Source organism: Polaribacter sp. OB-PA-B3, from assembly GCF_054589375.1.
This window is the reverse complement of sequence record NZ_BAAIIX010000008.1, coordinates 57,672-115,342: the sequence shown is the minus strand read 5'-3', so window position 1 is coordinate 115,342 and position 57,671 is coordinate 57,672. Positions and strand designations below refer to the sequence as shown.

Here is a 57,671-nt window from a genome sequence, read left to right as displayed (position 1 = left end):
TGAAGGAAAAGCAGACGGAACAACAAATTACGATAATCAGGCAAATCAATTAATTGCAAAAGATTTAAAAGGTAAATTACTAATTACCCATGGTTCTATGGATAATAATGTACCGCCTTCTAACACAATGTTAGTTGTAGAAGCTTTGATAAATGCGAACAAAGATTTCGATATGATTTTGTACCCGAATAAAAGACATGGTTATGGCAACATGACAAACTACATGACTAGAAAACGTTGGGATTATTTTGTAACACATTTATTAGATGCCAAACCAGCAAAAGGTTTTAAAATTAAATAATTCATGAAAAAATTACTTTTAATTCTTTTTCTTTCTACAAGCTTTTTTTCTTGTAAAGCTCAAGGTTTATTGACCGAAAAAAACAACTTTACAAGACAAGATACTTTAAGAGGAAGTATTACACCAGAGAGAATTTGGTGGGATTTAACGTATTACCATTTAGATGTAAAAGTAAATCCAGACAAAAAATTTATTTCTGGTAAAAACACTATAAAATATAAAGTTTTAAGTGAGAATAATACAATGCAAATAGATTTGCAAGCTCCTTTAATAATTACAAAGGTTACGCAAGATGAAAAAGAATTAGAAGTTATTCATGATGGAAATGCCCACTTTGTAAAGCTTTTAAAAAAGCAAATAATAGGCAGTACAGATAGTATTATTGTACATTACAAAGGAAATCCAAAAGAGGCAATTAGAGCACCTTGGGATGGTGGTTTTTCATGGAGAAAAGATAAAAACGGTAATCATTTTGTAGCAACTTCTTGCCAAGGTTTAGGTGCTAGTGTTTGGTGGCCTTGTAAAGACCATATGTATGATGAAGTAGAAAATATGCGCATTAGCGTTACAGTTCCAAGTTATTTAATGGATGTTTCTAACGGAAGATTAGAAAGTGTAAAGAAACATGGAGATTACACTACCTACAATTGGTACATAGACAACCCTATAAATAATTATGGTGTAAATGTAAATATTGGAGATTACGCACATTTTTCTGAAGTGTATGATGGTGAGAAAGGAAATTTAGACATGGATTACTATGTTTTAAAATACAATTTAGATAAGGCCAAAAAACATTTTAAAGATGCTCCAAAAATGATGAAAGCATTTGAGCATTGGTTTGGCCCGTATCCTTTTTATGAAGATGGTTTTAAATTGGTAGAAGTGCCTTATTTGGGCATGGAACATCAAAGTTCTGTTACTTATGGCAATCAATACAAACAGGGTTATCTTGGTAGAGATTTATCTGGTACTGGTTGGGGTTTAAAATTTGATTTTATAATAATTCATGAAGCAGGCCACGAATGGTTTGCAAATAACATTACCAACAAAGACATTGCAGATATGTGGATTCATGAAAGTTTTACAAATTATTCTGAAAGCTTATTTATAGATTATTATTACGGTAAAAAAGCAGCATCAGAATATGTAATTGGTTTAAGAAATTCTATCAGTAATAAAGCACCAATAATTGGCAAATACAATGTTAACAAAGAAGGATCTGGAGATATGTACAATAAAGGTGGAAATATGTTACATACTTTAAGGCAATTGGTTAATAATGATGAAAAATGGCGCAGTATTTTACGAAAAATGAATAAAGTGTTTTATCATCAAACTGTAACTACAAAGCAGATTGAAAACTTTTTAAGTGAGGAAATAGGTATCAATTTAAAAACTTTTTTTGATCAATATTTAAGAAATAAAAAAATACCGACTTTTACTTATAAAATTAAAAATAACACCCTAACTTATAGCTGGATTAATGTTGTAGATAATTTTAATATGCCATTAAAAGTTTATTTAAATGATAAAGTAAAGTGGATTTATCCTTCTACAGAAAAACAAGAAATTATCTTAAAAGAAAAAGAAACTGATTTTAAAATTGATCCAAATTTTTATATTTCTGTTAAAAATTAAGAAAAAAAAAGCCGCAATATGCGGCTTTTTTTATTTAATAAAATAGGCTTTTAAAATATAATCTACCTTTGGGTATTTCTCCTTTAGAAAAGCATTACCAAGTTTGTTTATCTTACCTTGTTGTCTTCCTAATTTATCTCCGTAACCATCATAAAACTTTAAAATATTTTCTTTACCCGATGTTACTTTAGCAATTACCGGAAAACCTTTAACGCCAGAATATTCTATGGTATCTAATCTAGCATTATTCTTTAAATTAATAAAAATCTGATTCGTTCTTGTTTCAACTCCGCTTCTTGCAAAGGCAATTGTCATAGCTTCATTTTTCATAATCACAGGTTCATCAACAAAACCTTTATTAGACCAACTTTTATTAATTATAGAATCGTTATGAATACCAAACTGAGCAACAAAATTTGGTACAACTCTAAAAATAGCAACATCATTATAATATTCGTATTTAATTAATTGATATAACCTATCTACACCTGCCGGAGACCAAGCTCTTTTTGCTTCTATATCAAAATTACCTTGAGTTGTTTCAAACCTTGCTTTAAACATTTCTGGCGCTTCTTTTTTTAACCACCTTTCTTTAAATTTCTTAGTTGCACAAGATGTAAAAAGCACTAAACCAAGTAGTAATATAATTTTATTTTTCATTTTTTCTCTTTTATTATTCCTTAATAGATTCAACAAATATAGCAAAATCAACCAGTCTATTTTGACTCTACATTTGTAGAATTCAGTTTTTTGTTCTATGTTTGTAGAGTAAAATAATCAGATTATGCAGTTATCCAAAACCGAAGAACAATTAATGCAATATTTATGGAAACGTAAAAAAGCATTTTTAAAAGATTTATTAGAAGATTTTCCTGAGCCAAAACCGGCAACAACAACTGTTGCTACCTTATTAAAAAGGATTTCTGACAAAGGTTTTATAGACTATAAATTATTTGGTAAATCAAGAGAATATTATCCAATCATTAAAAAGACAGATTATTTTTCTAATCATGTAAACGGTTTGATAAAAAACTTTTTTAATGATTCTGCCAGTCAATTTGCTTCTTTTTTTACTAAAGAAACCAATTTATCTACAGAAGAATTAGAAGACCTAAAAAAAATTATTGACAGTCAAATTAAAAAGCAACAAAAATGATAAGCTACTTCATAAAATCTGCAAGTTGTTTAGCATTGCTGCTATTTTTCTATCACTTTATTTTAGAGAAAGAAAAAATGCACAGTTTTAATAGATTCTATTTATTAATTGGTGTTGTTATCTCATTATTAATACCTTTTGCAACTATAACAACTAACTCAATTCCAGAAACATTAACAGCAGTAACAACATTAACTGAGCCGAAATTTAGCCCTGAAAACATGGCAACTATAGAAGTTGAAGAAGTAATAGATTATACCAAATACTTTGCAGGCTTTTACTTATTGATATCATCGTTATTACTAATTCGTTTTGGAAGAAATTTATTTAAAATAATTCAGAAAATCAGATTGAATGAAAAGATAAATCATGCTAATGCAACCTTAGTTTTAGTAGATGATAAAATTTTACCACATACTTTTTGGAAAGCGATTTTCATTAATAAAAACGAATATGAAAATGGCAATATCGAAGAAGAACTTTTTACACACGAATTAACACACGTTACACAAAAACATACCATTGATGTACTTTTAATTGAGTTTTTACAAATTCTATTTTGGATAAATCCGCTATTTATATTTCTTAAAAAAGCGGTACAATTAAATCATGAATTTTTAGCTGACGAAAAAGTTATACATCACCATAAAAATACATTTCAATATCAGCATTTATTATTGAATAAAGCTGCTTGGAACAACGAATATTACTTGGCCAGTAATTTGAATTATTCACTTACTAAAAAAAGATTAAAAATGATGACAACACAAAGTTCACAATCTAAAATATGGATTAAAAAGCTGGCGGTAATTCCGCTATTAGCAGGTTTTGTTTTTCTGTTTGCAGAAAGAATTGAAGCGCAAGAAAAACAAGAAATTATTGAAGTAGTTGAAGAGCTACCTAGAAAAGGAATTATAACGGAAAATGAAGTTTATAAAAATTATATAAATAGAAACGCATACGTAACGTATAAAAATAAGGAGGGAAAAAAAGTTTCTAAGTTATATACTGAATTGACAAATGAAGAAAAGAAAAGGCTTGTACTTCCTCCGCCTCCAACATTAAAATTAAAAAAAGTTACACCTACTAAAGCACAATTTGAAGCTTTAAAAGATAATAGCAAATTTGCTGTTTGGCTAGATGGAAAAGTGGTTAAAAATGAAACACTTAATAATTATAAGCACACAGACTTTGCTAGATATTCAAACAGTTTTGTATATAAAAATGCACGTAGTAAACGTTTTCCTCAAGAAAATCAAGCGCATTTAGAAACTACAAAATATTATGAAGCTAATAATAAAAAAAGGGTAGCAGATTTTGAGAGCTTTAAAAAAAATTACAATAAAGAAATTACTGAAATAGTTGAACAAAAATCTTATAAAAATGATTACGAAATAAGAAAAATGATCGATGACGTTTCTGAATTTTATGATCTTGAAAATTATAATAAATTAAATAAATTATACGAGTCTAAAAGAACTGAAATACCTCATTATGTAAATAGTTCAAAAGAAAGACAAAATATACTTAATACAAATTTTTCTATATTGGGTACTGTATATTTTAACTTAACAAAAAGTGAGAAGAAAAAAACGAAAAGACCAATTCCTCCACATGACCCGTATTTAAAGTTGAAAAAAAACAATTTAGTTTTTTATAAATTAAGGAATGAGTTAACTGAAGAAGATAAATTATTAATTCCACCTCCTCCTCCAGTACCTAATGCTTCTAAAGAAGAAATTTTAAAAGCTAAGAAAGCATATCAAGATTGGAAAAAGAGAACAGGAAATGACATTCCGCCACCACCGCCACCAAGAAAAAAAAATAATTAATCAATAAAAAAACCGCATTTAAGATAACTTAGATGCGGTTTTTAAATTCAAAAATTAAAAATCAATTCTATTCAATTATAAGTTTCTTTGTCTTATAAGTTCTGTTGTTATTAGAAAGTTTTACAAAGTAAAAACCAGCACTTAATTTCTCTTTTTCTAATACGATTTTATTATTACCAAACTTTGTATCAAAATAGGTTCTTTTTAACAAAGCGCCTGTTATGTTATATACTTCTAGCTTAGATCTTGCTTCTACTTCAGAGTAAAAACTTAATTCTGTACTTAACTTCATAGGGTTTGGATATAATATTGTTTCTCCTTCTTCAACTACATTGTTATCTACACTTAATGTTTTCTGAGTAAAAACTAAATCTTTAATTGCCAATTCTTTTTCTACTGTTGTAACACCATCAGAAGACATTGTAAATACAATAGAAACAACATCAGACAAATCGAAATTATTCACTGTTAAAGACTTAAAATGATCTAAAGAAATTACGAAATCATTACTTTCCTCAGTTAATTTTACGGTTTTCTTAAACTGATTTTCCCATTGATCAATTCCTTCTTTTACAATTGTTATTTCTACATCGCTATTTCCTGTTGCCGAAAATTCTAATGCATTATATTCTGATAAATCTACTGTTTTAAATGTTGGCGTAAAACTTCTATATGCAGAAACATATGAATTTGTAGTCGCTTTTAAAGCAATATCTCTTTCTACTTTATAACCAGTGCCGGTATACAAACTCTCATTTTGAGTAATTTCAAAATTGGTTACTGTAGTTCCTTCAGGAGAATCATCTTTACCCCAAACACCATCAGACATAAATACATCATCTGGGGTTCTGTTTCCATCATTTTCGATTCTAAAACCTATATCAAAAATATTACCCGTTTCTATTTTAAGATTTGTAATATAACCAGGTTCTAAATCTATAGTTTCATTAAAATATTCTGTTTCAGAAGTTTCTGTTCTTTTAAAACCAGCATCTATCACAATCGTTTTACTTCTACTTACATTTACCAATTCTAATTCTAATGCACCATTTTTATAAATACCTTTTTTAACAAAAACTGGTGGTGGTGTAGAGTTGTTATAATCTGATATTGGCTTCTGAATGTCGAAAAGTTCTAAAGTTTCTTCACCTAAAGTAAATAAATCATCAATTGTATTCGTCCAAATTTGAAAGTTATAAAAAGTTGCTCCAGCTTCATATTTATCAATATTCCAATGACTTTCTATACCAAAATTAGCATCATTATTTTTCAATTTTCCAGAGAAACTTAAAACAAATTCTTTTGTTCCGTCTCTATTTTTAATAATCGACTTAATAAAAGGCTGCTCTTTAATTTCTATAGTAGATACAGATAAAATTTCTGCTCCTAATAATCTATCGCAAATAAACTTTGTATGCTCATAAACGCCATTTTCTGTTTTTGTTGCTAAAACTACAGCTACTGTTTCATTATTTTTAATATAATCTACAGAGATTAATTCTGTAGCATTTGTTATATCGATTAAATCTGAAGGTGAAGATTCTATTGCTTGTGCACCTTCTATAACATCCATTGGCACTAAATCTGACAATTGAAAAGATTCACTTTTTGAAGCTGTTTTTTTATAGTTTTTAGACTTTTGAATCTTTTTGGCTTTCAGTTTATCAAACTTATAATTGTTTTTACTTCTTAAGTAATTTCTTTGATTTACTTTTTGCGAAAGACGATCGTTGCTCTCTAAACCACCTTCATTACCACTTGATAATTTTGGCACTAATACAGGGCAAGCTGCAACACCAGAACATGCTGGGTCATCACAATCTACCAAACCATCGCCATCATCATCTAAACCATTAGAACAATCTTCTTGTGGTACTGGTGCTGTAGGACATCTTGCACCATCATTAGAACTACTAGAAGGTCCGTAGGCAAATAAATTAGAATCCAAAATACTTCCAATTTGTAAATCTTGTACATTTTTAATTACATAAACAGTACCTGTTTGATTAGCTGACACATAAAAACGACCAGACAAATCAAAATAAACTGCTCCGTAAGTATATGTTAAACCTGCAAGAATTGGCACCAAACCTAAATCTGTAACAACATTAGTTTCTGGGTTAATTCTATATAAATGATTCGTATTTTTTTCTACCGTGTATAATTGTCCGTCTACTGCATTAAAAGCCCAATCATGCACAGATATATTTTTACTAAGAGTTCCTTTGTTGATATATTTCGTATAATTTTCTGATTCTGGGTTTAAATCAATTGTATAATATTCTGTTCCGCCTCCTTTAAGATAATAAATACCAGAAGCACTAACATCTCCTATATACTTACCCGATGTTGTTAATTCATCGATAGTAAAAGTTTCTACGTTAAAGTTTTTACCAATTTTAACAATTGTTTTTGAAGGAGAGCTTAAATATCCCCAAATATATCCATCTGCAGGATTATAACCGACAGCGTTGATATTTCCTGGAGTAATATCTTCTTTTACAAGATAAGAGCTTCCAGAGGCTAAGTCTAAAGCATAAATATCATTTCTTTGGAATAAATAAGCATTGTAATCACAATTAAATGGTTCATTTTGTGCTATTACCTCTTTCGGAAAGATGTTTATTAATAATAGTATTAAAATCGCGTAAGTTGGGGGTAGTTTTCTAATCATTTTGCTAAATATTTTATACAAATATCAGATAATTAAGCACTTAAAACAAAATATAATAGATAAAATACAAAAAACTATAGACGAAATGTAAATCAAAAGTAGTTTAGATGTAAATTAAAAGCCACACTTTATGAAGTGTGGCTTTTGTTTTGAATAGAAAAAAATTATAATTTAATCTACATTATCATGTAAAAAAGAATTGTTTGATTTAAAATCTATATTATTTTCATCCTTCTTTATAGCCGTTTTAGATTGACTAATAGGTGAATTAACGTTTAAGTCTAAACCTTGTCTTTTATATGCTGGTTGACGTTCTATTTCATCTATATTTTTACTTAACTGATCGTTAAACTTATAGTTGAAACCTTTCATTTTTTGACGTCTTTCTTCTGCTCTTTTTTGTAACTCAGCAATCGTTAAATCTAAAGGTGTAACTTCTTCACTCGAAGTTTCTATTGCATTAACATCTGATTGAGGCGTTGCTGTTTTTAACTCAAAATGAACCTCTTCTTCTTGAACGGCCTTTTCTTTTGCGATAATATGAGAGCTTTTACCAATTGTTGGTTGCGCATCAAAATCTTCTAAAACGTATCTTGTTTCTTCAACTTTCTTTTCAAAAACAATTTCTTCTGCACCATAAACTTCAATTTCGTTTACATTTAAAGTTTTATCTTCATTTAAATTAAACTTTATTTCTTCGTCTGCTTTAACTTCTGTGTAAGAGTTTAAAGGTAAATCGAATAATAAATCTGCTTGAATTTGCGCTGGTTCTTCTTTAATTACTTCTTCTATAACTGGTGTAGCATCCGTTATTATAAAGTCATCCTCAGAAACCGTTTCTAAAGCAACTTCTTCATAAGAAACGGCAATATTTGCAATGCTTTCTGTTGTTTGAACTAGATCCATTTTTGGAGCCGTTTTAACAGGTTCTTCAACAACATCTTCTTCTAACGTATGAACAATTTTTTGCTCAGTTACACTTGCTTTTGGCTGATTTAAAGTTGGAGTTTTAGAAATTGTATTTTCACCAAAGTTATAGGTAGCTTTTTGTTCATCTTCTAAAGTATGTACAATTTTCTTAACTTCTGTATTTGTAATAGTACTTTGCTGATCTGCAGCAAAACCTGTAGCTACAATAGTAACTGCGATAGCATCACCTAACTCTTCATCTTCACCAATACCCATAATAATATTGGCATCGTAACCAGCTTCATCTTGAATATAGTCGTTAATTTCTCCTATTTCATCTAAAGTAACTTCGTTTGTACCAGAAACAATTAATAACAATACGTTTTTAGCTCCTGTAATTTTGTTATCGTTTAATAAAGGTGAATCTAAAGCCTTTACAATAGCTGTTTTTGCACGATCTTGACCTTCTTCTTTCGCAGAACCCATAATTGCTGTACCACTATTAGATAATACAGTTTTAGCATCATGTAAATCGATGTTTTGCTTATAGTGATGTGTAATTACTTCTGCAATACCTCTAGATGCAGTCGATAATACTTCATCTGCCTTAGAAAAACCTGCTTTAAAACCTAAATTACCGTAAACCTCACGTAATTTATTATTATTAATAACAATTAAAGAATCTACATTTTGGCGCAACTGATCGATTCCTAATTGTGCTTGTTTTGCACGTCTTCTACCTTCAAAAGCAAATGGCATAGTCACAATACCTACAGTAAGTACATCCATGTCTTTTGCAATTTTTGCAATAATAGGTGCTGCACCTGTACCTGTACCACCACCCATACCAGCAGTAATAAATACCATTTTGGTTTGGGTATTTAACATTTGCTGTATTTCTTGCATGCTTTCTTTAGCTGCTTGTGCTCCTATTTCTGGGTTTGCACCAGCACCTAAACCAGATGTTAAATTGGCTCCTAATTGAATTTTATTAGGAACAGGACTGTTTTCTAATGCTTGTGCATCTGTATTACAAATTACAAAGTCTACACCTCTAATTTGTTGCGTGTACATGTGGTTTACTGCATTGCTTCCTCCACCACCAACACCAATTACTTTAATGGTATTAGATTGTGTTTTTGGCATGTCGAATAAAATGTTATCAAATTCTGCGCTCATAATAACGTATCTATTGTTTAATTTTTCTTATTTATTTTATATTTTCTGTTAGTTCACTTTCTATATAGTTCTATTCTGCATTGTCTAAAAAATCTTTTAGACTTTCTGTGAACTTTTCAAAAAATGATCTTTTCTTTTTCGGTTTTGGTTTCTCTTCTTGCACCGGCGGAGTTTCTTCAATTTTTTCTTCTACCGGATTCAGAATTTCTTCAATTGCTTCTTCTATTATTTCTTCTTCTTTAGAATCTTTATCTAAACCTTCCATTAACAAACCAACTGCTGTTGCATAAGAAGGACTTGATAAAGCATCATCTGAATCACCTGCTAAATGCTCATTAGGAAAACCAATTCTAGCATCCATACCAGTTATATATTCTACTAACTGACGTAAATGCTTTAATTGAGCTCCTCCACCAGTTAAGACAATACCTGCAATTAATTTACCTTTTGCAGTTTCATGTCCGTAGTTTTTAATTTCTAAATACACATGTTCTATAATTTCTTGAACTCTAGCGTGTATAATTTTAGATAAATTCTTTAAAGTAATTTCTTTTGGTTCTCTTCCTCTTAAACCTGGTATCGAAACAATTTCTGTTTCTTTATTTTCTCCTGGCCACGCAGAACCAAACTTAATTTTAAGTAATTCTGCTTGTTTTTCTATAATAGAACAACCTTCTTTAATATCATCTGTAATTACATTTCCACCAAAAGGAATTACTGCTGTATGTCTAATAATTCCGTCTTTAAAAATGGCTAAATCAGTTGTACCACCACCTATATCTATTAATGCAACACCAGCTTCCTTTTCTTCTAAGCTTAAAACTGCAGATGCTGAAGCTAAAGGTTCTAATGTGATATCACTTAAATCTAAACCAGAACTTTTAACACATCTACCAATATTTCTTATCGAAGAAACTTGCCCAACAACTACATGAAAATTAGCTTCTAACCTGCCACCATACATACCAATAGGTTCTTTTATATCTGCTTGAGAATCCACTTTAAATTCTTGTGGTAAAACATGTATAATTTCTTCTCCTGGCAACATAACCAATTTATGTACTTGATTTACTAAATCTTCTATATCAGAATCATCTATAACTTCGTCTGAATGATTTCTTGTAATATAATCTGAATGATGTAAACTTCTAATATGTTGCCCCGCAATACCAACTACAACTTCATCTATCTTAACACCAGAAACACTTTCTGCCTCATCAACGGCTTGCTGTATAGATTGTATTGTTTGCGTAATATTACTTACAACACCACGTTTTACACCTAAACTTTTTGCTTTTCCAATACCAACAACTTCAATTTTGTCGTATTCGTTTTTACGACCAATCATGGCAACAATTTTGGTAGTACCAATATCTAAACCAACAGCTATTTTATTATTTTCCATTTTGATTTATTTTGTGCACACAACTTGGTTGTGATATTTTAAAGTAATTCTTTTATATTCTTGAATCGTTTTATCTTTATACGTTGTATTATAAAACGCTTTTAACTTGTTAAATTTTAATTTTACATCGATTAATTTGCCAAAATCAATTTTATAATCGCCACTTCTTACGGCAAATTGATACAAACCATCGTCAGATTTCTCTATTCCTACGATTTCTTTTTGCAAAAAATCGTCTTTTAAAATATAAGATATTAATGGTAAAACCACCTTAATATCTTCTCTATTTTTTACACCAGAAACCAACATAACTCTTGCAGAATAATTCTTAGAGAGTGGCACCTTTACACCTTGTTTATCAATATAATAAGAATCACTATCAGAAACAATTCTTGCTACTGGCGTACGCTGTTTTATGGTAGATTTTAACACACCTCCTATTGTTAAAAAAACTGCTGCTTTTTCAATATATGGATTTTTAGATACGTTCTTTTCTAATCTGTATAAATCTATTACAGATTTTGCTTGGTTTTTAACTGTTGCATCATTTTGTATTAACAATTTATTAACCATCGAATGGGTTAAAAAATTATTAGTTCCTTCTTCGAATTTCACTTCGATTTTATTGATTTTTTTATTACTATTTCTTACCGAAGTAAAACTATACAAAAAGCTTAAAAAAGCAAGTATAGTAATAAAAAATAGATATTTTAAAACTCTTTTAAATTTCATTTTTATTCCATTTTAAAAGTTCTTCTGTTACCTCTTTTATTACAACACCAATGTCACCTGCACCTAACATTACTATAATTTTAGCATTAGAATTTTTAATATCTTTTACCAAATTATTTTTTTGAGTCTTTTTTTTCTGCTTATTTTCAATTTTAGACAACAACCAATCTGAAGTAATGCCTTCAATAGGAATTTCTCTTGCCGGATATATATCTAACAATAAAATATCATCAAACTTATTTAATGCATTTGCAAAATCATCTGCAAAATCTTTAGTTCTAGAAAATAAATGTGGTTGAAAAACAACTAATACTTTTTCTTCCGGATACATTTCTCTAACAGAATTATGTACTGCGTTAATTTCTGTTGGATGATGCGCATAATCATCTATTAAAACTAAATTATTCGAATTAATTTTATAAGAAAACCTTCTTTGTACTCCTTTAAATGTTGATAACCCATTTTTAATTTCTTCTAAAGAAACCCCATATACTTCTGCCATTGCCAAGGCGGCTAAAGCATTCATAACATTATGTCTTCCTGGTAAATAAAACTGAATATCTTTTATTTCTGATGAAGGTGTTTGTACATCAAAAACATATTTACCTTTATCGATTCTTAAATTGCAAGCTTTATAATCTGCTTTTTCATTAATAGCATACGTTAAACCTTCTAAAGGTAAACCTTTGGCAACTATTAATGTATCAGAAACTCTATTAGAAAACTCAATAAAAGATTCTGTTAATGCTTCCGAATTTTCGTAAATATCTAAATGATCAGCATCCATAGAAGTTACACAGGCAATATTAGGACTCAATTTTAAGAATGATCTATCAAATTCATCTGCTTCTACAACGCTTATTTTATCACCGCCTAAAATTAAATTAGAATCATAATTTTCTGCAATTCCGCCTAAAAACGAAGTTGCATTCACCGAAGTCATAATATGCCCTAAAATAGAAGATGTAGTTGTTTTACCATGTGTACCTGCAACTGCTAAACAATACGTTGCTGCTGTAATTCTTCCTAAAACTTCTGCTCTCTTAAGAACTGTAAACTTATTATTAACAAAATAATTAAATTCTTTATGATCTGCAGGAATTGCAGGTGTATAAACAACCAACGTTTTTTCTTTGTCTAGAAATGAAATAGGAATATTTTTTACAGCATCTTCAAAATGAATTGTAACATCTAAAGCTTCTAAAGATTTAGTTATTAAAGATGGTGTTTTATCATAACCTGCAACTACTTTATTATTCGTTGCAAAATATCGAGCAATAGCGCTCATACCAATGCCGCCAATGCCAATAAAATAAACGTTATGTATTGTACTTAAATTCACTATCCTATTAATTTTTCTATTTCGTCAACTATATTTTTTGTTGCACTTGGCAATGCCAATTCTTTTATATTTTCTGATAAACTTTCTTGTTTTCCTTTATCTTTCATTAAGGATTCAAAAACAACCGAAAATGAATTTAAATCACTTTCTTTTATCATTAAAGCCGCATGTTTATCTACAATCGACTTTGCATTTTTAGTCTGATGGTCTTCTGCTACATTTGGAGACGGAATAAATATCACTGGTTTACCAACAATACATAATTCAGACACCGAACTTGCTCCTGCTCTAGAAATAATTACATCTGCAGCAGCATAACCAAAATCCATCTTATTTATAAATTGATGTACTTGAACATTCTCTAAAGAGTTGTATTTCTTATACTCTTCAAAATACAATTTACCACATTGCCAAATCAACTGAACGTCTTGTTTTTTAAAGAAATCTAGATTATTTGCAATTAACTCGTTAATTTTTCTGGCCCCTAAACTTCCGCCTAAAACAAAAACTGTTTTCTTGCTTTTATCTAATTTAAAAAACGTTTGACCTTTTTCTCTTTTTGTATGAATAGACAATAAATCTTGCCTTACAGGGTTCCCTGTTTTTACAATTTTATTCAACGGAAAAAAACGTTCTAAATTATCATAAGCCACACATATTTTTTGTGCTTTTTTACTTAACAATTTATTGGTGATTCCTGGGTAAGAGTTCTGTTCTTGAATCAATGTAGGAATCCCTTTTTTACCCGCCATAATTAATGTTGGTCCGCTTGCAAAACCACCAGTTCCTATAGCTACATCTGGCTTAAAATTCTTAATTATTTTTGATGCGTTCCATAAACTACTCATCAACTTAAACGGAAAAGACAAATTGTCTGACGTTAACTTTCTTTGTACTCCAGAAATCCACAAACCTTTTATATCATAACCTGCTTGTGGCACTTTTTCCATTTCCATCTTATCTTTAGCACCAACAAACAAAAAATTAGCATTCGGATAACGTAATTTCAATTCGTTTGCAATAGCAATTGCCGGATAAATATGTCCGCCAGTACCTCCTCCAGAAATAAGTATGTTAATCGATTGTTTCATGCAAAATATCTAAAGGGTTATCATCTAAAATATCTTCTTCTGTTTCTTCTTTTGAAGCACTAACACTTAATATCATTCCGAGCGCAAAACATGTCATCCAAATAGATGTACCACCACTACTAATTAAAGGTAAAGTTTGTCCTGTAACCGGAAATAAATTGGTTGCAACCGCCATGTTTATGGTTGCCTGAAAAATAATTGGCAAACCTACTCCAATTACCAATAATGTACCAAATATTGTTGTGGTTTTTTTTAACACAACAAACACTCTAAAAAGGAGTAAAAAATATATAAAAACTATAAGAATTGCTCCAATTAAACCATATTCTTCTACAATTATTGCATATATAAAATCTGATGATGATTGTGGCAAAAAGTTTTTTTGAACACTTTTACCAGGACCAACACCAATAGGACCACCGGTTGCTATTGCAATTTTAGCTTTTTCAACTTGATAAGCTTCCTTACCTTCTGAACTCGAAAAACTATCTATTCTACTTTGCCAAGTTTGTACCCTATTAGGCATTGCATCTGGAAAAGCCTTTGCTATCAAAATAAAAAAAGATAATGCTAAAATTCCTGCGCCTAAAATAAACCCGATATACTTTAACGGATACCCACCAACAAAGGCTACAATAAGTATCATTGTAAATATAATTGCCGTTGTAGAAAAGTTTGCTGGTAAAATAAGCAACAACACAAAACCCACAGGTAACCAAAGCTGCCAAATACTTTCTTTAAAAACTATAGCTTTTTCTTTGTTTCTAGCTAAATACCTAGCTACATAAACCATTAAAACCAAACCTGCTAAAGTAGAAGTTTGAAAGCCGATACCTACAAATGGTATTCGAATCCATCTACTTGCATTTGCGCCACCAATTGTGGTGCCTTGAGCTAGGGTAAAAATTAATAGTATAATAACTATTGGAAGCATTAAAACAGATCCGCCAGAAAAATATCGATATGGTATTTTATGCACTCCGTAAATAATTGCAAACCCCATTATTAGTAAAACCATGTGTTTTACCAAATACCCAAGCGTAGAACCAGAACCTACAACATATACCAAGTTTGTGCTTGCGCTATAAACTGGCATAAAAGAGAAAATTGCCAAAACAGCTACAATAGCCCAAATGGTTTTATCTCCTTTTATATGTTGAAAAACTGTTTTCATTATTTAATCTAAATACTATAAATTTCTTACTGCTTTTTTAAACTTTCTTCCTCTGTCCTCGTAATTTTCAAATAAATCGAAACTTGCACAAGCAGGTGATAATAAAACTGCATCACCGTTTTCAGATAATTTATGTGCTACTTTTACAGCTTCTTCTGCACCAGCAGTTTCAACAACAATATCTACCACATTTTCGAATGTATTTTTAATTTTTTCGTTATCAATACCTAAACACACAATAGCTTTAACTTTTTCTCTTACTAATGGTAAAAGATCATTATAATCATTTCCCTTATCTACACCACCAACTATCCATACCGTTTGCTTATTCATACACTCTAAAGCATAATATGTTGCATTTACATTTGTTGCTTTAGAATCGTTTATATATTCTACACCTTCTATTTTAGCTACATTTTCTAAACGATGCTCTACACCTTCAAAATCTTCTAAACTTTCTTTTATTGCCTGCTTTCTTGCATTTAACAATTGTGCAGCCATTGTTGCTGCCATCGCATTCTTAACGTTATGTTTTCCTTTTACTGATAAAGATGATATAGGCATATTAAATGTGTCTTTATTTATATTAATTGTTATGTTATTATTTTTTACAAACGCACCAAACTCTAATTCTTTTTCTATAGAAAACGGCACTAACTTTGCTTCTGTTTTATTATTTTTTAACCAATTATTTATAGCTACATCATCTGCATCATAAATTAAATAATCGGTACTTTTTTGATTTTTAGTGATTCTAAATTTAGATGCTACATATTCACTAAAATTATTATTATATCTATCTAAATGATCTGGAGTAATATTCGTTAAAATAGCAATATGACTATTAAAAGCTTCTATCCCATCTAACTGAAAACTACTTAATTCTAATACGTAATCATCAAAACTTTCTTCTGCAACTTGCTGTGCAAAACTATCGCCAATATTACCTGCAACACCAACATTTAAACCTGCTTTTTTTAAAATATGATGCGTTAATAACGTTGTTGTAGTTTTACCATTTGATCCTGTTATACCAATAATATTTGCACCTGTATATTTTGCAGCAAATTCAATTTCAGAAATCACTTTAACACCCGATTCTTTCAACTTTAAAATCAAAGGAACCGTATCAGGAATCCCAGGACTCTTCATTACCAAATCTGCATTTAGTATTACATCTTCAGAGTGTTTCCCTTCTTCGAAAACTATGTTATTATTTAAAAGAACTTCTTTATAATTTTTAGCAATCAGACCTCTATCAGAAACAAAAACATCAAAATCTTTTTGTTTCCCCAAGAGAGCTGTTCCAACTCCACTTTCTCCTGCCCCAAGTATTACTAACTTTTGCACGATTATCTTAGCTTTAAGGTTACAATTGTAAACACAGCCAATAGAATACCTATTACCCAAAAACGCACTACAATTTTACTTTCGTGATAGTTTAATTTCTGATAATGATGATGCAATGGCGACATTTTGAAAATCCTTCTTCCTTCACCATATTTTTTTCTAGTATATTTAAACCAAGAAACCTGCATAATCACAGACAAATTTTCGATTACAAAAATTCCGGCAAGTATTGGCAACAACAGTTCTTTTCGAATTGCAATAGCAATAACCGCTATAATTCCACCAATAGTTAAACTACCAGTATCACCCATAAAAACTTGTGCCGGATACGTGTTGTACCATAAAAACCCAATTAATGCACCTGCAAAGGCAAGTATAAATACGGTCATTTCTCCAGAATTTGGTATATACATTACGTCTAAATAATCGGCAAAAATTATATTACCAGAAACCCATGCAAAAACGGCTAGTGTTACTACCATTATTGCAGATGAACCTGCTGCCAAACCATCTATACCGTCTGTTAAATTTGCTCCGTTAGAAATTCCGGTTACAATAAAAACCGTAATAAAAATGAAAACTATCCAACCGTATTTTTCAAAACCTTCTCCTAAAAATGATAATGCTTTAGAATATTCTAATTCATTGTTTTTCATAAACGGAACCGTAGTTTTTGTTGATTTATGCGTTTCTCCAAAAACTTTGATTTTTCCGTTTGCCTGCACCACTTGTTGCTCTACAGGCAATTGCTCTTTTATAGTTACATCATCATGAAAATACAACATAGAACCTACAATTACACCTAAACCAACTTGACCTAAAACTTTAAACTTACCTTTTAAACCTGCCTTGTCTTTTTTAAATACTTTAATATAATCATCTACAAATCCAATCAAACCCATCCAAACAGTAGTAATTAGTAAAATTATGATGTAAACATTATCTAATTTTGCCAATAAAATTGCCGGAATTAAAGTGGCAAAAATTATAATTACGCCTCCCATTGTTGGTGTTCCTGCCTTTTGAACTTGCCCTTCTAAACCTAAATCTCTAATAGATTCTCCTACCTGTTGTTTTTGTAAAAACTTTATTATTCTTTTACCATAAACCGTAGATATTACCAATGACAAAATAAAAGCTGCTGCAGCTCTAAATGTTATAAACTGAAATACACTAGCTCCTGGAAAACTAAAATGACTTTCTAAATATTGAAATAAATAATACAGCATTCTTATAAATTGTTAAGTTGATTGAAACAGTTTTTCACTTCTTCTAAATCATCAAAATGAGTACGAATACCATTTATTTCTTGATAATTTTCATGTCCTTTTCCTGCAATTAAAATGATATCACCAGTATTAGAAAACCTACAAGCTGTTTTTATAGCTTGTCTTCTATCTAAAACTGTTAATGTTTTTCTATAATTTTCTGGTGAAACTCCCGCTTCCATTTCTTCTAAAATAGTTTGCGGATTTTCTGTCCTTGGGTTATCTGATGTAAAAACCACTTGATTGCTTAATTGAGCTGCAATATTGGCCATTTTTGGTCTTTTCGACTTATCTCTATCTCCTCCACAACCTACAACAGTAATTACTTTTTCGTTACCTGTTCTAATATCATTAATTGTTTCTAAAACATTTTTTAATGCATCTGGTGTGTGAGCATAATCTACAATTGCAGTTACTCCGTTTTTAGAAACCAAATATTCAAATCGACCACTTACACTTTCTAACTGGCTCACGATTGTTAAAACCTCTAACTTTTCTAAACCTAATAATTCTGCAGTTGCAATTATTGCGGTAAGATTATAAATATTAAAAACACCAATTAGTTTTGTCCAAACCTCAACACCACCAACAGTTATTAAAGTGCCAGATAATTGCTTTTCTAATATTTTAGCTTTAAAATCTGCAATCGTTTTTAAAGCATATGTTTTTTTAGTAGCTCGTGTATTTTGCAACATGTAACTACCATTTTTATCATCTAAATTTGTTAATGCAAAAGCATTTTTAGGCAACGCATCAAAAAATTCTTTTTTCACATTTCTGTATTCAACAAAAGTTTCATGATAATCTAAATGATCATGAGAAAGATTTGTAAAAATTCCGCCAGCAAAAACTAAACCTTCCGTTCTTTTTTGATGAATTCCGTGAGAACTCACTTCCATAAAACAAAAATCAACACCTGCTTCTACCATTTTATCTAAATAACCATTTATAGCAACTGAATCTGGCGTGGTATGCGTTGCTTTAAACTCATCATTATCTACTAAAACTTTTACAGTAGATAATAAACCAACTTTATAACCTGCTTTTTTAAATAACTGGTATAATAATGTTGCAATAGTAGTTTTACCATTAGTACCCGTTACACCAATTAATGGTAACTTAGTAGACGGGTTATCATAAAAATTAGAGGCTATTACCGCTAAGGCAACATTTGTATCAGCAACTTTAACATACGTAATTCCTTCTACTATTTCTGATGGAAATTCTTTACAAACAATTACAGTTGCACCTAAATTAATTGCTTTTTCTACAAATAAATGACCATCTACAGAAACACCTTTTAAAGCGACAAAAACATCGTTTTTTACAATATTTCTAGAATCAAAAACAACAGCATTTACATCAACATTTGTTGAACCTGCTACTTCCTCTATTGAAACCTTATATAATATGTCTTTTAAATTTTTCAGTTTACGAAAGTTTTAATGTGATTATTTGCCCTTTTACTAACTTTTGCCCTTTTTTTAAAGACTGATAGGTTACTCTACCAACTCCAGAAATTTTTACTGTCAATCCAATATTTTCTAATAATGAAAGCGCATCCATACCAGTCATTCCTTTCACATTCGGAATTTTAGTATAATTTTTAGCTAAAGAATTATCATATTTTGCATATGCTTTTTCAATTTCTTCGAATCTAACTTCATCTTCTACAGATTGATTATCAATTGGCGTAGTTGTATAAATTTTCTGAGCAATTTCTTTAAAAACAGGACCAGCAACCGTTGCACCGTAATATCCTTTTTCTTTCTTTGGATCATGCACCACAACTACACAAGAATATTTAGGTTTTTCTGCTGGAAAAAACCCTGCAAATGAGGCTACATAATGCTTATTCGAATAACCGGCTGCTATAGTTTTACCATTTTTATCCTTATGCTTTGGTAAATATTTTTTTGCGGTTCCTGTTTTTCCCGCCATAGAAAAATTAGACGAATAAATGTTTTTTGCAGTTCCTTTTTCTACAACATTTTCCATAACTTTTCTGATTTTACTCAGTGTTACATCAGAAGCAATTTTAGAATTCAAAACTTCTGTTTCAAAAATCTTTTCTGTTTTATCTTGCCTTCTCAATTCTTTTATAAACCTTGGTTTTACCATTACACCATTATTTGCAACCGCATTATAAAACATAAGCGTTTGCATTGGCGTTACAGAAATACCATAACCCCAAGACATCCATTCTAGAGAAATTTTATTCCATCTTTTATCTGAAGGTTTTGGAACAACAGGCATACCTTCTCCTTTAATTTGAAAACCGATTGGCTTTGTAAAACCATACGATTCTAATTTTTCAATAAATTTTTCTGGTTTTTTATCATAATGCTTTCTAATCAACTTCACAATACCAACATTTGAAGAAACCTCAAAAACTCTTCCGGCAGAAATTTTACCATAGCCACCTCTGTGAGAATCTTCTACTTTAGAGCCATGTATAAATATTCTTCCTTTTTCTGTATCTACAACCGTAGAAGTATCAATAACCTTATCATCTAGAGCCGCCATTAAACTTGCCAACTTAAAAGTAGAACCAGGCTCATGGCTTTCCCAAACCGCATAATTTCTTTTTTCGTAATATTTTCCTTTTTTCGTTCTACCTAAATTAGAAATAGCTTTAATCTCTCCGGTAGCCGTTTCCATTACAACAGCACAACCATGGTCTGCTTCAAAATACTCTAAACTTTTTAATAAGGCATGATGTGTAATATCCTGAATATTTACATCAATAGTTGTTATAATATCATGTCCGTCAATTGGTTCTTTCTCATTATAATCTGTAATAGGTTTCCATTGATTCTTCGCAATTTTCTGCTCCCATCTTAAACCATTTTCACCCTGCATATAATCAGCAAAAGCACCTTCTATACCAGCTTCACCTCTAAAATCATCATAACCAATTGTTCTTTCTGCAATTTTACCAATTGGATGCTCTCTCTCTGTTCTATGTTTCGCAATAAAACCTCCTCTGTAAACCCCCAAGTTAAAAATTGGAAATTTCTTCATCTTCAAATAATCGGTGTACCCAATATTTCTAGCAATTAAAAAATATCTTCTTTTCTTATTTTTAGCTGCCCTTAACCTTTTTTGATGATATCCAACAGACTTACCTAGTATTTTAGAAAGTTCTTTAGAAAGCGCCACAATATTATCTTCAAAAACATCACTATCTACAGTAACTAAGTCCATATAAATATTAAACTTAGACATAGACGTTGCTAACAAATTACCATCTGCCGCATACACATTACCTTTGTTTGCATAAATAGTATCTTGCCTTACTGTTAGTTCTGTTGCTAATTCTCTGTACTTATCTCCTTGAACATATTGAAGATTGATAACTCGAACAATTATAGCAAGTAAAAACACGGTCATAAAAGCAGCCACCATGTAAAATCTAGTAAGAATGCTTTTTTTATGTGTTGCCAATTTTAATCGTTTTTATAAGTTACTTTTATTTTTTTCGGAGGGGTTTTAGAAGGCTCTAAACCTCTACTTTTTGCTTTTTCTCTAATACTAGATTCCATTTTCATTCTCATCAAAATCGTACCAGTATCTACATATTCTGCTCTTAATTCTCTTTTTAACTTATTAAGATTAGAAATTTCTATTACTTTTTTATCCGCCTTGTGCGAGCTAGATATCATTACCAACAACAGCACAACCACGAAAATGATAACACGCCAATTTTTAAACGCAGACTCATCTGTAAGAAAACTACCACGCAAAAAACCGTACACGTTTTTTTTAATCTTAGACATCTTACTTCTTTATTGTTGCAATTCTTAATTTAGCACTGCGAGCCCTATTGTTTGTGTTAATTTCCTGTGGGGTAGGTACTATCAACTTCCCGACTTTCTGCAAAGGTTCACTTGTGTTTCCAAAAAAATCTTTTTCGGGCTCGCCACTAAATAATCCTGTTCTTATAAATCTTTTTACCAGTCTATCTTCTAAAGAATGATATGAGATTACACTCAATCTCCCTTCATCCTTTAAGAGACCTGGCATTTGTTGTAAAAATTCTTTTAATACATCCAATTCCTCATTTACCTCAATTCTAATTGCCTGAAATATTTGAGCTAAAATTTTATGTTCTTTCGCTTTAGGCAAAAATCTTCGCAAAGCTTCTTTTAACTGAAAACTAGTTTCTATCTTCTCTTGCTCTCTTTTCTCTACGATAGTTTTTGCAATATTTCTAGAGTTTCTTAACTCACCATACAAAAACAATATTTCCGCAAGTTTTTCTTCAGAATAATTTGCAATAATTTCTTTTGCCGAAATTTTAGATTTCTGATTCATTCTCATATCTAAATCTCCATCGAAACGAATTGAAAACCCTCTTTCCGCTTCATCAAATTGATGAGAAGAAACACCTAAATCAGCTAAAACACCATCAACCTTTCTAACCCCATGAAACCTTAAAAACCTAGAAATATATCTAAAGTTCTCTGGTATCAATGTAAAACGAGAATCATCTATAACATTTTCTAAAGCGTCTGGATCCTGATCAAAACCAAACAATCTTCCTTCTGCACCTAATCGACTTAAAATTTCCCTCGAGTGCCCGCCGCCACCAAAAGTCACATCTACATACACTCCGTCTTGCTTAATAGCAAGAGCATCTACACTTTCTTTTAATAAAACCGGACTATGATAATTCATCAAATTCTGTATTTCCCATTACCTCTTCAGCTAAATCTGCAAAATCTAAAGCAGCATCATCAATAGCTTTCTCATAATTATCCTTATCCCAAATCTCTATAATATTCACAGCAGAAGACAACACTACTTGCTTCTTAATACTTGCAAATTCACATAAATCTTTAGGAATCAAAACCCTACCAGCAGCATCAAATTCTACAATTTTAACACCTGCTGTAAACCTTCTAATAAAATCGTTATTCTTCTTAACAAACTTGTTCAGTTTATTTAATTTCGCCATCATCTTATTCCACTCTTCCATAGAATACAACTCTAAACACGGCTGAAAAACAGCTCTTTTTATCACAAACCCCTCATTTAAAATTGGTTGCAATTGCTTCTTTAGAGCTGATGAGAACATCACTCTACCTTTAGCATCTGCTTTACATTCGTATGTACCAATTAGATTTATCACAAATAAGAATCTCTTTTACAGATATCAAAAATATATAAATTTTACCACTTTTTACCACTTTTTACCACATTGTTAATAAATAATTGATTTTTACCCTCTAAAAAGGGTCTTTAACGCCTTAAAAATTGAAATTGAGACAATTAGAAAAAGAATTTTTATGTTATAAAAAAGAATTACATTTGCGATTAAGTAAAACGAATTGAATGATGACTGAACAGTTAAAAACCGAAGGGAAATTTACATATGCAGAAGCAGGAGAAGGACCTGCAATTATTGTTTTACACGGACTTATGGGGGCCTTAAGTAATTTTGGAGCTACCTTTAATCATTTTTCTAAAAATGGTTATAAAGTTTTGATTCCCGAATTACCGTTATACTCTTTACCGCTTATAAAAACAAATGTTAAGAACTTAGCTAGTTTTTTAAAAGATTTTATGGAATTTAAAGGAATAGACAACGCAATTCTATTAGGAAATTCTTTAGGCGGGCACATAGGTTTGTATTTTACAAAGCATTATCAAGATAAAGTAAGCGCTCTTGTTTTAACAGGAAGCTCTGGCTTGTATGAAAAAGCTATGGGAGATAGTTTTCCAAAGCGAGGAAACTACGAATTTATAGAAGAAAAAACTAAAGATGTTTTTTACGACCCAGCAATTGCAACTAAAGAATTGGTTGATGATGTTTTTAAAATTGTAAACGACAGAAACTCTGTAATAAGAACTTTGGCTATTGCTAAAAGTGCAATTAGACATAACATGGCAAATGATTTACCAGATATGAAACAACCAACTTGTTTAATCTGGGGAAAACAAGATTCTGTAACTCCGCCAAAAGTTGCTGAAGATTTTCATAAACTTTTACCAGATTCAGATTTATTTTGGATTGATAAATGCGGTCATGCTGCAATGATGGAAAGGCCAGAAGAATTTAACTCTGTGCTATCTAAATGGCTAACTGACAGAAATATATAAAGCTATGAAAATTAAGTCTGCAGAATTTGTAATGAGTAACAGTAATGTTACCAATGCGCCAAAAGATAGAATACCAGAATACGCTTTTATAGGTAGATCTAATGTTGGTAAATCTTCATTAATTAACATGTTAATGGAGCGTAAAGACTTAGCTAAAACTTCTGGAAAACCAGGAAAAACACAACTTATAAATCACTTTAAGATTAACAACGAATGGTTTTTAGTTGATTTACCTGGTTATGGTTATGCTCAAATTTCTAAGAAAAAAAGAGTAATATTTCAATATTTTATAGAAAATTACTTTAAAGAAAGGGAGCAACTGGTTTGTACTTTTGTTTTGATAGATTCTAGACACGATCCTCAAAAAATTGATTTAGATTTCATGCAATTTTTAGGAGAAAATCAGATTCCGTTTTGCATTGTTTTTACAAAAGCAGATAAATTAGGAAGCTCTAAACTTAATAAGCAAATAACATCATACAAGAAAAAATTATTACAACATTGGGAAACTTTACCTACGTCTTTTCTAACTTCTTCTTCTACAAGTCTTGGTAGAAAAGAGTTTTTAGATTTTATCGATGGCGTAAATCAAGATGTTGCTAAAGATTTTAAATAAATTACTTCTACAAACTTACAATGCAATCTACTAAAGAAAATTTACAAGTATTATTTGAAGACAATCATATAATAGTTGTAAATAAAAGAGCTGGCGATATTACACAAGGTGATAAAACCGGAGACAAGCCTTTAAATGAAGTTGTAAAAGAATATGTAAAAGTAAAATACAACAAGCCTGGTAATGTATTTATTGGTACTATACACAGATTAGATAGACCTACATCTGGTATTGTTATTTTTGCAAGAACATCTAAAGCATTAGAGCGCTTAAACAAGATGTTAAGAGATAAAACTATTCAAAAAACATATTGGGCTTTAGTTAAAAATAAGCCAAAAAAAGAAAGGGATACACTCACTAATTTTCTAAAAAAAGACCCTAAAAAAAATAAGTCTTTTGTTTTTAAGAAAGAAATTGAGGGAAGCAAAAAAGCAACATTACATTACAAAGTTATACAAATACTAGAAAATTACACACTTTTAGAAATTGATTTAGAAACGGGTAGACATCATCAAATTAGAACACAGCTTTCTTATATTGGATCGCCAATAAAAGGTGATTTGAAATACGGTTTTTCTAGATCTAATAAAGATGGTAGTATAAGCTTACACGCCAGAAAAATAAACTTTATTCACCCTGTTTCTAAAGAAGAAATTAAAATAACTGCGCCAGCACCCAAAGATGTAATTTGGGATGCTTGTAAACAATAAAATATTACAAAACTTCTACAGAAGTAAAATTAAAACTAGTACCATCAAACAAACCTTTGTCCGATAATTTTAAAGACGGAATTACTAACAACGCCATAAAAGACAAACTCATATAAGGCGCTCTTAATTTACTACCCATATCTTTAGCCATTGCATCTAATGCTGCGTAAGATTTACCTATTTCTTCTGCAGACTTATCAGACATAATACCCGCTACAGGTAAAGAAACTATTTCTTCTTTTGAGGCAGTTACCGCACAAATACCACCTTTATTCTCTATAATTAGGTTTACAGCTCTTGCTATAGCCTCGTCTGATGCACCAACTGCTATGATATTATGAGAGTCATGCCCAACAGAACTAGCTATTGCACCCTCTTTGATTCCGAAATTTTTAATAAATGCAATTGCAGGCACATCATTTTTATACCTATTTACAACAGTCATTTTTAAAACATCTGAGTCTGTATTAGACACTAAATTTCCGTTTTCTATTAAAGATTCCGCTTCTATTTTATTAGTAACCAACTCGCCATCTAAAGCCTCTATAACATTTATTTTATTTGCAGAAGATTCAAATCTAAAGTCTAAAACTTTTTTCTTTTCCGTGTTAAAGTTATTTAAAACTTCAAAAGGGACAGAATCAACAAAACTTTTGCCATTTTTAGCTACTAAATCACCATTAATATAAGTTTCTAAAACATTAAATTTCTCTAAACTATCAACCACAATAAAGTCAGCAGAATCACCTTTTTGCAAAAGACCAACATCTAGCTTGTAATGTTTTACAGGGTTTAAACAGGCCGCTTTTAAAACTTTAAACACATCGACACCTTTAGCTACGGCTCTTTCACAAAGTTGATTAATGTGACCTAATAATAAATCATCTGGATGCTTATCATCAGAACAAAACATCATATTATTAAAATATTCTGGCAGCAAATCAATTAATGCTTCAAAATTTTTAGCTGCGGAGCCCTCTCTAATAATCACCTTCATTCCCTTTTGAAGTTTTTCTTGTGCTTCTTCAAAAGTAAAACATTCGTGATCTGTAGAAATTCCCGCTGCAATGTATTTACTTACATCATCTCCTCTTAAACCTGGTGCATGACCATCGATTGGTTTATTGTTATTTTTTGCATGCTCAATCTTCTTTAAAACCTCTTCATCATCAAACAAAACTCCAGGATAATTCATCATTTCTGCAAGATATTTTATGTCTGGATTTTGCATCATCAGTTTAATATCTTCAGAATCTATAATTGCACCCGCACTTTCAAAAGATGTTGCAGGAACACAACTAGGTGCACCAAAATTAAATTTTAGTGGAACTTTTTTACCGTTTTCAATCATGAAATCGACACCTTTTACACCTAAAACATTTGCAATTTCATGCGGATCTGAAACTGTTGCAACTGTACCATGTTTTACTGCTATTTTTGCAAATTCTGATGGCACCAACATAGAGCTTTCTATATGAATATGTGCATCTACAAAACCTGGTAAAATATAATTTTCTACAGAATGATTTACTTCTCTTAAAGCTAAAATTTTACCATTTCTAACCTCTACTTCACCTTTGTAAATTCTTCTATTTTCTATATCAACTATATTACCTTGTACAATCATCTTCAAAATTATTTGAGGCAAATTTACAAAGAATTAAAACCGATTTAAACTTTATTTAGGATAGATTACTTGATGCAACGGAACATCAAAATCGTTTGAATCTTCTATTTGATATATTGGTTTAAAAAAGTTTAATCCTATAAATTTAGCATCTTCTCTACATTTTAATAAAAAGCGATCATAAAAACCTTTACCATAACCAACTCTGTAATTTAATTCATCTGAAATAAGCATTGGTACAAAAACTAAATCAAGTTCTTGCTCATCAACCTTAACAGCATTTACTGGCTCTGGAACACCGAATTTATTTAATTCTAAAATCGTATTTTCTTCTAAGTAATAATGAGAAAGTGTATTGTCTGTAAGATTAGATTTACTAACAACAATTCTAATATTCTGTTTTCTTAAAAAATTAATAATAGGCTGTGTATCAATTTCCTTAAACTTTGTAAGTGATAGAAATAAGTGAACTACCTTCACTCCGCTATAATTTAAACTATAAACTTGCTGATAAATATTATCTTGAAGTTCTATAATTTGATTTACAGATAAGTTATTTCTTTTTTGCTTATACAATACTCTTAATTCCTGCTTTTTCATCAATAAAAAACTAATATTTTAAAATTCTATCTACAGTAATTACTCTAAAGGTATTCGAATTTACAGCAATCTTAATATTATTTAATTCATTAGAAACATAAAAGTTCTTTCCTATTTTTTCGATTTTATCTAAACAAGTATCTTCTAAGACTTTCTTGATAAAAATTTCGATTTCGGATTTAGATAAGTTTGTTTTTAATTTTTTATTTATTCGAAAATATACTAATTCGGTATAACAAAGATGCTTTAAAATTTCACTCTTAATACTATTCATATCTGTAGAGTACTAAAATAATTCTAATTCATTTTGAAGTTTTTTAGTCAATCCGCTTACTACCAAATCGTAAGAATGATTGATTAATTCTTTTACTAAATCATCAGAAACATCGCTATTATTTATAAGTACCGTGTTCCAATGCTTTTTGTTCATATGAAATCCTGGATAAATACCTTCATAAACTTCTCTTAACTCTAATGCTTTCTGCGGATTACATTTGACATTCATTTTCTCTTCACCTCTTTCCCAATTATTTAAACCTGTAAGCAAAAACATTTTATTCATTACCTTAAACACTAAAGTTACATCGTCGAATGGAAAATGTTCTGTTACTCCTTTTTTTGCCATACAAAAATCTCGTAGTTGTTCTATATGCATAAACTCTTTGGTTTAAAAGTTAATATTATTAATTTAAGAAGTATCTTTATATACCAAATTTACAATTAATATTTAAATGGAAAATATTTTTTTAGACAACACATCCATCATAAGTTATTCTAGTAACAATTACGAGAAAAATAATTTTTCTGCAATTTCTCAAATAAAACTTTCTCAAGGTACAGAAACTATAGAATGGTTAAACACCTACGGAATTAAGTATCAAGATGAATACAAAAAGGTAATTTATCAAAATAATTTAGATGACTTTTTGATAAAATTGTTAAGTGATGAAGAACACCCAAATAAAGTAATTTTATTAGACAATTTATTATTTATTACTACTCGTGTTTTAATTACAGAAAGTAGAAAATTAGATTCTGAACAGATGGTTTTTATTGTTTCTGCTGATTTTTTATGGTCTATTCAAGAAAAACATGGCGATTATTTTAATTGGATTCGTGAGCGTTTAGAGGGCAATAAAGGAATTGTTAGAAAGAAAAGAGCCGATTATTTGCTATTTCTACTTTTAGAATCTATTATAGATAACTACCAAGACACTTATGAAGAAAACGCTGTTTTAAGTGCCGATAAACTAAACTCTACACACATAAAACCAACACCAGAATTTACATCTTTAGTTGAACAAAGAAAACAAGAATTGTTCAATTTTAAAAAGGCTACAATGAGTTTAAAAGACACAATTGTAAAATTAGAAAAAATTGAAATTGATGGTTTTGATGTAAAATATTTTAGCGAATTAAAAGAACAAACAAACAACTTAATTTCTAATATCGATTTTGAATTGCAAGAACTAGAAAGTAAGATTAACTTAATTTTTAGTATTCAAGGGCATCGATTAAATGAAGTAATGAAAACACTTACAATTTTATCTGTAATATTTATTCCGTTAACTTTTTTAGCAGGAATTTATGGTATGAATTTCGAATATATACCAGAGTTAAAATTTAAATACGGTTACTTTATTTTATTAGGAATAATGGTTTTAGTAACAATTGCTTCAATTTGGTATTTTAGACGAAAAAAATGGTTTTAAAAATTAGATCATTAAAAAGCCTTTTCAACTTCGAGTTAAAAAGGCTTTTTTATTGATGTTCTATTTGATAATCTTATATAAAACAGGCTTACTTGGTGTTGCATCGTTTTCAAAAGGAGCAATCATTAAGTTTAATAAATATTCGCCATCTTCTACATCATTTGGTACATATATAAATTCTGTAATAGTAGCGTCCATTCTAATTTCTCCTGCTGTATTCCAGAATGCATTATGAGATAATAACTTACCATTGTCATTTTCTTTATCAACAGAAGGTAAATCAACTAATAAGTGTTTTATACCCTTTTCTCTTAGGTAAATTGCGGCTTTTTCAGACAAATATGTAGGATTTGTATTCGAATACTGCATACTTTTTTTATCATCTAAATTAGGTAACGTTCTAATTACAATAGCATCTCTTTTCTTATTTTTTAAAGCTGTTTTTAATTGCTTTACTCCGATCATAAAATCTCCATTATGAAACAACGGTGCAATAGTAACAACCTCTGCTAAAAATATAAAGTACTTTAAATTTTTGTTTACAGAATGTACTTCTTCTGTAATATGACCTACACATTCTGTGTGTGTTATATGAGAATGTGGATTAAAATGAATTGTATTAAAATTTACCACAGCACCTTCAGATACCTTTATGGTTTCTCCATCTATTTTTTCTGCAGTAATTGTAGGATCATCTAAATACCAAGCATTTACGTTTTTTTTAGTAGAATCTATAGGAATTGAAATATCTATAGGATTAGAGATATTTACTTCTATTTTTCTTGAGTTATACTCTATAGTTGCTTTCATTTTATACTTTACTATTTTTTAAACCTTAATTTAATTTGAACAAATCTGATGCAATTCCGTCAGCTAAAAACTTTCCTTTTTGCGTAGTTTTTAAGGTTTCATTTTCAATATACAATAAATCTTCGATTATAAATTTTTTCGATAATTTTTCTAAATAATTTAAATAATCACCTCCAAAATCTTTGTTTATTTTTAACAAAGAAACTCCCCAAACTGTTCGTAAACCTGTCATTACATATTCGTTATACCTGTCTGTTACAGAGAGTATTTCTCTTTCTATTGGCAATTTATCTTCTAGTATAGATTTTATATAATTCGAATTATTTCTAACATTCCAACTTCTTTCTTTTCCATTAAAAGAATGTGCAGAAGGCCCAATACCTAAGTAAGATTTACCTAACCAATAAGAAGAATTATTTTTACTAAAATAACTTTCTTGACCAAAATTAGACAATTCATAATGTATAAATCCTTCTTTTTTTAATGTTTTGGTTAAAATTTGAAACTGCTCTTCTGCCTTAACATCATCTACATTTTTAATTTTTCCTTTTTCTATTAAAGACGCTAATGCCGTTTTTGGCTCTACCGTAAGCGCATAACTAGATATGTGCGGAATACCAAAACTTAAAGCTGTTTTTATGTTTTCTTCCCATTCTTTATTGGTACAATCAGGTATGCCATATATTAAATCTACCGAAATGTTCTCGAAATATTTTGTGGCAATTTCTAAACATTTTTTTGCTTCGGATGCATTGTGTGCACGATTCATCAATTTTAAATCTTTTTCAAAAAAAGATTGCACACCAATACTTAATCTATTGATTACTGTTTTAGAAAGTTCTATTATTTTTTCTTCGGATAAATCATCAGGATTCGCCTCTAAAGTTACTTCTGGGTTTTCTACAACTTTAAAATGATTGTATACAGTATTAATCAAATCATTTATTTCTACTGTATTTAATACAGATGGCGTTCCGCCACCGAAATAAATAGTTTCTATTTTTTCGCTGTTTAATTCTTCCTTCCTAAGTTCAATTTCCTTTTTTAGGCAAAACAACATTTCTTCTTTTTTCTTTAAAGATGTAGAAAAATGAAAATCGCAATAAAAACATGCTTGTTTACAAAATGGTATATGAATGTATATTCCTGCCATTACTTTTTAACTCTCTTTTCATTTTGCTTTACAAAACTCGCCCAACCAGTATAATTTTTTCCACCTACTACTCTACCAGAGTTATAAAAATGGCAAACTGCTGCAGCCAAACCATCTGTTGCATCTAAATTTTTTGGCAATGATTTTAAATTTAAAAGCGATTTTAACATAAGTGCAACTTGTTCTTTACTAGCACTTCCGCTACCGGTAACTGCCATTTTTATTTTCTTTGGTAAATATTCGGTGATAGGAATTTCTCTAGACAAACCCGCAGCCATTGCAACGCCTTGCGCCCTACCTAACTTTAACATCGATTGTACATTTTTACCAAAAAAAGGAGCTTCAATCGCTATTTCATCAGGGTTATATGTATCAATAAGTTCTATGGTTCTTTCGAAAATTAGCTTTAGTTTTAAATAATGATCTTCGTATTTTTTTAAAAGCAATTCGTTCATCTGAACAAATTCCATTTTTTTACCAACCACTTTTATAACTCCAAAGCCCATAATTGTTGTTCCGGGATCAATTCCTAAAATTATTTTTTCTGTAGCCAAAAGCGCAAATTGTTTTTTGAATTTATCATTAAACTTAATGATGATTATTTATTACTTTGCAAAACAATGAAATATTCGCAAACACACAAATCTAAACAAATCTTTTGGTTGCTCATAAAACTAACGATTGTATTTATATGTGCATATTTTATTTGGCAAAAACTATACTTTAATAAGTTATTGTCTTTAGATGATTTTAAAAGTGTTTTAATTAAATCTGAGCTCTTTTCATTTAAAAACTGTAGTTTTCTACTCATACTAACGTTCATAAACTGGTTATTAGAAATATTAAAATGGAAAACACTAGTTAAAGAATTAAAAAACATTAACCTAATTACTGCTGCAAAACAATCTTTAGCATCACTTACAGCATCATTAATTACACCAAATAGAATTGGAGAATACGGTGCAAAAGCATTGTATTTTACAAAAAACAAGAGAATTAAAATTTTGCATTTAAACCTTATTGGTAATTTACATCAATTAATAGCAACGGTATTTTTCGGAGTTCTAGGTTTCGTTTATTTCTATAAAAACCATCCAATAAACATTAATCTCTCTAATTTTTATTCTGTTTTTATTTTAATATGCACAAGTTCTATTTTAATATTAGTTCTCTGGAAATTGGTAATTTCTAAATTGAATTTTTTTAAAGATCGTATTGTAAAAATCAAACTAAAAACACATCTAAATGTAGCTTTATACTCTTTTTTAAGATACCTTGTTTTTTCTCATCAATTTTATTTTTTATCGATACTTTTAAAAACAAACATTAGCTATATTGGCGCTATATCAGGTATTAGCACTATGTATCTAATAAGTTCTTTTATACCAATGTTATCTATTTTTGATGCAGTTCTAAAAGGTTCGATAGCTTTATTAATTTTTGAAATTTTAGGAGTAAATTCTATAATTATCTTAAGTATTACAACATTAATGTGGGTGCTTAATTTTGTTCTACCTTCAATTATTGGCAGTTATTTTGTTATCACATTTAAACCTAAAAAATTAGCATGATTTATCTACTCATTTTTTTGTACGTACTTTATGCGGTATTAATTATCTCTTTAGCAATTGGCTTTACTAGAGTTAAAGAATTTACTTACAAAACAAGCACTCAATTCACTAAGTTTACAGTTATTATTCCTTTTAGAAATGAATCTGAAAAATTGCCTTTATTGTTAAATTCTATTTTAGAATTAAATTACAATTTAGAATTTGTAGAATTTTTATTTATTGATGATGCTTCTTCTGATAACTCTACAGAAATAGTAGCTAATACCTTAAAAGAAACAGGAATTAATTATACTATTCTTAAAAATAAGCGCGTTTCTAATTCCCCAAAAAAAGACGCAATTACCTCTGCAATTGCAGTTGCAAAAAACAACTGGATTGTTACTACAGATGCAGATTGTATTTTACCCAAAGAGTGGTTAAAAGTCTTTAGTTGCTTTATAAAAGAGAAACAACCTAAAATGGTAGTTGCACCTGTAAATTACATTGTTAAAAACACTTCCTTAGAACAGTTTCAGTTACTAGACTTTATGAGTTTGCAAGCTACAACAATTGGTGGTTTCGGAATCGGGTTTCCGTTTTTATGCAATGGAGCTAATTTAGCCTATAGAAAAGATGTTTTTTTAGAATTAGATGGCTTTAAAGGCAATACAAAAATTGCAAGCGGTGACGATATTTTTTTGTTCGAAAAATTTAAACAAGTCTACAAAAAAAAGGTTCAGTTTTTAAAGTCTAAAGATGCAATGGTTACTACCTTTCCGGTAACAACAAATTCCGATTTAATAAATCAACGAGTACGTTGGGCATCTAAAACTAGTAATCTAAAATCTATTTTTGTAAAATTAATTGGTTTGCTAATTTTTCTGATTAACCTTAGTGTAGTATTAAGTATTTTCTTATCAAATAACTTACTTTTTATTCTAACACCTATTTTCGTAAAAATTTGTATCGATATACTATTGTTTATACCTGCTATGAATTTTTACAGTCATAAAAAATCTTTTTACAAATGGTATCTTTTTAGTAGTATTTTGTATCCTTTTTTTAGTGTATTTATTGTTTTTAAATCACTTTTTTATAAATATAATTGGAAAGGAAGAACATTTAAAAAATAAAAACGCAGTATCGATTGCAAACAAGTTTAGCCCTGATTGAACGGTTTGTTTGAGCTCTTTTGAGGAACGAAAAAAGCGAGTAGTGAAAGCAGGAAATAGCTTCTAAAAAGAAATCTTATTTACAATTTTAATAGCTTCAATTGCTTCTTTTACATCGTGTACTCTTAATATATTTGCGCCATTTAAAAGTGCAATTGTATTGGCTGATGTTGTTGCATTTAAAGCTTCTTGCGCAGTAATGTCTAGTGTTTTATATAACATAGATTTTCTTGAAATTCCTGCTAAAATAGGAGCATCTAATGATTTAAATAAACTCAAATCTTTAAGAATTTCAAAATTATGATTGATAGTTTTACCAAAACCAAAACCAACATCAATAATTACATCATTAAGTTTTAGCTGATGTAATTTGTGTATTTGAGCAGCAAAAAAACTAATAATTTCTTGAATTACATTGTTATACACAGGGTTTTTCTGCATGTTTTGCGGTGTACCTAACATATGCATTAAAATGTAAGGTACTTGAAGGTTGGCAACGGTTTCGAACATGTTGTCATCCATATTTCCGCCAGAAATATCGTTTACAATAGCTGCACCTGCATTTATAGTTTCGTTGGCAACTTTACTTCTAAAAGTATCTACAGAAATAATGATTTCAGGAAAATTTTTAAGTAACAAATTAATTACAGGAACAATTCTTTGTAACTCTTCTTTTTCTGAAATATGTTTTGCGCCTGGTCTAGAAGAATATGCGCCAACATCGATAAAGGTCGCGCCATCTGTTAACATTTTTTCTGTTTGAGAAAGTATATCAGACTCATTTTTATACTTACCGCCATCAAAAAAAGAATCGGGTGTAATGTTTAAAATTCCCATAACTTTAGGCGATGAAAGATCGATTAAGGTTCCTTTACAATTTATGGTCATTTTACTTATTTTTAAATTATGAATGTAGTTTTAAAAAACTTCTGTAAAAATAAAAGAAAAGCTTATAGTATTTAGTATTTTTGAACAAATACTTTTAATAAAATAGAATGCAAGATACATCTAAACAATATGATGCTGTAATTAAAGAATGTAGAAGTTTATTTATAAAAAAAATGAGCGATTACGGTTCTGCGTGGAGAATTTTACGCTTACCATCTTTAACAGATCAAATATTTATAAAAGCAACTAGAATTCGTCAATTACAAGAAAATGAAGTTAGAAAAGTAGACGAAGGTGAGAAATCTGAATTTATAGGAATTATAAATTATTCGATAATGGCTTTAATTCAGTTAGAAAAAGGTGTGGTAGAAAATCCGGATTTAAATACTGAAGAAGCAACCGTTTTATATGATGAACATGCAAAAATCACTAAAGAATTAATGATGAATAAAAATCATGACTATGGTGAAGCTTGGAGAGATATGCGCGTTTCTAGTTTAACCGATTTAATTTTACAGAAATTATTACGTGTAAAACAAATTGAAGACAACAAAGGTAAAACAATTGTATCGGAAGGTATAGACGCCAATTACCAAGACATGATTAATTATGCAGTTTTTGCAATGATTCACTTAGGGAATTAGGAATCTTTTTAAAATTATTAATATGAAAAAGTTAATTTATTTACTTGCAATTAGTTTTATTTCAAACTCATTTATAAAGAATTCTACATTAGATGAAATGAAGGCAGATGCTTCCATGTCTAAGTTCTTTACAAATAATGAGTTGAAAGATTTGGCTAAAATTGTAGATTTTTTTGAAAGCCAATTATGCTTAGAAAAAAATATAACTAAAGAAGCTTGTTATTTCGATTTTAATAAAAAAACAATCACAAATGCAATTAATGGAAATAAAACTCTAGATCTTAAAATAGATTACAAACTACAGCAGGAATTGTACTCTAAGATTGATAGTCTTTTCTTAAAAGAAATTTGGGTTCATCCAACTTATTTTAAAGATATAGACTTGAAGCATAAGATAACAGAAGAGAATTATGATCTTAATCAAATTGGTAAATACATGTTGTTTTTAGAAAGTTTAAAAGAAGAAGATGTATTATTTAGAGATTTCCATAAAATTTTTAAAATGTCAAATGAAATTTCTTTTAGTGTGAACGCTGCTGCATTTTACAAGCTTAAAGCAGAAGAATTTAAAGGCATCAAAAGAAGATTATTTTTTGCTATTTATTATTTAACCGTAAATGATAAAATAAATAACATTACAATAAGATAAAAAACGTAAAATGAAAATAATAATACAATTATTTAGAATTATAGTGGGAGCCTTATTTATTTTTTCTGGCTTTGTAAAATTGGTAGATCCTATTGGTTCTCAATATAAATTTCAAGAATATTTCTCTGAAAGTGTTTTAAATATGGAGTTTTTAATTCCGTATGCTTTACCATTTGCAATAATTTTAATTGTAGCAGAAATACTATTAGGTGTTATGATTTTAATTGGATATAAACCTAAAGCGACTGTTTGGAGTTTGTTAATTATTACTACAATTTTCTTATTTTTAACATGGTATTCTGCTTACTATAATAAAGTTACAGATTGTGGTTGCTTTGGTGATGCGATAAAATTAACACCTTGGGAAACTTTCTATAAAAACGTAATTCTAATTGCTTTAATTGTGGTTTTATTAATTAAAGTTGAATTGATAAAGCCAATTTTTAGTGGTAAAATTCCGAAGATAATTACCTTTTTATCTCTAGGTATTTTCTTATTTATTGTACAACATGTTTTAACACATTTACCAATAATAGATTTTAGAGCTTATGCTATTGGTAAAAACTTACAAGAAGGAATGCAATATCCTGCGGATGGCTCTATACCGCCAGTGCATGATTTTATGTTAGAAGATACCCAACAAGATTTAGCGCCAGTTTTATTAGACAAAGAAAAGGTAATGTTGGTAATTGTTTACAATTTAGACAAGTCTGATGTTAAGGGTTTTCCGGCAATTAAAGATATTTCTAACAAAGCAAAAGAAAAAGGTTATACGGTTTACGGTGTTTCTGCTTCTTTTTCTGATGATTTAAATCTTGCTAAAGAAAAATACAATTTGCCTTTCGAATTTTTATTTTGTGATGAAACAACTTTAAAAACAATGATTAGAGCAAATCCAGGAGTTGTAATATTAAACAAAGGAACAGTAACTCAAAAGAAAAATTGGGTAGATGTAGATGATTTAGAATTGTAACTAAATCAACAAAATATTAAAAAGGATTAATTCTTATTGCGCAGATTGTCTGCATCAGTAAGTGTTAATCCTTCTTCTTTTTTATGAAATATATGTTTAGAACTACCTATAATTTGAGCAGAATATATACCAGAATGTCCAGAGAACAAGAATGCACTTGTACATGCTAAAGCTATAAAAACGCCAGATTCAATTCCGAATAATTCAATTCCCATAATTGTACAAGCAATTGGCGTGTTGGTTGCGCCAGCAAATACAGCAACAAAACCCATACCAGCTAAAAGTGGCATTGGTAATGGTATAAACCATATTAAAACATTACCTAAAGTTGCGCCAATAAAAAACAACGGAGTAACTTCTCCTCCTTTAAATCCTGCACCAAGTGTAAAAGAGGTAAACAAAAGTTTTAAGATAAAATCGTAAGAATTTAGGTTGATATCAAAAGCATCAACAATAGTTGGTACACCAAGTCCCATATATTTTGTAGTGCCAATAAGATACCAAGTTATTGCTAAAATTACACCACCAATTACGGGTCTTAATGGCGGATAATTAATTAAGCTTTTAAATGTTTTGCCCCAGAAATGTGTAGATTTTGAAAACAACATACTAGTTAATCCAAAAATAATTCCTGCTAATAATGCCCACAATACAGTAACTGGCGTTAACTCTGCTACTGTAGAAATTGTATAATGTGTATGATGAGAAATTTGCCAAAAATCGCAAAAATAGTTTGCAAAAACTGCTGCTAAAAAGCTTGGTACAATTGCATCGAACTTTACTCTTCCAATAACCATAACTTCTAAAGCAAATATTGCACCTGCCAATGGTGTGCCAAACACAGAAGAAAAACCTGCACTTATACCAGCTATTAAAAGTATTTTTCTGTCTACTTTAGAAAGTTTAAAAACTTTGGTAAATTGATCTGCAATAGCACCACCAATTTGTACTGCTGTACCTTCTCGACCAGCAGAACCACCAAATAAATGAGTTAAAATTGTTCCTAAAAAAACCAAAGGAGCCATTTTTAAAGGAATTACTTTTTTAGGAGAATGATATTCTTCTAACAACATATTGTTTCCTTTTACAACACTTTTACCAAAATAATGATAAGACAAACCAATTATTAAACCTGCAATTGGTAGTAACCAAACAATCCAAATATTTGTTTCTCTATATGTTGTTGCCCATTCTAACGTCCAAAGAAAAACCGCAGAAGCACTTCCTGTTAATGCCCCAATAAGTAAACAAATAAAAGTCCATTTAACTAGAAAAAGCAAAGAAAAACTTTGTTGAAAAGAGAAAAAAAATTGTTTAATTTTAGTCATAAAATTTTACAAAAACCTTTAGTTAACTTCATTATTATAATTGAATTAATAAATAACTAGAGATCAATTTTTTAAAAGTGAAAGGGCAAAAATAAACAATTTAATATTAAGAAGATTTAAACTTTTACTAATCAAATATTAATAGAAACTCTATACTTTTTAAGATTTTATTGTACCTTGTTTTAACTAATTAAAAATGATAAAATGAACGAATTTGTTACCTATAAATCTGAAGAAAATTATGCATTAATAACAATTAATAATGGTAAGGCCAATGCTATTTCTCCTGCTGTTATTGATGGTTTAAATTTAAGTTTAGATAAAGCCGAGCAAGAGAATAAAGTGGTTGTTTTAACAGGGCAAAAAGGAATCTTTTCTGGAGGTTTTGATTTGAAATTTATGACAAAGTCACCCGAATCTGCCAAAGAATTAGTTACTAGTGGTTCTAAGTTGTCTTTAAGAATGTTATCTTTTGCTAAGCCTATAATTATAGCTTGTTCTGGTCATGCAATTGCTAAAGGCGCTTTTTTATTATTATCTGCCGATTACAGAATTGGTGTAAAAGGAGATTTTAAAATTGGTTTAAATGAAGTTTTAATTGGTATGACAATGCACAATGCAGGTATTGCAATTGCAAAAGCGCGTTTGTCTAAAGTATATTTAAATAGAAGTATAAATAATGCAGAAATTTATAATACTAAGCAAGCTGTAGATGCTGGGTTTTTAGATGTTATTGTTGATGAAGATCATTTATTACCAACAGCTATTAAAGTTGCAGAAATGTCTTCTAAATTAAATGCAAAAGCACATGCAGAAACCAAACTAAAGGTTAGAAAACAAGATTTAATTGATTTAGAGAAAGCTATTGCAGCAGATTTAGAAGCAGATATTTCTATTAATCAGTAATATACGTTATTTAAATTTCTAATTGCTAGCAAATAGGTTTAGCCCTGATTGAACGGTTTGTTTGAGCTCTTTTGAGGAACGAAAAAAGCGAGTAGTGAAAGCAGGAAATAGCTTCTAAAATTATTTTTTAAAATCTTTAATTCCTGCTGTTACTTCTAAGTCGATGTGATTTTTTCTTGGTGTTAGTGGGCAAGAATATTTGTCGTTATAGGCGCAATAAGGGTTGTATGTGTTGTTAAAATTTAACTCTAATGTATCATCTTTTTTTATGTCTGTAAGCATTACATCCATATAACGTCCGCCACCGTATGATTGGTCTGCAGAGGTGTTGTCTGTAAACGGTAAAAATAAATAGTCTTTATATTTTTCGTCTCTTAAATCGTCTTGACTCTGGTAAATAGTTAGTTGTATATCTTTTCCTTTTAATTTAAAATTTAATTTACCAAATTCTTTGTACAAAGGTTTTCTATCTGTAGTTGTTGCCATTTCAAATGTTGGTGCATTTTCTGTTCTAATTAATTTTGCGGTTACTATAAAAGTAGAATCTACAGGAAAAAAATCTAAGCCTTTAAACTTTTTTAAATCTCTCTTTTTTAAAGGTGATTTAGAAGCGTCTTTATAATTTGCATTTAATTTTTGTTGATATTCAGTAACGCCCATTAATGGTCTTTTGCCTTGCGAATTACAAGATATCATCAATAATAAAGTAAAAACAACTACTATTTTTTTCATTTTTTAATTTGGATTAAAACCAGGTGTAATTTTAGTACTTGGTGTTATTTGGTAATTTTGAATTAATTTATTTGAAAGGTTTTCAAATTGGTTTTCTTCGGATAATTTTCTAATTTGATTTGGGTCAAAACGACCTTTTAAATAAAAGACAGATGTTTTTGCTAATGTAGAGTTAAAAATAATTGCTTGGGTTACTACATCTCCATCTTCTTTTACAGAAACTATTTTAGTTTTTTCTGGTCGATTACTTCTCAACATGTCTGTAAAGTTGTTGTCTGTAACCAAATTCATCTCATTAATTAACTGCGTCTGTTTTTGCTGATCTATATCTGTAAAAGTTATGAATTTAAAATCTTTTACGTTACCAAATAAGTTGTTAACTTCAGGAGAAATATTAGTTAACAATGCGCGCATAAAATTAGGAACTTGAAATGCTGTTACGCCAATATCTTTTTTATGATTATTAAAAAAACTTTGGAAAGTTTTACCACTACCACAAGAAAGAAGTAATAAAATAGTAGCTAAAAAAGTAATAAATTTAGTTTTCATATTTTTTTTATAAAAGTACAAAATTAATCAAATTAAATTTTCTTGATAGTTAGTATGGTTCTTTATATGCTTAGTTTAATAATAAAGTAAAAAAAAGCACTAAGTTTTTACTTAGTGCTTTTATACTGCTTGAAAATTTATTTATAGTTGAACCCTCCAACCATAAGGATCTTCTGTTTTATTTGTTTGAATATCTGTAATTGTTTTCTTTAAAAGGGCTGCATAAGGTTTTTCTAATTCTGGTAAATCGTAATCATTTTCTTGAAAACCAAATCCTGCAATAGGAGATATTACTGCAGCTGTACCTGCACCAAACATTTCTTTTAACTCTCCAGATTTTGCAGCAGCGATTACTTCTGTTACAGAAATCTTTCTAACTTCTACATTAATATCTAAATCTTTAGCTATTTGAATAATACTTTTACGTGTAATACCGTCTAAGATTCTATCGTTTGTTGGGCTAGTAATTAACGTATCGTTAATTCTAATAAAAATATTCATTGCACCAGCCTCTTCAATATACTCGTGTGTATTGTCATCTGTCCAGATTACTTGGTTGTAACCTTTCTCTATAGCTAATTGAGTTGGATAGAATTGTGCAGCATAATTACCACCAGCTTTTGCAAAACCAACACCACCGTTTGCAGCACGTGCATATTTTTCTTCAATTAAAACTTTTACTTTACCAGCAAAGTAAGCTCCTGAAGGTGCAGTACAAATCATAAATTTATATTCATCTGCAGGAGATGCATGAAAACCATTACCCGAAGCAAACATAAATGGTCTAATGTATAAAGAACTACCTTCTTTTGTTGGTATCCAAGCGTCATCTACTTTTAATAAAGCTTTTAAACCATTCATAAAAGTTTCTTCTGGTATTTGCGGAATCACTAAACGCTCTGCAGATTTATTTAAACGCTTACAGTTATCTAAAGGTCTAAATAATAATGTATTTCCGTCTGTATCTTTATAAGCTTTCATCCCTTCAAAAATAGATTGTCCGTAATGAAAAATCTTAGCGGAAGGATCTAAAGAAATTGGAGCAAAAGGCTCTATAACAGCATCTTGCCATTTACCATCTTTAAACGTACAAGTTAGCATATGATCAGAATAAACACTACCAAAAGGCAAGTTATTAAAATCAACTGAGTCTATTTTCGACTTTTCTATATGTTTGATTTCTATGTTAGAATTCATAATTTGTTTGATTAAATTTCTCTACAAATGTACATAATTTATTCATCTGTAGTAACATAAAAAAGGTCGTTTTACTGTTAAATTGATTACATTTGTAAAACAAGTTATTAAAAATAAATCATATGAAATTAGTTGTAAAATTATGTGCTGTAGCACTTTTAGTATTTACTGGATGTAAAGAGGTTAAAAAAGGAAGTAACCAAGAAGCAACAACACCAGCACCAAAAACATTTGCTTTTCAATCTTACGGAGATGAAATTTCTAAAGAAAATGCTTTAACTTCTAAAGCAATGCTTGCAAAATTTGAAACTATGAACGTTGGTGATACTATAGATGTAAAATTTGCCTCTAATATTAAAGAAGTTTGTGTTAAAAAAGGATGTTGGATGAAATTGCCTTTAGAAAACGAAACAGAAACAATGGTACGTTTTAAAGATTATGGCTTTTTTATGCCCTTAGATTCTCAAGGTAAAGAAGTAATTGTATCAGGTAAAGCTTTTGTAAAAATAACGCCAGTAGATGAGTTAAAGCATTATGCAGAAGATGCAGGTAAAAGTGCTGATGAAATAGCAAAAATAACTGCTCCAAAAAAAGAATATGCTTTTGAAGCAAACGGAGTTTTATTAAAATCTGAAATTACTTTATAATAAAGTTACATTTTGAAAAGAGAAATATTAATTACTTCGGATGGTTCTTCTACCATACATCTACCAGATTGGGATGAACAATATCATTCTAAAAATGGTTCTATCAATGAAACCTACCATGTTTTTATAAAATGTGGTTTAAAAGAAGTTGTTGCAGACAAAGTTTCTATACTAGAAATTGGTTTTGGCACAGGTCTTAACTGTTTTATAACTTATTTAGAAGGTAAAAAAGAAATTGATTATGTTGGTGTAGAAGCTTACCCTGTTACAGCAGATGAAATTGATAAAATGAATTTTGTTGCAGTTTTAGAAGCAAAAGAACAAGAAGAAGTTTTTAAAAAAATGCATGATGTTTCATGGAAAAAAAAGCATCAGATTTCTGATAATTTTACTTTAACCAAAAGAAAACAATTTTTTGAAGATATAAATGATGAAAACGCATTTAATTTAATTTATTATGATGCATTCGGTGCACGTGTACAACCACAACTCTGGACCGAAGAAATTTTCTTAAAGATGTACAAAGCATTAAAACCAAACGGAATTTTAGTAACCTATTCTGCTAAAGGCAGTGTTAGAAGAGCTATGCAAGCAGTTGGTTTCTTTGTAGAACGTTTACCAGGCCCACCAGGTAAAAGAGAAATGCTAAGAGCTACAAAAAAGTAGTTTTCTTACAAATATACTATCGAGCGGTAAAGGTTGTTAATACAATTTTTACCGCTCGTAATATTTAGATAAAGTTCTTAACTTTTATCTAACCCTAGTTTAACAATATGGTTTTTCTTAGTTAACAATACCTTTTTTTTATAATTATAGTTTTGGCGTCATAACTAACTTTTAATTATAATCATGAAAAAACCAATTACAAAATTATTTTTAGCGCTTACATTTATGAGTGCTAGTTTTACTTTAATAACAAGTTGTGCTGAAGATGGCTTAAACGGAATTGACGGTGTAAACGGACAAAATGGGCAAGACGGAAAAGATGGTAAAGATGGGCAAGACTTTACTCCTAGTCCAGAACTATTTTCAAACAAGTCTACATTATCTCCTTTAGTAAAAATTAATACAAATTACACAGATTTAAAAGCGTATTCTTTAATAAGCTCTACAGATGTATTATCTAACGGTTTTCGTTTGCTAGGAGCACAAGATGGTGCCGGATTTTTAAAAGACGGAGATGAATATATTTTAGTAGTAAACGCAGAAGATGACTATGGTGTTTCTAGAATTCGTTTTGATGAGTTTATGAATCCTTTAGAAGGAGATTGGTTACTAAATGCTGGTGTTGCAGATTTTGCAAGACAATGTTCTGCTACAATGTGGGAAAAAGAAATTCATGGTGGTGATAAAGACATTTTCTTATCTGCATCAGAAAGCATTGCATACGATGTAAAAGCAATTGACCCTTGGGTAGAAACACCAACACCAACTGCAGATTTTGGTTTAGATGCTTTAGGTGAGTTTTCTTGGGAAAATGCAGTACCATTACCTAAAGACGCCTATTCGGGTAAAACTGTAATTATTGGTGGCGATGATGATTCTAGCGGTTCTGAAGGACAAGTAACAATGTATGTTTCTGAAAACGGAGACGCAGATTTAGAAAATGGTAAAATTTACGTGTTAAGATTTAAACAAGTTTCTGATGGAGCAAAAGGAGTTAAAAGTGTTGATGCATCTACTGTTTACAACGAAGGTAGTTTAGATTTTGGTAATACATATGATGTAGAGTTTGTAGAAATAGAAAATGGTGCAAGCATGACTAAAAGTGAAATGGAGACTGCTTGTACAAACGTTTTTGCATCTCAATTTATGAGAGTAGAAGATGTAGATTATCAAAAAGGATCGGACGCAAATGCAAGAAATGTGTTTTTTGCAGTAACTGGTAGAGGTCCAGGAAGAGGAACCTATAATGATTGGGGTACTGTTTATAAATTAGAATTAGACGATACAAATCCGTTAGAAGGAAAATTAACTCAAATTATTAGCGGAAATACAGATACTAATAATAAAGACGGAAACATAGCAGAACTACAAAGCCCTGATAATATTTGCGTAACAGAAAACTATGTATATGTGCAAGAAGACCCTAATTCTTTTAGTAGAAATCATGCAGCACAAATTTATCAAACAGATTTAAGCGGTAACAATGCAAACGTTGTATTAGAGTTAAAAGTAGAAAGTAACTTATCTCCAACAGGAAGCAGTAATTTCTCTGGAGAATTTGGGGCATTAATAGATGTTTCTGATAAAATAGGTCAACCAGATACTTTTATTCTTGCATTACAACCACATTATTGGCAAAGTGAAGATTTTAGATCTGCAAATTTACCTCATAATCAAGGTGGTCAAATAGTTTTATTACAAGGTTTACCTAGATAATTAACATTAAATTTATTTTATAAAATGAGTCTCTATGTAACATAGAGATTCATTTGTTTTTATACTTTTTTTATGAAAATTAAAACTACTTTATTTATATCAATATTAATACTAACTATTTCTTGTAATAAAAAGCAAGAAAAAAAGTACACAACTAAGATCGATTGGTCGACTGCCCAAGGTTTTTATATAGAAAACATTTCCACAGCAATTAGTTATTTAGACAGCTTAAAACAAGAAGGTTTTAAAGGCAATAAAACAAAGTTTTACTTTAAAAAAGTAAGAGAAAATTTTAAAAAAGCAGAACCTTATATTTCATATTTAAATCCAGAAGTTGGACATCGAGCAAATGGACCAGCGTTACCTTTTTACAAAGAAGATAATGGTAAAATATTAGAACCTGTCGGATTACAGAAAATAGAAGAAAGCATCTACGATTTAGAAACATCAGAAGTAGATTTTAATAAAGAAATATATGTTACAAAAGGATTATTTTCGGTATTAAAAAAGGGTGCTTTAAAAAGAAAGTTAAATCCGCAACGATTTTTTATAGCCACACATCAACAATTATTTAGAATTGCTAGTTTGGCAATTTCTGGTTTCGATACACCAGTTAGCCATCTAGGAATCTCAGAAACCATTACTTCACTAGAAAGTTTATTATTTGTCTACTCTAAAACATTACAACCAATAATTCAAACAAAAAATAACAATTTAGATTTAGAATTTAGAGAAAATATAGAGAAAGCTATCACTTTTATAGAAAAGAATACAGATTTTAATACTTTTGATAGATATACTTTTACAAGAGATTATTTTAATTCCATTACAAAAAATTGGGTAGCAATTAGAAAAGAATCAGAATTATGGCAACCTGTAAAATCTGAACCTTTTAATTTTGATGCTCCTACTTTTTTCGAAAACAATTCTTTCAATTTAAATTACTTTACGCCACCATCAAATAGAAATCCTACAGAAAAACAAATAAGTTTAGGTAAAAAATTATTTTCTGATCCTACATTATCAAAAGATAAAAAAATGGCATGTATCAGTTGTCATTTGCCAGCAAAAGGTTATGCCGATGGTGTTGCTTTAAACAAAGATAATAAAGGGAATTTATTATTAAGAAATACACCAACGTTAATCAATTCAGCCTTTCAAAAAAGTTTCTTTTGGGATGGTCGATCTCGTGATTTATTAGATCAAATTTCGATGGTTTTTAGTAATTCTAAAGAATTTAACACAGAAGTTCATACGTTTTCAGAAGACATTTTAAAAGACACCACGTATATAAAATTATTTACAGAAGCTTATAACACCGTGCCAAAAAGTAATAGAGAAGTAATTAAAGCAATTTCTTCTTATGTGTCTACATTAAATAGTTTCAACTCTAAATTCGATAGAAATATTCGAGGACAAGAAAGCACATTTACAGCAAGCGAAAAGAAAGGCTACAATTTATTTATGGGAAAAGCACTATGTGCAACCTGCCATTTTATGCCATTAACAAACGGAACCGTTCCTCCATTTTTTACAGAAACCGAAAAAGAGGTTATTGGTGTGCCAGAAACCAATCAGAATAAAAAATTAGATGACGATTTAGGTTTTTATTGGCGTTACAAAGAAGAATTACACAAAGGTATGTTTAAAACACCAAGTATAAGAAATGCAGCAATAACTGCACCTTACATGCATAACGGCGTTTACAATACACTAGAAGAAGTGCTTAATTTTTACAATCTTGGTGGCGGTAGCGGTCTTGGTTTTAAATTAGAGCATCAAACTTTACCGTTCGATAATTTAGAATTAACACCCCAAGAACAACAAGATATTATTGAGTTTATAGAAACATTAACAGACAATCCTGCCGATTCAGAAAACTATTAAAGTTAAAAACTTTTTGTGTCGGTACATTTTTTTATCTTCGTTATTAAAATATTTTTAAATGGAGTTTAAAAGAAAATTTGGAAGAAAGAAAGAAGCAAAACCTAAAAGAGGCCTTTTTTTAGTTTTATTGTTAGCAGTTGCATTAATACTTTGGTTTAAAGCAGAAGCATTAATGAACGCTTTATTTTAATTCTTTAGAAGCTATTTCCTGCTTTCACTACTCGCTTTTTTCGTTCCTCAAAAGAGCTCAAACATACCGTTCAATCAGGGCTAAACTTACTTGTTTGCTGCACTAAGTATTTATTTTCACAATAATTATTTAATATAGATTCCCATATTGTTCTCCAAATAATTTATTAGTACTTTAGCCTAAAATCAATAATTTTTATGCTCGATTTTATAGAATTTTCTTTATTAGATGTTTTAGATATTTTGCTAGTAGCAATACTACTCTACTATATTTATAAACTTTTAAAAGGAACTGTAGCTATAAATATAGTAATTGGTATTGCTTTAATTTTCTTAATCTGGAAAATTACACAAGCCCTAAAAATGGAAATGCTTAGTGGCATTTTAGGATATTTACTTTCTGGTGGTGTAATTGCCTTAATTATTGTTTTTCAGCAAGAAATAAGAAAATTCTTGTTAATGATTGGTACCACTAATTTTACCAATAAAAGAAGTTTTTTAAAACAATTAAAATTTTTACAGACAGAAATTGGTTCAGATATTGATACCGAAACAATTATAGAAGCATGCCAAAAAATGGCTAAATCTAAAACTGGTGCTTTAATTGTTATAGAAAGAACAAATAGTTTAGATTTTTTAATTAATACAGGCGATAAAATGAATGCGCTTTTAAACGATGCTTTATTACAAAGTATCTTTTATAAGAACAGCCCTTTACACGATGGGGCATTAATTATTAGAGATAATTATATTGTAGCTACAAGAGTGGTATTACCAATTTCGGATAGTACAAAGATTCCGGCAAGATTTGGTTTAAGACATAGAGCTGCCATTGGTGTATCAGAGAAAACAGATGCTGTTTGTTTACTAGTCTCTGAAGAAACAGGAGAAATATCCTATATAAAAGACGGTGGTTTTGAACTTTACGCTAATTATACAGACCTAAACGAAAAGGTTAGAAAAGACCTTATGTAAAATATTTAAATAAAAAAAGGTTCTCTAAATTAGAGAACCTTTTTTTATTTATAATGGTGAAACTAAATTTAATTATTTAGCTGGTGCCATTTTAGACTGAATTTGAGCCATTACCTTTGCATACATTTCTTGCTCTTCTTTTGGCAACTTAGAAGCCATTTCTCTACCTTCATCTAATAATTTTTTTCCTTTAGCAGCAATAGAAGTAATTTTAGCAACATTACCATCTGCAGCAATATAATCTCTAGCATAAACTGTATATGCCTTTAAGTTTTCTACAATTTTATCATTAGAAAAAGAAGGAATTGTAATACCAACTAAACCAGATTCCATTGGCTTTTCTACAACGATATCTGTTTCTACTTCTTTTTTAACAACTTCTGTTGTGTTTTCTAATACTTCAGTTTCTTTAATTTCTTTAACATCTTTAGTGTTAGATTTACAAGAAGTAAACATTAAAGCACCAATAAATACAATTGATAATAATTTTTTCATTTTATATTGTTTTAGATTGAATACCAAATTTAACAATTTAAAAAAGAAATGAATCTATTTAAATAAATTATTAAGAGGCAACATCTAGACTAAATTGTTTATCATACAGGTTTTTGTAATAACCATTTTCTTTTTCTAACAACTCACTATGCGTTCCTTCTTCTACAATTAAACCATTATCCATAACAATTATTTTATCGGCTTGTTTAATAGTTGCTAGTCTGTGAGCAATTACAATAGATGTTCTACCTTTTGTAATAGTTTCTGTTGCATATTGTATCATTTGTTCTGCATGCGCATCTACAGAAGATGTGGCTTCGTCTAAAATTAAAATACTCGGCTTACTAACATATGCTCTTAAAAAAGCAATTAATTGTCTTTGCCCAGAAGAAAGCATTGCACCTCTTTCTTTAACATTGTAATTATAACCACCAGGTAATGTCATTATAAAATCATGAATACCAATTTGTTTTGCAGCTTTTTCTACTTCTTCTTTAGAAATAGTTTCATTTTTTAAGGTTATATTATTTAAAATAGAATCAGAAAACAAGAAAACATCTTGTAAAACTACTGCTACTTGATCTCTTAAACTTTGTAATCTATATTCGTCAATAGAGATATCATCAATTTTAATTACACCGCTATCAATCTCATAAAAACGATTTAACAAATTAATAATCGTAGATTTTCCTGCACCAGTTGCACCAACAATAGCAATTGTTTGCCCGCTTTTCACCTGTAAATCAATTCCTTTTAACACCTCTTCACCAGCCACATAACTAAACTTTACATTTTCAAAATTGATGTTACCTTCTAAGTTTTTTGCTTCTATAATTCCGTTTTTTGAAATTGTACTTTCGGTATCTATAATTTTAAAAACCCTTTCACCAGAAACAATTCCCATTTGTAATTGATTAAATTTATCTGCAATCTGCCTTAAAGGTCTAAATAACATTTGTGCCATTTGTACAAACGCCATTACTGTACCAGGCCCAGGAACTGCACCATCAATTACTTGTTTACTACCAAACCAAACGATTAAACCAATACCAATAGATGATAAAATTTCTGCTATTGGAAAGAAAATAGAGAAATACCAAATTGTCTTTATATAAGCATCTTTATGTTTTTTATTAATATCTTTAAAATTGTTGTATTCTATATTTTCTCTATTAAATAATTGTACAATTTTCATACCTGTTACTCTCTCTTGCACAAATCCGTTTAAATTAGAAACTTGGTTTCTAACTTCTTGAAAAGTTGCCTTAATGGCTTTCTGAAAAACTTTTGTAGCGTATACCAATATTGGTAAAACTGCAATTGCTATAAATGCTAGTTTCCAATTTATTATAAACATTACAACAATTACAGCAAACATCTGTAAAACATCACTTACAATTGTAAAAACTCCGCTACTAAAAAATGCTGCAATGGTTTCTATATCAGATACAACTCTTGTTACTAGTTTACCTACAGAATTTTTATCAAAATAAGACATTCTAAATTGTAAAATATGTCTAAAAATCTTTGCTCGAATATCTCTAATTATATGTTGCCCAACCCAATTTGCATAATAGATAAACGTAAATCGTAAAACAACTTCTATCATTAAAACACCCAGCATTAACAAAATACTATTTATTAAACCTTCGGTATCTTTATTGGTAATATAAACATCTACAGTTTTCTTTAAAATAATGGGTGTTAATAAGGCAACACCAGCTAAAAGAATTGTAGAAGTAGATGCTATAATAAAATTACGTTTATATCTTTTTGCAAAGCTCATTAGCCTTAAAAAGATATCCATATCAAAAGCATTTCCTGTTTTATTTGCCAAAATTTAATATTTTATTTTAGTTAAAAATAACCCTTTTGCAGGTACCGATAAACCGGCTCTACCTCTATTTTTACTCTCTATAATTTCTCTAAAATTATCGACTGTAATTTTTTCTAAACCTACATCTACTAATGTACCAACTATCGCTCTAACCATATTTCTAAGAAATCTATTGGCAGAAATATGAAAAACTAACAAATCTCCTTCTTGTTTCCAAACAGCTTCTGTTACATTACAATTAAAAGTATATACATCTGTTTTAACCTTAGAAAATGTTTGAAAATCTTCATATTCTAACAGTAAACTCGCAGCCTCATTCATTTTAATAATATTTAACTGTTGCGAATGTATTTGCCATGAAAAATCAAGCAAAAAAGGATTTCTACCCAACCAAATTTTATATTCGTAACTTCTACTTTCTGCATTAAATCTAGCATGGTGCTCATCTTCTACTAAGAAAACTTTGTAAATTGTAATATCGTTTGGTAAAATAGAGTTTAATTTATGTACAATATCTCCTTCAATTTCTTTTTCTAAATCGAAATGTGCAAACATTTGCGAAGCATGAACGCCTGTATCTGTTCTTCCTGCACCTACAACTTCTAATTGCAATTGTAAAACAGTGCTAATGGCATGATTTATTTTTTCTTGTACAGATATAACATCTGGCTGTATTTGCCAACCATGATAATTCTTTCCGTTGTAAGCAAGTTCTATAAAATATCTCAAGAAAATAGTTTTTTGTAGACTGTAAAATTACGGAATTTATTTTGTTATTAGTATTTTTGATGACCGAAGAGAAGTTAAACTTTTCTTACTAAATTATATGAAGAAAATTCTGCTTTTATCGGATACGCACAGCTTTATAGATACTCAAATTTTAAAGTTCGTAAAACAAGTAGATGAGGTTTGGCATGTTGGCGATATTGGCGATTTAAATGTTACCGATACCATAAAAAAATTAAAACCTTTAAGAGCTGTTTACGGCAATATTGACGATAAAGATGCTAGAGCAGAATTTCCTTTAGATAATAAATTTGAATTAGAAAATGTAAAAGTTTGGATGACTCATATTGGCGGGTATCCTAATAAATATTATAAGAGAATTAAAGAAGAGATTCAAGAAAACCCACCAAAAATTTTTATTTCTGGGCATTCTCATATCTTAAAAGTACAGTTTGACAAAAAGCTTAATTTACTACATTTAAATCCTGGTGCTGCTGGTAAACACGGTTTTCATAAAATTAGAACAATGCTTAGATTTAGCTTAGATAGTGGTGAAATTAAAAATCTAGAAATAATAGAATTAGGTTCTAGAGGATAATTTAACTTTTTTCTATAACCGGTAATTCAACAGAAATTGTAGTTCCTTCACCAATAGTAGATTCAATTAAAAACTTACCATTCATCATTCGAATTCTAGCTTCAATTTGATTTAAACCCAAACCGTCTTTATTTATTGCCTTATTTTTATCGAAACCAACACCATCGTCTGTAATTTGAAAACATAGATTTTTATCCTTCTCATAAAGTGTAATTAAAGTGTAACTGGCTTTACTATGTTTTAAAATATTATTTACAAATTCTTGAATAATATTATAAATTTTAATTTCAAAATCTTGATGATATCTTCTTAAACTAGAAATATCTGTATCAATTTGCAGTACAGAATTAGAGTATTTTGTAGCGATGTCTTTAATGGCAAAATTTAAACCGAATTTTAATAATACTGATGAAACTAAAGTATGCGATAAATCTCTAATTTTTTGAGAAGCCTCTGCAATAATGCTTTGTGTTTTCCCAATTTCTATTGGAATATCTCCTTTGAACAAAGGTTTTGCTGCCATTAAATGCAAGTTTGCAGAAGAAAGCAAAGCACTAACACTATCATGCAATGTTTCTGCTATTTCTTTTCGTTCTGTTTCTTTACCATCTATGGTTGCGTTTAGTATTCTTGCTTGAGATTCTGATTTTAATTTTTCTATATTCTGATTTTGAAGCAACTGTGTTTGTGATAATTTAAGCCTTAAGTTTTTCTGTTTTAATTTATATAGATTTAAGAAATAAACTAAAGAAATCATTACAATAAAACTCCCAATTCCAAAAATCCAAAAAGTTTTCTGATCCTTTAACCTTTTGTTTTCTTCTTCTTTTAAAAATAATTTTTTTACAGTATCAAAATTATATTTAGCATCTAATTCTTCAATCATAACCCTAACCTCTTTATCTCTCAAACTATCTTTAATTTCATAAGAACGTTCTTGAAAATCATAGGCTTTATAATCTTTCAATTTGTAAAGTACATATGCCATGTTGTAATATAAATCTTCTTTGTACCTAATGGCATTATTAGACTCTATATTTTCTAATAATTCAATACCTTCACTATACTTTTCCTTAGCCATTAAATAATCTCCTTCATAGAGTAAAATGCTACCATAATTATTTAAAGAGGCAGCTTGCGCTGTTTTATTATTTAACAACTTATGAATTTCGAATGATTGATCTAAATATTTTTTTGCAACATCAAATTTTCCTTCATTTACATAAATTGCAGATAAATTACTATAACTTTTTGCTTTGATTATAGAAAAATTATTACTTTTTAAATCTAAATTTATATTTTTTTTATAATATACTTTTGCACTATCTATCTGTTCTAGTTTTTGAAATGTACCTGCAATTTTAAAAAGTAAATCAGGACTTTCATTTTTTAAAAACTTTATTTCATCATCAAACTCAGTGCTACCTCCATTTAGTTTATATGATATACTGTAATATTCTAAAGCTTTTTCATTTTTATTCGTTTTAGTAAAGATATCACCAATCAGTTGATTAGTTAAAATTGCATATTTTAAATCTTTATTTGCTTCAATTCTTTCTAATAAAACATAAGAATCTTTCAAAGAATTGACAAAATCCCCTTTATCATAAAGTCTTTTTATTTTTCTATATTCTTTAATTAATGTGGAATCTTTTTGATTTAACACAACAGAAGAAGCTAGATAAAATCTAACTTCTTCATTTACTTTATTATTACATAATACTTCAACACTAATTAATAGTATAAAAATAACTACAATTAATCTACTCATTAAAACTTTGAATTATCATACGTGGTTTTCTATCTGAGGTTGTTTTAGCTCTATTATAACTATTTGATTTAGCTTCATTCACAAAATGATTAACAAAATCAATCCTTAGAACCTCACCCTCTAATTTAGTGAAATTTCTTGAGAAATTTAGTTCAGAAGACTTACCTTTTTCTAAGTGAATTTCATAAATATTTACTTCTTCATTGTAAACAAAATCTACAGTAGTTTGATTTTTTACCGTAAAATCTAAATCGTAAGTTCCGTCTTCATTACTTGTAATACTATATTCTGATAAAAATGTATCTTCTAGATTTTTTTTAGCCATTTCAATATTATCATCAATAATGCTAATATTAGATGTTTTATTAGACCTATTATCTACAAAACCTATACTTAATTCTTGATCGTCTATTAATAACTCTTTAGATTGTTTTCTACTTGTGGCGTTATCAGATTCATAAAAATGAAACTCATTTTTATTTGTTTCATCATTTTTAAAAGAGGTCGTTTTTACATTTTCATCAACATCTAAATCAATAGAATAAGCTCCGCTAGCATCTCTTTTTATCTTATACGATTTAAGTGCATTTACATTTTCTTGTTCTGGTAACAAGTTCTCATTCGAAGAACAAGATGATAAAGTTAATCCTGCTACAAATAATAAAGATGCTAATTTTGTAATTTTCATAATAATGGAATTCTTGAGGTTTGTTTTAAGTTAAGTTGGGTAATATGGGGGTGAGGTAATATTGTGAGGATAACAATGTACACTTATAAATTAGTGCTTATGTTTTTTGGGGGAATGCAAATTAAGTTTAGGTTTTAGGGGCGGTTTAAACTTAAAAGTTATAGGCTAAACTAAATTATATTTAACTGCATACATTGCTAATCCTACTGAATTTTTTACATTTAATTTTTTTAATAATTTTTTTCTATATGACTCTACTGTGTGATGACTAATATGCATTTTATCTGCAATTTCACTCGTACTTAGTTCTTTAGTTACTAATTTTAATACACTTATTTCTCTTTCTGTTAAAGACTCAAATAAAAAGTCTTCTGGCATATCTCCTTTTCTTGCTTTCTGACCAGAAAAAGACTTTAAAAGCTCTTCTTGTATATCATTGCTAAAATACTGCTCGTCGTTTGCAACTGCTTTAATTGCTTTAACAATATGCTCTCCTGCATTATTTTTAGAGATATAACCTCTTGCACCTAGATTTAATACTTCTTGTACTATTTTTACATCGTCATAACTAGAAAGTACAATTACCTTTTGGTCTATTTTGTTTTCGTTAAAATATTTTAAAACATCAAAACCATCTAAAACAGGCATTGTAATATCTAATATTAAAACATCGGCTTTATTCTCTTTTTTACTAAACCAATCTATTACTTCTTGGCCAGTTAAAGAATAATCTCGAATTTCGATATCTTTATCTGTATTTATTACAGCGATGATTCCTTCAATTAAAATCTTATGATCATCTGCTACGTGAACGTATATTTTTTCTCTCATTATTTATACAACAAATTTAAATTAGAAATAGTTTGTACGCAATCCCTGAAAACAGTGAATTTTAACTATCCCTGAATTCAGGGATACACATCCCTGAATTCAGGGACACACGTAAGTTAAACAACTACAAAAGAGATGTTTAAAAAACTATAAAATTGGTTAGAAAGTTAACTTTTTAAAATTAAAAAAATGAATGATTTATTTAAAAAAACGTATTTTAAATTAGGTCATAAAAAAACCGAGAATAAATCTCGGTTTTTTTTCGCACTAAATATACTAAGATGTTAGTTTTATCGTAATCTATCTACAGATTTTACAAGATCTTCATCCTTCTTAATAGCTTTATTTGCCAAAACAACAAGCAAAATAGCTAAAACTGGTATAAACATCCCAATACCTTTCTCTGAAACAGAAGCTTCTCCAGGTAATGTTAGAGATACATAAATCAATAATCCTAATAAAATAAGGTTTACCAAAATTGTTACACGGCCAATTACAAATTGTAATTTTCTATTTTTAAATATAAAAATAGCTACAAAAGACAATATAGCCGATACTAGAAATAAGATAGGAATAATCTTTAAAAGAAAAGATTCACTATTTAATAAATCCATAGCGAAGATATCTTTTTTTATAGATTTCCACAAATTAAAAACAAAAATTAATACTCCAGAGATTATTGAAGCCAAAAATAAATATACACTTTGTATTCTTTGTATCATTTGTTATTTCTATTGCAACAAAAGTATACATTCTTTTTTAATAAAGAAAACCTAAAACTAAAAAAAAAAGCATATATTTGTTACACAGTAACCGCACAACAAGGCTAAAAAGTAGAACTATACTTTTAGCTCCATTCAAAAAAAACTCACATCTTATCAATACAAATTTAAGATCCAAAAAAATTTAACTTAACAATTTTAGAATGTTCGAAATCTCAGAACTAAAAGCAAAAACTCTTGCTGAATTACAAAATGTTGCCAAATCTATTGGTTTAACAAAAACTAGTCAATTAAAAAAATTAGACTTAGTATATCAAATTTTAGATACACAAGCAGCAAATCCTTCGAAAGCAAAGGCTGCAGTTTCACCTAAAAAGGAAAATATAGAAAAGACAGAAAAACCTAAGAGAAAACGTGTAACTAAAAAAGTTGTTGCTTCTGAAAAAACTAATACAGAGGAAATCTCTGCTAAAGTAGAAGAAAAAAACACTGAAGAAGCAACAAAAGAAAAAACAAAACCAACTCCTAGACCTCAAAAAAAGCCAGTAGCTAAAAAAGGAGTTAAGGTAGAAGATACAGCTAAAGAAAAGGTTGTTCCTAAGAAAAATGTTGTAAATAAAAAGGAAGAAAAGACAGAAACTAAAACTGTTAATCAACCTAATAAACCACAACAAAATAGAAATAATAATCAGCCTAATAATAAGCAAAAAAATAATAATAGAGATAAAAACTCTAACCGAAATAACGGCAACAAATCTAACAATAGGTATAGAGATCCGGATTTTGAATTCGACGGAATTATTGAAAGCGAAGGGGTTTTAGAAATGATGCCTGATGGTTACGGTTTTTTAAGATCTTCTGACTATAATTATTTATCATCTCCTGATGATATTTATGTGTCCCAATCTCAAATTAAATTATTTGGTTTAAAAACGGGTGATACAGTAAGAGGTAATGTAAGACCACCTAAAGAAGGTGAAAAATATTTTCCTTTAATTAGAGTTTCTAAAATAAATGGATTAAATCCAAATATTGTTAGAGATCGTGTCTCATTTGAACATTTAACGCCATTATTTCCGCAAGAAAAATTCAATTTAGCAGAAAAAGGAAGTTCTTTATCTACAAGAATTATTGATTTATTCTCTCCATTAGGAAAAGGACAACGTGGTATGATTGTAGCACAACCCAAAACAGGTAAAACAATGCTTTTAAAGGATGTTGCCAATGCAATTGCAGCTAACCATCCAGAAGTGTATCAAATTGTCTTACTGATTGATGAGCGTCCGGAAGAAGTTACAGACATGAAACGAAATGTTCGTGGTGAAGTGGTTGCTTCTACTTTTGATGAACCTGCAGATAAGCATGTAAAAGTTGCAAATATCGTTTTAGAAAAAGCAAAACGTTTGGTAGAATGTGGCCATGATGTTGTAATTCTTTTAGATTCTATTACGCGTTTAGCTAGAGCCTACAACACTGTTGCGCCAGCATCTGGTAAAATTCTTTCTGGTGGTATTGATGCAAATGCTTTACATAAACCTAAGAGGTTCTTTGGTGCAGCTAGAAACATAGAAAATGGTGGTTCTTTAACTATTATTGCTACGGCTCTTACTGAAACTGGTTCTAAAATGGATGAAGTAATCTTCGAAGAGTTTAAAGGAACTGGTAACATGGAACTTCAATTAGATAGAAATATTTCTAATAGAAGAATATATCCTGCAATCGACTTAATTAAATCTTCTACAAGAAGAGATGATTTATTATTAGATGCTCAAACAGTTCAAAGAATGTGGGTATTAAGAAAATACTTAGCGGATATGAATCCTATAGAAGCAATGGAATTTATAAATGACAGAATTAAGTTCTCTAAAAACAATGAAGAATTTTTAGTCTCTATGAACGGGTAAAAATTGATCTTTATAAATAATTTAAAGACCCTTCTTAAAATTAA

56 protein-coding genes (1 of these 56 only partly in view) are annotated in these 57,671 nt (G+C 29.5%); 22 read left to right on the top strand and 34 right to left on the bottom strand.

Going from position 1 to position 57,671, the window contains the following annotated elements; genetic code table 11:
- Positions 1 to 301, top strand: partial view of a S9 family peptidase gene (locus tag ACYPV9_RS13715; protein WP_459744625.1) — the 3' portion only. The gene continues 2,027 nt to the left of window position 1, outside the view; the window shows 301 of its 2,328 coding nt (coding positions 2,028–2,328); its start codon lies beyond the left edge, outside the window; it ends in the stop codon at positions 299 to 301.
- 3 nt (positions 302 to 304) lie between these two features.
- Positions 305 to 1,942, top strand: a complete 1,638-nt coding sequence (locus ACYPV9_RS13710) for a M1 family metallopeptidase (RefSeq protein ID WP_459744623.1) — start codon at positions 305 to 307, stop codon at positions 1,940 to 1,942.
- Between the two features lie 30 nt (positions 1,943 to 1,972).
- Here ACYPV9_RS13710 and ACYPV9_RS13705 read toward each other — a convergent pair whose 3' ends face one another.
- Positions 1,973 to 2,602: a peptidylprolyl isomerase gene (locus ACYPV9_RS13705; RefSeq protein ID WP_459744621.1), complete on the bottom strand. Its 630-nt coding sequence runs from the start codon at positions 2,600 to 2,602 to the stop codon at positions 1,973 to 1,975.
- A 124-nt stretch (positions 2,603 to 2,726) separates the two neighbouring features.
- On the opposite strand from ACYPV9_RS13705, the gene ACYPV9_RS13700 reads away from it, so the two are divergent.
- Both ACYPV9_RS13700 and ACYPV9_RS13695 read left to right on the top strand, forming a co-directional pair.
- Positions 2,727 to 3,098: a BlaI/MecI/CopY family transcriptional regulator gene (locus tag ACYPV9_RS13700; RefSeq protein WP_299065767.1), complete on the top strand. Its 372-nt coding sequence runs from the start codon at positions 2,727 to 2,729 to the stop codon at positions 3,096 to 3,098.
- Complete coding sequence (locus ACYPV9_RS13695) at positions 3,095 to 4,930, top strand: M56 family metallopeptidase (protein ID WP_459744616.1); 1,836 nt, start codon at positions 3,095 to 3,097, stop codon at positions 4,928 to 4,930. Before ACYPV9_RS13700 ends, ACYPV9_RS13695 begins: the two co-directional genes overlap by 4 nt.
- 67 nt (positions 4,931 to 4,997) lie before the next feature.
- Here ACYPV9_RS13695 and ACYPV9_RS13690 read toward each other — a convergent pair whose 3' ends face one another.
- The 14 genes from ACYPV9_RS13690 to ACYPV9_RS13625 form a co-directional block, all read right to left on the bottom strand.
- Positions 4,998 to 7,604, bottom strand: coding sequence for a T9SS type A sorting domain-containing protein (locus tag ACYPV9_RS13690; protein WP_459744613.1), 2,607 nt, complete (start codon positions 7,602 to 7,604; stop codon positions 4,998 to 5,000).
- 171 nt (positions 7,605 to 7,775) lie between these two features.
- Positions 7,776 to 9,692 (bottom strand): cell division protein FtsZ, encoded by a 1,917-nt coding sequence (gene ftsZ / locus ACYPV9_RS13685; protein ID WP_459744611.1) that lies wholly within the window; start codon positions 9,690 to 9,692, stop codon positions 7,776 to 7,778.
- Positions 9,693 to 9,762: 70 nt separating this feature from the next.
- Positions 9,763 to 11,097: a cell division protein FtsA gene (gene ftsA, locus ACYPV9_RS13680; protein WP_299065755.1), complete on the bottom strand. Its 1,335-nt coding sequence runs from the start codon at positions 11,095 to 11,097 to the stop codon at positions 9,763 to 9,765.
- Positions 11,098 to 11,103: 6 nt separating this feature from the next.
- Positions 11,104 to 11,829: a cell division protein FtsQ/DivIB gene (locus tag ACYPV9_RS13675; protein ID WP_459744607.1), complete on the bottom strand. Its 726-nt coding sequence runs from the start codon at positions 11,827 to 11,829 to the stop codon at positions 11,104 to 11,106.
- Positions 11,819 to 13,171, bottom strand: a complete 1,353-nt coding sequence (gene murC / locus ACYPV9_RS13670) for a UDP-N-acetylmuramate--L-alanine ligase (protein WP_459744604.1) — start codon at positions 13,169 to 13,171, stop codon at positions 11,819 to 11,821. The genes ACYPV9_RS13675 and murC overlap by 11 nt, the downstream gene beginning before the upstream one ends.
- On the bottom strand, positions 13,171 to 14,262 hold the full coding sequence (murG, locus tag ACYPV9_RS13665; protein ID WP_459744602.1) for an undecaprenyldiphospho-muramoylpentapeptide beta-N-acetylglucosaminyltransferase: 1,092 nt from the start codon (positions 14,260 to 14,262) through the stop codon (positions 13,171 to 13,173). Before murG ends, murC begins: the two co-directional genes overlap by 1 nt.
- Positions 14,246 to 15,436: an FtsW/RodA/SpoVE family cell cycle protein gene (locus tag ACYPV9_RS13660; RefSeq protein ID WP_459744599.1), complete on the bottom strand. Its 1,191-nt coding sequence runs from the start codon at positions 15,434 to 15,436 to the stop codon at positions 14,246 to 14,248. Before ACYPV9_RS13660 ends, murG begins: the two co-directional genes overlap by 17 nt.
- A gap of 15 nt (positions 15,437 to 15,451) precedes the next feature.
- Positions 15,452 to 16,786, bottom strand: a complete 1,335-nt coding sequence (gene murD, locus ACYPV9_RS13655; RefSeq protein ID WP_459744595.1) for a UDP-N-acetylmuramoyl-L-alanine--D-glutamate ligase — start codon at positions 16,784 to 16,786, stop codon at positions 15,452 to 15,454.
- A gap of 2 nt (positions 16,787 to 16,788) precedes the next feature.
- Complete coding sequence (mraY, locus tag ACYPV9_RS13650) at positions 16,789 to 18,015, bottom strand: phospho-N-acetylmuramoyl-pentapeptide-transferase (RefSeq protein ID WP_459744592.1); 1,227 nt, start codon at positions 18,013 to 18,015, stop codon at positions 16,789 to 16,791.
- A gap of 2 nt (positions 18,016 to 18,017) precedes the next feature.
- Positions 18,018 to 19,484: a UDP-N-acetylmuramoyl-L-alanyl-D-glutamate--2,6-diaminopimelate ligase gene (locus ACYPV9_RS13645; protein ID WP_459744720.1), complete on the bottom strand. Its 1,467-nt coding sequence runs from the start codon at positions 19,482 to 19,484 to the stop codon at positions 18,018 to 18,020.
- Between the two features lies 1 nt (position 19,485).
- On the bottom strand, positions 19,486 to 21,447 hold the full coding sequence (locus tag ACYPV9_RS13640) for a penicillin-binding protein (RefSeq protein ID WP_459744718.1): 1,962 nt from the start codon (positions 21,445 to 21,447) through the stop codon (positions 19,486 to 19,488).
- A gap of 56 nt (positions 21,448 to 21,503) precedes the next feature.
- On the bottom strand, positions 21,504 to 21,833 hold the full coding sequence (locus ACYPV9_RS13635; RefSeq protein WP_299065736.1) for an FtsL-like putative cell division protein: 330 nt from the start codon (positions 21,831 to 21,833) through the stop codon (positions 21,504 to 21,506).
- A gap of 1 nt (position 21,834) precedes the next feature.
- Complete coding sequence (gene rsmH / locus ACYPV9_RS13630) at positions 21,835 to 22,734, bottom strand: 16S rRNA (cytosine(1402)-N(4))-methyltransferase RsmH (protein ID WP_459744588.1); 900 nt, start codon at positions 22,732 to 22,734, stop codon at positions 21,835 to 21,837.
- Positions 22,721 to 23,188 carry a division/cell wall cluster transcriptional repressor MraZ gene (locus ACYPV9_RS13625; RefSeq protein WP_299065730.1) on the bottom strand — a complete coding sequence of 156 codons (468 nt, stop codon included), beginning with the start codon at positions 23,186 to 23,188 and terminating at the stop codon, positions 22,721 to 22,723. Before ACYPV9_RS13625 ends, rsmH begins: the two co-directional genes overlap by 14 nt.
- A gap of 206 nt (positions 23,189 to 23,394) precedes the next feature.
- On the opposite strand from ACYPV9_RS13625, the gene ACYPV9_RS13620 reads away from it, so the two are divergent.
- The 3 genes from ACYPV9_RS13620 to ACYPV9_RS13610 are packed head-to-tail and all read left to right on the top strand — an operon-like array spanning position 23,395 to position 25,485.
- Positions 23,395 to 24,159, top strand: a complete 765-nt coding sequence (locus tag ACYPV9_RS13620; RefSeq protein ID WP_299065899.1) for an alpha/beta fold hydrolase — start codon at positions 23,395 to 23,397, stop codon at positions 24,157 to 24,159.
- A gap of 4 nt (positions 24,160 to 24,163) precedes the next feature.
- Positions 24,164 to 24,775 (top strand): ribosome biogenesis GTP-binding protein YihA/YsxC, encoded by a 612-nt coding sequence (yihA, locus tag ACYPV9_RS13615; protein WP_299065727.1) that lies wholly within the window; start codon positions 24,164 to 24,166, stop codon positions 24,773 to 24,775.
- Between the two features lie 20 nt (positions 24,776 to 24,795).
- Positions 24,796 to 25,485 (top strand): RluA family pseudouridine synthase, encoded by a 690-nt coding sequence (locus ACYPV9_RS13610; RefSeq protein ID WP_459744584.1) that lies wholly within the window; start codon positions 24,796 to 24,798, stop codon positions 25,483 to 25,485.
- Positions 25,486 to 25,489: 4 nt separating this feature from the next.
- On the opposite strand, the gene ade is transcribed toward ACYPV9_RS13610, so the two are convergent.
- From ade to ACYPV9_RS13590, 4 genes are read right to left on the bottom strand one after another with little or no spacing between them, the layout of a single operon-like run.
- Positions 25,490 to 27,112, bottom strand: a complete 1,623-nt coding sequence (gene ade / locus ACYPV9_RS13605) for an adenine deaminase (protein ID WP_459744581.1) — start codon at positions 27,110 to 27,112, stop codon at positions 25,490 to 25,492.
- A gap of 51 nt (positions 27,113 to 27,163) precedes the next feature.
- A complete protein-coding gene (locus ACYPV9_RS13600; RefSeq protein WP_459744579.1) occupies positions 27,164 to 27,712 on the bottom strand; it encodes a 5-formyltetrahydrofolate cyclo-ligase in 549 nt (182 codons plus the stop codon).
- A gap of 10 nt (positions 27,713 to 27,722) precedes the next feature.
- On the bottom strand, positions 27,723 to 27,986 hold the full coding sequence (locus ACYPV9_RS13595) for a DUF3781 domain-containing protein (RefSeq protein WP_459744577.1): 264 nt from the start codon (positions 27,984 to 27,986) through the stop codon (positions 27,723 to 27,725).
- 12 nt (positions 27,987 to 27,998) lie between these two features.
- Complete coding sequence (locus ACYPV9_RS13590; protein ID WP_299065715.1) at positions 27,999 to 28,367, bottom strand: MmcQ/YjbR family DNA-binding protein; 369 nt, start codon at positions 28,365 to 28,367, stop codon at positions 27,999 to 28,001.
- A 76-nt stretch (positions 28,368 to 28,443) separates the two neighbouring features.
- Here ACYPV9_RS13590 and ACYPV9_RS13585 point away from each other — a divergent pair, with 76 nt between their 5' ends.
- Positions 28,444 to 29,424 carry a CorA family divalent cation transporter gene (locus ACYPV9_RS13585; protein ID WP_299065712.1) on the top strand — a complete coding sequence of 327 codons (981 nt, stop codon included), beginning with the start codon at positions 28,444 to 28,446 and terminating at the stop codon, positions 29,422 to 29,424.
- Between the two features lie 60 nt (positions 29,425 to 29,484).
- On the opposite strand, the gene ACYPV9_RS13580 is transcribed toward ACYPV9_RS13585, so the two are convergent.
- Genes ACYPV9_RS13580 through ruvC form a run of 3 tightly spaced genes read right to left on the bottom strand, consistent with a single transcriptional unit; the run spans position 29,485 to position 31,941 of the window.
- A complete protein-coding gene (locus ACYPV9_RS13580; RefSeq protein WP_299065709.1) occupies positions 29,485 to 30,234 on the bottom strand; it encodes a cyclase family protein in 750 nt (249 codons plus the stop codon).
- A gap of 25 nt (positions 30,235 to 30,259) precedes the next feature.
- Complete coding sequence (gene hemW / locus ACYPV9_RS13575; RefSeq protein ID WP_459744571.1) at positions 30,260 to 31,387, bottom strand: radical SAM family heme chaperone HemW; 1,128 nt, start codon at positions 31,385 to 31,387, stop codon at positions 30,260 to 30,262.
- Positions 31,387 to 31,941 (bottom strand): crossover junction endodeoxyribonuclease RuvC, encoded by a 555-nt coding sequence (ruvC, locus tag ACYPV9_RS13570; RefSeq protein ID WP_299065703.1) that lies wholly within the window; start codon positions 31,939 to 31,941, stop codon positions 31,387 to 31,389. Before ruvC ends, hemW begins: the two co-directional genes overlap by 1 nt.
- 66 nt (positions 31,942 to 32,007) lie before the next feature.
- On the opposite strand from ruvC, the gene ACYPV9_RS13565 reads away from it, so the two are divergent.
- Together ACYPV9_RS13565 and ACYPV9_RS13560 are read left to right on the top strand one after the other, a co-directional pair.
- A complete protein-coding gene (locus ACYPV9_RS13565; protein ID WP_459744568.1) occupies positions 32,008 to 32,958 on the top strand; it encodes a hypothetical protein in 951 nt (316 codons plus the stop codon).
- Complete coding sequence (locus ACYPV9_RS13560) at positions 32,955 to 34,070, top strand: glycosyltransferase (RefSeq protein ID WP_459744565.1); 1,116 nt, start codon at positions 32,955 to 32,957, stop codon at positions 34,068 to 34,070. The genes ACYPV9_RS13565 and ACYPV9_RS13560 overlap by 4 nt, the downstream gene beginning before the upstream one ends.
- A 102-nt stretch (positions 34,071 to 34,172) precedes the next feature.
- Here ACYPV9_RS13560 and folP read toward each other — a convergent pair whose 3' ends face one another.
- Complete coding sequence (folP, locus tag ACYPV9_RS13555; RefSeq protein WP_299065698.1) at positions 34,173 to 34,997, bottom strand: dihydropteroate synthase; 825 nt, start codon at positions 34,995 to 34,997, stop codon at positions 34,173 to 34,175.
- A 107-nt stretch (positions 34,998 to 35,104) separates the two neighbouring features.
- On the opposite strand from folP, the gene ACYPV9_RS13550 reads away from it, so the two are divergent.
- The 3 genes from ACYPV9_RS13550 to ACYPV9_RS13540 are packed head-to-tail and all read left to right on the top strand — an operon-like array spanning position 35,105 to position 37,263.
- Complete coding sequence (locus ACYPV9_RS13550) at positions 35,105 to 35,641, top strand: DUF1599 domain-containing protein (RefSeq protein ID WP_459744561.1); 537 nt, start codon at positions 35,105 to 35,107, stop codon at positions 35,639 to 35,641.
- A gap of 22 nt (positions 35,642 to 35,663) precedes the next feature.
- Positions 35,664 to 36,290 carry a hypothetical protein gene (locus ACYPV9_RS13545; protein WP_459744559.1) on the top strand — a complete coding sequence of 209 codons (627 nt, stop codon included), beginning with the start codon at positions 35,664 to 35,666 and terminating at the stop codon, positions 36,288 to 36,290.
- Positions 36,291 to 36,300: 10 nt separating this feature from the next.
- Positions 36,301 to 37,263, top strand: coding sequence for a BT_3928 family protein (locus ACYPV9_RS13540; RefSeq protein WP_459744556.1), 963 nt, complete (start codon positions 36,301 to 36,303; stop codon positions 37,261 to 37,263).
- A gap of 26 nt (positions 37,264 to 37,289) precedes the next feature.
- Here the strand turns inward: ACYPV9_RS13540 and ACYPV9_RS13535 are convergent, their stop codons facing one another.
- Positions 37,290 to 38,591 carry a voltage-gated chloride channel family protein gene (locus ACYPV9_RS13535; RefSeq protein WP_459744554.1) on the bottom strand — a complete coding sequence of 434 codons (1,302 nt, stop codon included), beginning with the start codon at positions 38,589 to 38,591 and terminating at the stop codon, positions 37,290 to 37,292.
- Between the two features lie 204 nt (positions 38,592 to 38,795).
- Here ACYPV9_RS13535 and ACYPV9_RS13530 point away from each other — a divergent pair, with 204 nt between their 5' ends.
- Positions 38,796 to 39,497, top strand: a complete 702-nt coding sequence (locus ACYPV9_RS13530; protein ID WP_459744552.1) for a crotonase/enoyl-CoA hydratase family protein — start codon at positions 38,796 to 38,798, stop codon at positions 39,495 to 39,497.
- Positions 39,498 to 39,617: 120 nt separating this feature from the next.
- Here ACYPV9_RS13530 and ACYPV9_RS13525 read toward each other — a convergent pair whose 3' ends face one another.
- The 3 genes from ACYPV9_RS13525 to ACYPV9_RS13515 form a co-directional block, all read right to left on the bottom strand.
- Positions 39,618 to 40,229, bottom strand: a complete 612-nt coding sequence (locus ACYPV9_RS13525) for a DUF1684 domain-containing protein (protein ID WP_299065689.1) — start codon at positions 40,227 to 40,229, stop codon at positions 39,618 to 39,620.
- A 3-nt stretch (positions 40,230 to 40,232) separates the two neighbouring features.
- Positions 40,233 to 40,778 (bottom strand): DUF4252 domain-containing protein, encoded by a 546-nt coding sequence (locus tag ACYPV9_RS13520; protein WP_299065687.1) that lies wholly within the window; start codon positions 40,776 to 40,778, stop codon positions 40,233 to 40,235.
- Between the two features lie 141 nt (positions 40,779 to 40,919).
- Positions 40,920 to 41,975: a branched-chain amino acid aminotransferase gene (locus ACYPV9_RS13515; protein WP_299065685.1), complete on the bottom strand. Its 1,056-nt coding sequence runs from the start codon at positions 41,973 to 41,975 to the stop codon at positions 40,920 to 40,922.
- Positions 41,976 to 42,097: 122 nt separating this feature from the next.
- On the opposite strand from ACYPV9_RS13515, the gene ACYPV9_RS13510 reads away from it, so the two are divergent.
- The 6 genes from ACYPV9_RS13510 to cdaA all read left to right on the top strand — a co-directional run bounded on the left by ACYPV9_RS13510 (position 42,098) and on the right by cdaA (position 48,055).
- A complete protein-coding gene (locus ACYPV9_RS13510) occupies positions 42,098 to 42,622 on the top strand; it encodes a DUF4920 domain-containing protein (protein ID WP_299065683.1) in 525 nt (174 codons plus the stop codon).
- Between the two features lie 12 nt (positions 42,623 to 42,634).
- Positions 42,635 to 43,288: a tRNA (5-methylaminomethyl-2-thiouridine)(34)-methyltransferase MnmD gene (gene mnmD, locus ACYPV9_RS13505; protein ID WP_459744547.1), complete on the top strand. Its 654-nt coding sequence runs from the start codon at positions 42,635 to 42,637 to the stop codon at positions 43,286 to 43,288.
- Between the two features lie 183 nt (positions 43,289 to 43,471).
- Positions 43,472 to 45,004, top strand: a complete 1,533-nt coding sequence (locus tag ACYPV9_RS13500; protein WP_459744545.1) for a hypothetical protein — start codon at positions 43,472 to 43,474, stop codon at positions 45,002 to 45,004.
- Positions 45,005 to 45,076: 72 nt separating this feature from the next.
- Positions 45,077 to 46,891 (top strand): cytochrome-c peroxidase, encoded by a 1,815-nt coding sequence (locus ACYPV9_RS13495; RefSeq protein ID WP_459744542.1) that lies wholly within the window; start codon positions 45,077 to 45,079, stop codon positions 46,889 to 46,891.
- A gap of 58 nt (positions 46,892 to 46,949) precedes the next feature.
- Entirely contained in the window at positions 46,950 to 47,081 is a 132-nt protein-coding gene (locus ACYPV9_RS13490) for a hypothetical protein (RefSeq protein WP_299065674.1), read from the top strand.
- Positions 47,082 to 47,278: 197 nt separating this feature from the next.
- Complete coding sequence (cdaA, locus tag ACYPV9_RS13485) at positions 47,279 to 48,055, top strand: diadenylate cyclase CdaA (protein WP_459744539.1); 777 nt, start codon at positions 47,279 to 47,281, stop codon at positions 48,053 to 48,055.
- Positions 48,056 to 48,127: 72 nt separating this feature from the next.
- Here cdaA and ACYPV9_RS13480 read toward each other — a convergent pair whose 3' ends face one another.
- The 3 genes from ACYPV9_RS13480 to truA form a co-directional block, all read right to left on the bottom strand.
- Positions 48,128 to 48,550, bottom strand: coding sequence for a hypothetical protein (locus ACYPV9_RS13480; RefSeq protein WP_299065667.1), 423 nt, complete (start codon positions 48,548 to 48,550; stop codon positions 48,128 to 48,130).
- Between the two features lie 70 nt (positions 48,551 to 48,620).
- Positions 48,621 to 50,387 (bottom strand): ABC transporter ATP-binding protein, encoded by a 1,767-nt coding sequence (locus tag ACYPV9_RS13475; protein ID WP_459744536.1) that lies wholly within the window; start codon positions 50,385 to 50,387, stop codon positions 48,621 to 48,623.
- A 3-nt stretch (positions 50,388 to 50,390) separates the two neighbouring features.
- Positions 50,391 to 51,116 (bottom strand): tRNA pseudouridine(38-40) synthase TruA, encoded by a 726-nt coding sequence (gene truA, locus ACYPV9_RS13470; protein WP_299065661.1) that lies wholly within the window; start codon positions 51,114 to 51,116, stop codon positions 50,391 to 50,393.
- Between the two features lie 97 nt (positions 51,117 to 51,213).
- Between truA and ACYPV9_RS13465 the strand changes: the two genes are divergently transcribed.
- A complete protein-coding gene (locus ACYPV9_RS13465) occupies positions 51,214 to 51,711 on the top strand; it encodes a metallophosphoesterase family protein (RefSeq protein WP_299065657.1) in 498 nt (165 codons plus the stop codon).
- Position 51,712: 1 nt separating this feature from the next.
- Here ACYPV9_RS13465 and ACYPV9_RS13460 read toward each other — a convergent pair whose 3' ends face one another.
- From ACYPV9_RS13460 to ACYPV9_RS13445, 4 genes are all read right to left on the bottom strand, one after another.
- Positions 51,713 to 53,482, bottom strand: a complete 1,770-nt coding sequence (locus ACYPV9_RS13460; protein ID WP_459744532.1) for a tetratricopeptide repeat-containing sensor histidine kinase — start codon at positions 53,480 to 53,482, stop codon at positions 51,713 to 51,715.
- Positions 53,475 to 54,170 (bottom strand): hypothetical protein, encoded by a 696-nt coding sequence (locus tag ACYPV9_RS13455; protein ID WP_459744529.1) that lies wholly within the window; start codon positions 54,168 to 54,170, stop codon positions 53,475 to 53,477. The genes ACYPV9_RS13460 and ACYPV9_RS13455 overlap by 8 nt, the downstream gene beginning before the upstream one ends.
- A 165-nt stretch (positions 54,171 to 54,335) precedes the next feature.
- Positions 54,336 to 55,001: a response regulator gene (locus tag ACYPV9_RS13450; protein ID WP_299065646.1), complete on the bottom strand. Its 666-nt coding sequence runs from the start codon at positions 54,999 to 55,001 to the stop codon at positions 54,336 to 54,338.
- A gap of 290 nt (positions 55,002 to 55,291) precedes the next feature.
- Entirely contained in the window at positions 55,292 to 55,723 is a 432-nt protein-coding gene (locus tag ACYPV9_RS13445; protein WP_299065643.1) for a DUF4293 domain-containing protein, read from the bottom strand.
- A 203-nt stretch (positions 55,724 to 55,926) separates the two neighbouring features.
- On the opposite strand from ACYPV9_RS13445, the gene rho reads away from it, so the two are divergent.
- Positions 55,927 to 57,627, top strand: a complete 1,701-nt coding sequence (gene rho / locus ACYPV9_RS13440; protein ID WP_459744524.1) for a transcription termination factor Rho — start codon at positions 55,927 to 55,929, stop codon at positions 57,625 to 57,627.
- Positions 57,628 to 57,671 lie beyond the last annotated feature (44 nt).

Coding starts and splice junctions, on each gene's coding strand:
- ACYPV9_RS13710 (WP_459744623.1), top strand. CDS start 305: ATGAAAAAATTACTTTTAATTCTTTTTCTTTCTACAAGCTTTTTTTCT.
- ACYPV9_RS13705 (WP_459744621.1), bottom strand. CDS start 2,602: ATGAAAAATAAAATTATATTACTACTTGGTTTAGTGCTTTTTACATCT.
- ACYPV9_RS13700 (WP_299065767.1), top strand. CDS start 2,727: ATGCAGTTATCCAAAACCGAAGAACAATTAATGCAATATTTATGGAAA.
- ACYPV9_RS13695 (WP_459744616.1), top strand. CDS start 3,095: ATGATAAGCTACTTCATAAAATCTGCAAGTTGTTTAGCATTGCTGCTA.
- ACYPV9_RS13690 (WP_459744613.1), bottom strand. CDS start 7,604: ATGATTAGAAAACTACCCCCAACTTACGCGATTTTAATACTATTATTA.
- ftsZ (WP_459744611.1), bottom strand. CDS start 9,692: ATGAGCGCAGAATTTGATAACATTTTATTCGACATGCCAAAAACACAA.
- ftsA (WP_299065755.1), bottom strand. CDS start 11,097: ATGGAAAATAATAAAATAGCTGTTGGTTTAGATATTGGTACTACCAAA.
- ACYPV9_RS13675 (WP_459744607.1), bottom strand. CDS start 11,829: ATGAAATTTAAAAGAGTTTTAAAATATCTATTTTTTATTACTATACTT.
- murG (WP_459744602.1), bottom strand. CDS start 14,262: ATGAAACAATCGATTAACATACTTATTTCTGGAGGAGGTACTGGCGGA.
- ACYPV9_RS13660 (WP_459744599.1), bottom strand. CDS start 15,436: ATGAAAACAGTTTTTCAACATATAAAAGGAGATAAAACCATTTGGGCT.
- mraY (WP_459744592.1), bottom strand. CDS start 18,015: ATGCTGTATTATTTATTTCAATATTTAGAAAGTCATTTTAGTTTTCCA.
- ACYPV9_RS13640 (WP_459744718.1), bottom strand. CDS start 21,447: ATGACCGTGTTTTTACTTGCTATAATTGTTCGAGTTATCAATCTTCAA.
- ACYPV9_RS13635 (WP_299065736.1), bottom strand. CDS start 21,833: ATGTCTAAGATTAAAAAAAACGTGTACGGTTTTTTGCGTGGTAGTTTT.
- rsmH (WP_459744588.1), bottom strand. CDS start 22,734: ATGAATTATCATAGTCCGGTTTTATTAAAAGAAAGTGTAGATGCTCTT.
- ACYPV9_RS13620 (WP_299065899.1), top strand. CDS start 23,395: ATGACTGAACAGTTAAAAACCGAAGGGAAATTTACATATGCAGAAGCA.
- yihA (WP_299065727.1), top strand. CDS start 24,164: ATGAAAATTAAGTCTGCAGAATTTGTAATGAGTAACAGTAATGTTACC.
- ACYPV9_RS13610 (WP_459744584.1), top strand. CDS start 24,796: ATGCAATCTACTAAAGAAAATTTACAAGTATTATTTGAAGACAATCAT.
- ade (WP_459744581.1), bottom strand. CDS start 27,112: ATGATTGTACAAGGTAATATAGTTGATATAGAAAATAGAAGAATTTAC.
- ACYPV9_RS13600 (WP_459744579.1), bottom strand. CDS start 27,712: ATGAAAAAGCAGGAATTAAGAGTATTGTATAAGCAAAAAAGAAATAAC.
- ACYPV9_RS13595 (WP_459744577.1), bottom strand. CDS start 27,986: ATGAATAGTATTAAGAGTGAAATTTTAAAGCATCTTTGTTATACCGAA.
- ACYPV9_RS13590 (WP_299065715.1), bottom strand. CDS start 28,367: ATGCATATAGAACAACTACGAGATTTTTGTATGGCAAAAAAAGGAGTA.
- ACYPV9_RS13585 (WP_299065712.1), top strand. CDS start 28,444: ATGGAAAATATTTTTTTAGACAACACATCCATCATAAGTTATTCTAGT.
- ACYPV9_RS13580 (WP_299065709.1), bottom strand. CDS start 30,234: ATGAAAGCAACTATAGAGTATAACTCAAGAAAAATAGAAGTAAATATC.
- hemW (WP_459744571.1), bottom strand. CDS start 31,387: ATGGCAGGAATATACATTCATATACCATTTTGTAAACAAGCATGTTTT.
- ACYPV9_RS13565 (WP_459744568.1), top strand. CDS start 32,008: ATGAAATATTCGCAAACACACAAATCTAAACAAATCTTTTGGTTGCTC.
- ACYPV9_RS13560 (WP_459744565.1), top strand. CDS start 32,955: ATGATTTATCTACTCATTTTTTTGTACGTACTTTATGCGGTATTAATT.
- folP (WP_299065698.1), bottom strand. CDS start 34,997: ATGACCATAAATTGTAAAGGAACCTTAATCGATCTTTCATCGCCTAAA.
- ACYPV9_RS13550 (WP_459744561.1), top strand. CDS start 35,105: ATGCAAGATACATCTAAACAATATGATGCTGTAATTAAAGAATGTAGA.
- ACYPV9_RS13545 (WP_459744559.1), top strand. CDS start 35,664: ATGAAAAAGTTAATTTATTTACTTGCAATTAGTTTTATTTCAAACTCA.
- ACYPV9_RS13540 (WP_459744556.1), top strand. CDS start 36,301: ATGAAAATAATAATACAATTATTTAGAATTATAGTGGGAGCCTTATTT.
- ACYPV9_RS13535 (WP_459744554.1), bottom strand. CDS start 38,591: ATGACTAAAATTAAACAATTTTTTTTCTCTTTTCAACAAAGTTTTTCT.
- ACYPV9_RS13530 (WP_459744552.1), top strand. CDS start 38,796: ATGAACGAATTTGTTACCTATAAATCTGAAGAAAATTATGCATTAATA.
- ACYPV9_RS13525 (WP_299065689.1), bottom strand. CDS start 40,229: ATGAAAAAAATAGTAGTTGTTTTTACTTTATTATTGATGATATCTTGT.
- ACYPV9_RS13520 (WP_299065687.1), bottom strand. CDS start 40,778: ATGAAAACTAAATTTATTACTTTTTTAGCTACTATTTTATTACTTCTT.
- ACYPV9_RS13515 (WP_299065685.1), bottom strand. CDS start 41,975: ATGAATTCTAACATAGAAATCAAACATATAGAAAAGTCGAAAATAGAC.
- ACYPV9_RS13510 (WP_299065683.1), top strand. CDS start 42,098: ATGAAATTAGTTGTAAAATTATGTGCTGTAGCACTTTTAGTATTTACT.
- ACYPV9_RS13500 (WP_459744545.1), top strand. CDS start 43,472: ATGAAAAAACCAATTACAAAATTATTTTTAGCGCTTACATTTATGAGT.
- ACYPV9_RS13495 (WP_459744542.1), top strand. CDS start 45,077: ATGAAAATTAAAACTACTTTATTTATATCAATATTAATACTAACTATT.
- ACYPV9_RS13490 (WP_299065674.1), top strand. CDS start 46,950: ATGGAGTTTAAAAGAAAATTTGGAAGAAAGAAAGAAGCAAAACCTAAA.
- cdaA (WP_459744539.1), top strand. CDS start 47,279: ATGCTCGATTTTATAGAATTTTCTTTATTAGATGTTTTAGATATTTTG.
- ACYPV9_RS13480 (WP_299065667.1), bottom strand. CDS start 48,550: ATGAAAAAATTATTATCAATTGTATTTATTGGTGCTTTAATGTTTACT.
- ACYPV9_RS13465 (WP_299065657.1), top strand. CDS start 51,214: ATGAAGAAAATTCTGCTTTTATCGGATACGCACAGCTTTATAGATACT.
- ACYPV9_RS13460 (WP_459744532.1), bottom strand. CDS start 53,482: ATGAGTAGATTAATTGTAGTTATTTTTATACTATTAATTAGTGTTGAA.
- ACYPV9_RS13455 (WP_459744529.1), bottom strand. CDS start 54,170: ATGAAAATTACAAAATTAGCATCTTTATTATTTGTAGCAGGATTAACT.
- ACYPV9_RS13450 (WP_299065646.1), bottom strand. CDS start 55,001: ATGAGAGAAAAAATATACGTTCACGTAGCAGATGATCATAAGATTTTA.
- ACYPV9_RS13445 (WP_299065643.1), bottom strand. CDS start 55,723: ATGATACAAAGAATACAAAGTGTATATTTATTTTTGGCTTCAATAATC.
- rho (WP_459744524.1), top strand. CDS start 55,927: ATGTTCGAAATCTCAGAACTAAAAGCAAAAACTCTTGCTGAATTACAA.